Source organism: Streptomyces sp. NPDC093510, from assembly GCF_040683555.1.
In the GTDB taxonomy this organism is placed as follows: domain Bacteria; phylum Actinomycetota; class Actinomycetes; order Streptomycetales; family Streptomycetaceae; genus Streptomyces.
The window spans coordinates 1-54874 of sequence record NZ_JBFBEE010000039.1 but is presented as its reverse complement, the minus strand read 5'-3'; the positions used below and the strand labels follow the sequence as shown (position 1 = coordinate 54874).

58 protein-coding genes, 1 tRNA gene and 2 riboswitches (1 of these 61 cut by a window edge) are annotated in these 54874 nt (G+C 69.1%); of the genes, 22 read left to right on the top strand and 37 right to left on the bottom strand.

Translation table 11 applies throughout. The features are described from left to right. Together AB0N81_RS38930 and AB0N81_RS38925 are read left to right on the top strand one after the other, a co-directional pair. On the top strand, positions 1-272 hold the 3' portion of the coding sequence (locus tag AB0N81_RS38930; RefSeq protein ID WP_365367102.1) for a heme-degrading domain-containing protein. It extends 208 nt beyond the left edge of the window; 272 of the gene's 480 nt are visible here — the last part of the coding sequence; its start codon lies off the left edge, out of view; it ends in the stop codon at positions 270-272. 46 nt (positions 273-318) lie between these two features. Further along, positions 319-690, top strand: coding sequence for an NUDIX domain-containing protein (locus AB0N81_RS38925; RefSeq protein WP_365367100.1), 372 nt, complete (start codon positions 319-321; stop codon positions 688-690). Between the two features lie 41 nt (positions 691-731). Here the strand turns inward: AB0N81_RS38925 and AB0N81_RS38920 are convergent, their stop codons facing one another. The 7 genes from AB0N81_RS38920 to AB0N81_RS38890 form a co-directional block, all read right to left on the bottom strand. After that, positions 732-2474, bottom strand: coding sequence for a hypothetical protein (locus AB0N81_RS38920; RefSeq protein ID WP_365367098.1), 1743 nt, complete (start codon positions 2472-2474; stop codon positions 732-734). A 58-nt stretch (positions 2475-2532) separates the two neighbouring features. Next, complete coding sequence (locus tag AB0N81_RS38915; protein WP_365367096.1) at positions 2533-3303, bottom strand: hypothetical protein; 771 nt, start codon at positions 3301-3303, stop codon at positions 2533-2535. A gap of 165 nt (positions 3304-3468) precedes the next feature. Continuing rightward, positions 3469-4026, bottom strand: a complete 558-nt coding sequence (locus AB0N81_RS38910; RefSeq protein ID WP_365367094.1) for a hypothetical protein — start codon at positions 4024-4026, stop codon at positions 3469-3471. A gap of 70 nt (positions 4027-4096) precedes the next feature. Continuing rightward, the gene (locus AB0N81_RS38905; protein WP_365367092.1) at positions 4097-4954 is read right to left on the bottom strand and encodes a fumarylacetoacetate hydrolase family protein; all 858 of its coding nucleotides are present in this window, start codon (positions 4952-4954) and stop codon (positions 4097-4099) included. A 191-nt stretch (positions 4955-5145) separates the two neighbouring features. Continuing rightward, positions 5146-5907: a YidC/Oxa1 family membrane protein insertase gene (locus AB0N81_RS38900; RefSeq protein ID WP_365367090.1), complete on the bottom strand. Its 762-nt coding sequence runs from the start codon at positions 5905-5907 to the stop codon at positions 5146-5148. A 115-nt stretch (positions 5908-6022) separates the two neighbouring features. Beyond that, positions 6023-6334: a DUF6412 domain-containing protein gene (locus tag AB0N81_RS38895; protein ID WP_365367141.1), complete on the bottom strand. Its 312-nt coding sequence runs from the start codon at positions 6332-6334 to the stop codon at positions 6023-6025. Positions 6335-6406: 72 nt separating this feature from the next. Further along, positions 6407-6937 (bottom strand): helix-turn-helix domain-containing protein, encoded by a 531-nt coding sequence (locus tag AB0N81_RS38890; protein ID WP_365367088.1) that lies wholly within the window; start codon positions 6935-6937, stop codon positions 6407-6409. Positions 6938-7434: 497 nt separating this feature from the next. Here AB0N81_RS38890 and AB0N81_RS38885 point away from each other — a divergent pair, with 497 nt between their 5' ends. Continuing rightward, positions 7435-8727 carry an MFS transporter gene (locus AB0N81_RS38885; protein WP_365367086.1) on the top strand — a complete coding sequence of 431 codons (1293 nt, stop codon included), beginning with the start codon at positions 7435-7437 and terminating at the stop codon, positions 8725-8727. Here the strand turns inward: AB0N81_RS38885 and AB0N81_RS38880 are convergent. The 3 genes from AB0N81_RS38880 to AB0N81_RS38870 form a co-directional block, all read right to left on the bottom strand. Next, entirely contained in the window at positions 8690-10216 is a 1527-nt protein-coding gene (locus tag AB0N81_RS38880) for a sodium:solute symporter family protein (protein WP_365367084.1), read from the bottom strand. The genes AB0N81_RS38885 and AB0N81_RS38880 overlap by 38 nt on opposite strands. Then, positions 10213-10425 (bottom strand): DUF3311 domain-containing protein, encoded by a 213-nt coding sequence (locus tag AB0N81_RS38875; RefSeq protein ID WP_365367139.1) that lies wholly within the window; start codon positions 10423-10425, stop codon positions 10213-10215. The genes AB0N81_RS38880 and AB0N81_RS38875 overlap by 4 nt, the downstream gene beginning before the upstream one ends. 77 nt (positions 10426-10502) lie before the next feature. Next, the gene (locus AB0N81_RS38870; protein ID WP_365367137.1) at positions 10503-11273 is read right to left on the bottom strand and encodes a class E sortase; all 771 of its coding nucleotides are present in this window, start codon (positions 11271-11273) and stop codon (positions 10503-10505) included. A 303-nt stretch (positions 11274-11576) separates the two neighbouring features. On the opposite strand from AB0N81_RS38870, the gene AB0N81_RS38865 reads away from it, so the two are divergent. The 3 genes from AB0N81_RS38865 (at position 11577) to AB0N81_RS38855 (ending at position 16814) form a co-directional block, all read left to right on the top strand. Continuing rightward, the gene (locus AB0N81_RS38865) at positions 11577-12611 is read left to right on the top strand and encodes an SEC-C domain-containing protein (RefSeq protein ID WP_365367082.1); all 1035 of its coding nucleotides are present in this window, start codon (positions 11577-11579) and stop codon (positions 12609-12611) included. A gap of 177 nt (positions 12612-12788) precedes the next feature. Continuing rightward, on the top strand, positions 12789-15878 hold the full coding sequence (locus AB0N81_RS38860) for a DUF3427 domain-containing protein (RefSeq protein WP_365367135.1): 3090 nt from the start codon (positions 12789-12791) through the stop codon (positions 15876-15878). Positions 15879-16112: 234 nt separating this feature from the next. Beyond that, positions 16113-16814 (top strand): restriction endonuclease, encoded by a 702-nt coding sequence (locus tag AB0N81_RS38855; protein WP_365367080.1) that lies wholly within the window; start codon positions 16113-16115, stop codon positions 16812-16814. Positions 16815-16827: 13 nt separating this feature from the next. On the opposite strand, the gene AB0N81_RS38850 is transcribed toward AB0N81_RS38855, so the two are convergent. Next, the gene (locus AB0N81_RS38850) at positions 16828-17436 is read right to left on the bottom strand and encodes an ATP-binding protein (protein ID WP_365367078.1); all 609 of its coding nucleotides are present in this window, start codon (positions 17434-17436) and stop codon (positions 16828-16830) included. A gap of 243 nt (positions 17437-17679) precedes the next feature. Here AB0N81_RS38850 and AB0N81_RS38845 point away from each other — a divergent pair, with 243 nt between their 5' ends. The 4 genes from AB0N81_RS38845 (at position 17680) to AB0N81_RS38830 (ending at position 19733) form a co-directional block, all read left to right on the top strand. Further along, positions 17680-18525 (top strand): helix-turn-helix transcriptional regulator, encoded by an 846-nt coding sequence (locus tag AB0N81_RS38845; protein WP_365367076.1) that lies wholly within the window; start codon positions 17680-17682, stop codon positions 18523-18525. Continuing rightward, entirely contained in the window at positions 18525-18722 is a 198-nt protein-coding gene (locus AB0N81_RS38840; protein ID WP_365367074.1) for a DUF397 domain-containing protein, read from the top strand. The genes AB0N81_RS38845 and AB0N81_RS38840 overlap by 1 nt, the downstream gene beginning before the upstream one ends. Before the next feature lie 82 nt (positions 18723-18804). Then, positions 18805-19317 carry a nucleoside deaminase gene (locus AB0N81_RS38835; protein ID WP_365367072.1) on the top strand — a complete coding sequence of 171 codons (513 nt, stop codon included), beginning with the start codon at positions 18805-18807 and terminating at the stop codon, positions 19315-19317. Positions 19318-19427: 110 nt separating this feature from the next. Continuing rightward, a complete protein-coding gene (locus tag AB0N81_RS38830) occupies positions 19428-19733 on the top strand; it encodes a hypothetical protein (RefSeq protein WP_365367070.1) in 306 nt (101 codons plus the stop codon). A 32-nt stretch (positions 19734-19765) separates the two neighbouring features. On the opposite strand, the gene AB0N81_RS38825 is transcribed toward AB0N81_RS38830, so the two are convergent. The 4 genes from AB0N81_RS38825 to AB0N81_RS38810 form a co-directional block, all read right to left on the bottom strand. Next, positions 19766-20188 carry a hypothetical protein gene (locus AB0N81_RS38825; RefSeq protein ID WP_365367068.1) on the bottom strand — a complete coding sequence of 141 codons (423 nt, stop codon included), beginning with the start codon at positions 20186-20188 and terminating at the stop codon, positions 19766-19768. 49 nt (positions 20189-20237) lie between these two features. Next, positions 20238-21248, bottom strand: a complete 1011-nt coding sequence (locus tag AB0N81_RS38820) for a helix-turn-helix domain-containing protein (protein ID WP_365367066.1) — start codon at positions 21246-21248, stop codon at positions 20238-20240. A 23-nt stretch (positions 21249-21271) separates the two neighbouring features. Then, entirely contained in the window at positions 21272-22762 is a 1491-nt protein-coding gene (locus AB0N81_RS38815; RefSeq protein ID WP_365367133.1) for an MFS transporter, read from the bottom strand. Positions 22763-22944: 182 nt separating this feature from the next. Next, complete coding sequence (locus AB0N81_RS38810; RefSeq protein ID WP_365367064.1) at positions 22945-24156, bottom strand: DUF445 domain-containing protein; 1212 nt, start codon at positions 24154-24156, stop codon at positions 22945-22947. A gap of 437 nt (positions 24157-24593) precedes the next feature. Between AB0N81_RS38810 and AB0N81_RS38805 the strand changes: the two genes are divergently transcribed. After that, positions 24594-25916 (top strand): SGNH/GDSL hydrolase family protein, encoded by a 1323-nt coding sequence (locus AB0N81_RS38805; RefSeq protein WP_365367062.1) that lies wholly within the window; start codon positions 24594-24596, stop codon positions 25914-25916. Between the two features lie 429 nt (positions 25917-26345). On the opposite strand, the gene AB0N81_RS38800 is transcribed toward AB0N81_RS38805, so the two are convergent. Genes AB0N81_RS38800 through AB0N81_RS38785 form a run of 4 tightly spaced genes read right to left on the bottom strand, consistent with a single transcriptional unit; the run spans position 26346 to position 29702 of the window. Then, positions 26346-27074 carry a DUF1707 domain-containing protein gene (locus AB0N81_RS38800; RefSeq protein WP_365367060.1) on the bottom strand — a complete coding sequence of 243 codons (729 nt, stop codon included), beginning with the start codon at positions 27072-27074 and terminating at the stop codon, positions 26346-26348. An 11-nt stretch (positions 27075-27085) separates the two neighbouring features. Continuing rightward, positions 27086-28060 (bottom strand): ABC transporter ATP-binding protein, encoded by a 975-nt coding sequence (locus AB0N81_RS38795; RefSeq protein WP_365367058.1) that lies wholly within the window; start codon positions 28058-28060, stop codon positions 27086-27088. Positions 28061-28066: 6 nt separating this feature from the next. Continuing rightward, on the bottom strand, positions 28067-28888 hold the full coding sequence (locus AB0N81_RS38790) for an ABC transporter permease (protein WP_365367056.1): 822 nt from the start codon (positions 28886-28888) through the stop codon (positions 28067-28069). Continuing rightward, complete coding sequence (locus tag AB0N81_RS38785) at positions 28881-29702, bottom strand: ABC-2 family transporter protein (RefSeq protein WP_365367054.1); 822 nt, start codon at positions 29700-29702, stop codon at positions 28881-28883. Before AB0N81_RS38785 ends, AB0N81_RS38790 begins: the two co-directional genes overlap by 8 nt. A gap of 220 nt (positions 29703-29922) precedes the next feature. Here AB0N81_RS38785 and AB0N81_RS38780 point away from each other — a divergent pair, with 220 nt between their 5' ends. Next, the gene (locus tag AB0N81_RS38780) at positions 29923-32451 is read left to right on the top strand and encodes a transglycosylase domain-containing protein (protein WP_365367052.1); all 2529 of its coding nucleotides are present in this window, start codon (positions 29923-29925) and stop codon (positions 32449-32451) included. Between the two features lie 15 nt (positions 32452-32466). Here the strand turns inward: AB0N81_RS38780 and AB0N81_RS38775 are convergent, their stop codons facing one another. The 3 genes from AB0N81_RS38775 to AB0N81_RS38765 form a co-directional block, all read right to left on the bottom strand. Beyond that, positions 32467-32787 (bottom strand): multidrug efflux SMR transporter, encoded by a 321-nt coding sequence (locus AB0N81_RS38775; RefSeq protein ID WP_361166116.1) that lies wholly within the window; start codon positions 32785-32787, stop codon positions 32467-32469. 49 nt (positions 32788-32836) lie between these two features. Then, positions 32837-32898, bottom strand: a riboswitch (guanidine-III (ykkC-III) riboswitch). An 88-nt stretch (positions 32899-32986) separates the two neighbouring features. Next, on the bottom strand, positions 32987-33289 hold the full coding sequence (locus tag AB0N81_RS38770; protein WP_258021436.1) for a co-chaperone GroES: 303 nt from the start codon (positions 33287-33289) through the stop codon (positions 32987-32989). Positions 33290-33410: 121 nt separating this feature from the next. Further along, a complete protein-coding gene (locus AB0N81_RS38765) occupies positions 33411-33731 on the bottom strand; it encodes a DUF3618 domain-containing protein (protein ID WP_365367050.1) in 321 nt (106 codons plus the stop codon). 157 nt (positions 33732-33888) lie between these two features. Here AB0N81_RS38765 and bcp point away from each other — a divergent pair, with 157 nt between their 5' ends. The 5 genes from bcp to AB0N81_RS38740 all read left to right on the top strand — a co-directional run bounded on the left by bcp (position 33889) and on the right by AB0N81_RS38740 (position 37669). Continuing rightward, the gene (gene bcp, locus AB0N81_RS38760) at positions 33889-34356 is read left to right on the top strand and encodes a thioredoxin-dependent thiol peroxidase (protein WP_358580114.1); all 468 of its coding nucleotides are present in this window, start codon (positions 33889-33891) and stop codon (positions 34354-34356) included. Positions 34357-34474: 118 nt separating this feature from the next. Further along, entirely contained in the window at positions 34475-35977 is a 1503-nt protein-coding gene (gene proP / locus AB0N81_RS38755; protein ID WP_365367048.1) for a glycine betaine/L-proline transporter ProP, read from the top strand. Positions 35978-36122: 145 nt separating this feature from the next. Beyond that, the gene (locus AB0N81_RS38750; RefSeq protein ID WP_365367046.1) at positions 36123-36743 is read left to right on the top strand and encodes an HNH endonuclease; all 621 of its coding nucleotides are present in this window, start codon (positions 36123-36125) and stop codon (positions 36741-36743) included. After that, positions 36740-37582 (top strand): HNH endonuclease, encoded by an 843-nt coding sequence (locus tag AB0N81_RS38745; protein ID WP_365367044.1) that lies wholly within the window; start codon positions 36740-36742, stop codon positions 37580-37582. The genes AB0N81_RS38750 and AB0N81_RS38745 overlap by 4 nt, the downstream gene beginning before the upstream one ends. 11 nt (positions 37583-37593) lie before the next feature. After that, positions 37594-37669: transfer RNA gene (locus AB0N81_RS38740), tRNA-Leu, on the top strand. 51 nt (positions 37670-37720) lie between these two features. On the opposite strand, the gene rdgB is transcribed toward AB0N81_RS38740, so the two are convergent. The 4 genes from rdgB to AB0N81_RS38720 form a co-directional block, all read right to left on the bottom strand. Beyond that, the gene (gene rdgB, locus AB0N81_RS38735; protein WP_365367042.1) at positions 37721-38323 is read right to left on the bottom strand and encodes an RdgB/HAM1 family non-canonical purine NTP pyrophosphatase; all 603 of its coding nucleotides are present in this window, start codon (positions 38321-38323) and stop codon (positions 37721-37723) included. Positions 38324-38511: 188 nt separating this feature from the next. Continuing rightward, positions 38512-38907 (bottom strand): hypothetical protein, encoded by a 396-nt coding sequence (locus AB0N81_RS38730; RefSeq protein ID WP_365367040.1) that lies wholly within the window; start codon positions 38905-38907, stop codon positions 38512-38514. Positions 38908-39015: 108 nt separating this feature from the next. Next, positions 39016-39756, bottom strand: a complete 741-nt coding sequence (gene rph / locus AB0N81_RS38725; RefSeq protein ID WP_365367038.1) for a ribonuclease PH — start codon at positions 39754-39756, stop codon at positions 39016-39018. A gap of 80 nt (positions 39757-39836) precedes the next feature. Continuing rightward, the gene (locus AB0N81_RS38720) at positions 39837-40112 is read right to left on the bottom strand and encodes a PTS glucose/sucrose transporter subunit IIB (protein ID WP_365367131.1); all 276 of its coding nucleotides are present in this window, start codon (positions 40110-40112) and stop codon (positions 39837-39839) included. A gap of 224 nt (positions 40113-40336) precedes the next feature. On the opposite strand from AB0N81_RS38720, the gene AB0N81_RS38715 reads away from it, so the two are divergent. Next, positions 40337-41650: a PTS transporter subunit EIIC gene (locus tag AB0N81_RS38715; RefSeq protein ID WP_365367036.1), complete on the top strand. Its 1314-nt coding sequence runs from the start codon at positions 40337-40339 to the stop codon at positions 41648-41650. A gap of 254 nt (positions 41651-41904) precedes the next feature. Then, on the top strand, positions 41905-43182 hold the full coding sequence (locus AB0N81_RS38710; RefSeq protein WP_365367034.1) for a PTS transporter subunit EIIC: 1278 nt from the start codon (positions 41905-41907) through the stop codon (positions 43180-43182). 72 nt (positions 43183-43254) lie between these two features. On the opposite strand, the gene AB0N81_RS38705 is transcribed toward AB0N81_RS38710, so the two are convergent. After that, a complete protein-coding gene (locus tag AB0N81_RS38705; protein ID WP_365367032.1) occupies positions 43255-44007 on the bottom strand; it encodes an MBL fold metallo-hydrolase in 753 nt (250 codons plus the stop codon). Positions 44008-44202: 195 nt separating this feature from the next. Between AB0N81_RS38705 and AB0N81_RS38700 the strand changes: the two genes are divergently transcribed. Beyond that, on the top strand, positions 44203-44661 hold the full coding sequence (locus AB0N81_RS38700) for a type II toxin-antitoxin system PemK/MazF family toxin (RefSeq protein WP_365367030.1): 459 nt from the start codon (positions 44203-44205) through the stop codon (positions 44659-44661). Between the two features lie 98 nt (positions 44662-44759). Here the strand turns inward: AB0N81_RS38700 and AB0N81_RS38695 are convergent, their stop codons facing one another. The 10 genes from AB0N81_RS38695 to clpS form a co-directional block, all read right to left on the bottom strand. Beyond that, on the bottom strand, positions 44760-45713 hold the full coding sequence (locus AB0N81_RS38695; protein ID WP_365367028.1) for a cysteine synthase: 954 nt from the start codon (positions 45711-45713) through the stop codon (positions 44760-44762). A 12-nt stretch (positions 45714-45725) separates the two neighbouring features. After that, positions 45726-46004 carry a MoaD/ThiS family protein gene (locus AB0N81_RS38690; protein ID WP_365367026.1) on the bottom strand — a complete coding sequence of 93 codons (279 nt, stop codon included), beginning with the start codon at positions 46002-46004 and terminating at the stop codon, positions 45726-45728. 145 nt (positions 46005-46149) lie between these two features. Then, positions 46150-46260 carry a putative leader peptide gene (locus AB0N81_RS38685; RefSeq protein WP_362987213.1) on the bottom strand — a complete coding sequence of 37 codons (111 nt, stop codon included), beginning with the start codon at positions 46258-46260 and terminating at the stop codon, positions 46150-46152. Between the two features lie 66 nt (positions 46261-46326). Further along, positions 46327-47121, bottom strand: coding sequence for an ABC transporter ATP-binding protein (locus AB0N81_RS38680; RefSeq protein ID WP_365367024.1), 795 nt, complete (start codon positions 47119-47121; stop codon positions 46327-46329). After that, on the bottom strand, positions 47118-48146 hold the full coding sequence (locus AB0N81_RS38675; RefSeq protein ID WP_365367022.1) for an iron ABC transporter permease: 1029 nt from the start codon (positions 48144-48146) through the stop codon (positions 47118-47120). The genes AB0N81_RS38680 and AB0N81_RS38675 overlap by 4 nt, the downstream gene beginning before the upstream one ends. Then, entirely contained in the window at positions 48143-49117 is a 975-nt protein-coding gene (locus tag AB0N81_RS38670) for an ABC transporter substrate-binding protein (RefSeq protein WP_365367020.1), read from the bottom strand. The genes AB0N81_RS38675 and AB0N81_RS38670 overlap by 4 nt, the downstream gene beginning before the upstream one ends. 43 nt (positions 49118-49160) lie before the next feature. Continuing rightward, positions 49161-49319: riboswitch (cobalamin riboswitch) on the bottom strand. Then, positions 49292-49714 carry a M67 family metallopeptidase gene (locus tag AB0N81_RS38665; protein ID WP_365367018.1) on the bottom strand — a complete coding sequence of 141 codons (423 nt, stop codon included), beginning with the start codon at positions 49712-49714 and terminating at the stop codon, positions 49292-49294. (Overlaps the previous riboswitch by 28 nt.) A 118-nt stretch (positions 49715-49832) precedes the next feature. Further along, positions 49833-51341 carry an amino acid permease gene (locus AB0N81_RS38660; protein ID WP_365367016.1) on the bottom strand — a complete coding sequence of 503 codons (1509 nt, stop codon included), beginning with the start codon at positions 51339-51341 and terminating at the stop codon, positions 49833-49835. Positions 51342-51713: 372 nt separating this feature from the next. After that, positions 51714-52316 (bottom strand): DUF2017 domain-containing protein, encoded by a 603-nt coding sequence (locus tag AB0N81_RS38655; protein ID WP_365367014.1) that lies wholly within the window; start codon positions 52314-52316, stop codon positions 51714-51716. Positions 52317-52341: 25 nt separating this feature from the next. Beyond that, positions 52342-52656, bottom strand: coding sequence for an ATP-dependent Clp protease adapter ClpS (gene clpS, locus AB0N81_RS38650; protein WP_365367012.1), 315 nt, complete (start codon positions 52654-52656; stop codon positions 52342-52344). Positions 52657-52747: 91 nt separating this feature from the next. On the opposite strand from clpS, the gene AB0N81_RS38645 reads away from it, so the two are divergent. Continuing rightward, on the top strand, positions 52748-54076 hold the full coding sequence (locus AB0N81_RS38645) for a nicotinate phosphoribosyltransferase (RefSeq protein WP_365367010.1): 1329 nt from the start codon (positions 52748-52750) through the stop codon (positions 54074-54076). Positions 54077-54162: 86 nt separating this feature from the next. After that, positions 54163-54747: an isochorismatase family protein gene (locus AB0N81_RS38640; protein ID WP_365367008.1), complete on the top strand. Its 585-nt coding sequence runs from the start codon at positions 54163-54165 to the stop codon at positions 54745-54747. Positions 54748-54874 lie beyond the last annotated feature (127 nt).

The following is a 54874-nucleotide window of genomic DNA, read 5'->3' as shown; positions in this document are numbered from 1 at the left end:
CGGACAACGACGCCTGGATCGACCGCAAACGCCGCGTCGTGGAACGCTACGGCTGCTCCTCCTACCTGGTCGGCTCCCGCTTCCGCGCCAAGGGCACGACGTTCGAGGACTCCTCCCGCCTCGACCCCGACACGTACGCGGCCCACGGCGGCGCGTTCCCGATCGCGGTCGAGGGCGCGGGCGTAATCGGCACGGTAGTGGTGTCGGGCCTGCCGCAGGTGGAGGACCACGGGCTGGTGGTGGAGGCGCTGGAGCGGTTCTTGGGGGCTTAGGGGGCGGCGTGTCCTCATATGTACAAGTCGGCGTCCAGCCGTCGTCGTGCGGTACGACCGCGTCCTTCTAGGGCTGCGTACCTGCACCTTCGGAGCGGGAACCTGGGGGTTGCCCGGCGGGCATCTGGAGGTGGGCGAGTCACTCCAGGGCGCGGCCCGCCGGGAACTTCACGAGGAGACCGGACTGTGGGCCCTGAACCTCCGCGTTGCCTGTGTGACCGACCCCGACCCCGCCGCGAACCACCACATGCAGGTCGGCGTGGAGGTCGTGGATTACACCGGCACCGTCCAGGTGCGTGAGCCGGACCGTTGTGTGAGCTGGGAGTTCTGGCCGCTGGAGAGCCTGCCCCAGCTCCTGTTCGTCGGTTCGGCGGCTGTGCTGCGCACCTTTCGGAGCGGTTGCCCGCACCTTCCCTGACGCCCTGCGGCCCCGGCTCCGGCACCGTTGCGGACGGGAGCTCAGCCGATCGTCGGCCAGTGCTGCCACGCCACGAGCAGGGCTCGCTTCGCTTCCTCCTCCCGGGCCTGGAACTGTTTCCACGTGCTCGACAGCTCCCACAGCGCGCGGAACTCCGCCAGGCTGTCCACGTAGTACGCACTGTCCTTCAGGAACGCGACCTCCAGCCCTCGCAGGCCCTGCCGGGTCCGGCCCTCCGGGTTCGTGGTCATGTACGGCTCGAAGAACCCCACGCGCGACGTGAGCAGGGTGGACCCTGAAATGTCCATGGGCGTCAGCCGCAACTCGACGCGCTCCCCGTATATCTCCTTCAGTTCCAGGTAGGCGTTGATGACCGGCAGGAACGACTCCCGGTAGTAAGCGCTGTGCTCGATCATGCCCACGAGATCGCTGATATGGGCGCTGTCGGCCGTTTTCCCCGGCGGGCGCATGAGGACGGACAAGGTGTTCCACGGGCTGCTGATGATGACGCGGAATGAAGCGCCCCGTTCGAGCGCGCGAATGACCGCGGCGTGGAACACGTCCGACTCGCCGAGAAGGTACGAGCTGCCCCCGTGAGCGACCAGCCACAGTGCGCTCTGCTCGGCCTCGATCGCCTCGCGCTTGGCCTTGTTGCGTTTGTCGTTCTCCTGGGGCGTATAGACGCGGTCGATGGCATACGGCAGATCGTCGGTGCACACGGTGGCCACTCGCAGGTGTGCGAGCGTCTCCCTTATCGCGCGTGCCTGGGGGTGCTCGCGGCCGAGCACCTGCCCAGCCATCCCCTCGGCTGTCTCCAGCAGCTCGACGGCCCTCTGCCTGCGCGACGAGCCGCCGGGCTCCCCACCGGCCGCCTTGAACTCCGCGACAGCCAGCTCCGCTTGGGCCACTAAGGTCTCGCGGTGGCTCGCCCCGAGTAGCAGCGAAGCGTTCAGCCTGACGATCTCCAGCTCGCACAGTTCAAGCTTGCTGTGCTCCACGCCGAGCATCGCCACAGCCAGCTCGAACTTCGCCGTCGCCAGGGCACGCCACGCGGCGATGACGCCCGGGTGATCGCAGCCCTCGAACGCGCCGGAGCGTCCCGGCGACTTGCCCGAGTCCCGCGGCGCCCCGCTCTTGGATGTGAAGGAGTACTTGGCCGAACGCTCGAAATCGGATACGGCGCCGGCAAGTTGGTCAACGCTGCCGGACCGTGCGATTTCCAGCCGCACCCAGTCCGCCGTCAGGCGCGCCTCGGGGTCGTCACTCCGGCCGTAAGCGTCCAGCTCTAGGAGTGCCTTGCGAGCCCACACGTCGGCATCCGACGGGTCGCCCATGCGCAGACTCACGGCGCTCAAGTTGGCCAGGATGCGGCCCCGTTCGGGTACGCGGCTGCCCAGCTGGGCCCTACTGAGCGCTCGGCACAGGACGAGCCGGGAACGGTTCAGTTCTCCGTGTTCGGCGAGCAGCGCGCCCAACTCGTTCCAGTCGGACGCCGTGTAGATCTCACGATCCGCCTCCCCCATGTCCATGTGACGTAGTGTCATGTCAACGATGGAGAGGGACAGCCGCCTCATGCCGAGGGCGCCGAGCAGCTTTGCGAGATGAGTGAGTGCGACAGCGAGCTCCTGCCGGTCCGCGTCAGGGGTGTGTTCCGGATCCGGCAGCCGGAGCCACCCCGCCCGCCCTGCCAGGTGGTCGATGTCCCTCATCTGCGCCCCGCCGGGGGACAGCAGTACCCCTTCCGCCTCCGCGATCATCTCGTCAAGGCCCACGATGACGGTCACCTTGCCTCCTTGGCCGCAGCTCCGTGCCGCGAGATCGGCCGCCGGGTGTGCACGGTGCTCAGCGGCGCGTCCAGTGCACCCGCACCACGGACGTGTAGCCCGCCCTGTCGAGAGCCTCGTCCACCGCGGCCCGAACCCGGATATCTCTCTCCGTCGCGATGGCGGCCACTGTGTAGGGGCTGACGTAAGCCTGCGGCCCGGCGATGTCGACCCCTTCCGCCCGGTCGCCCGTCCAGTCTTCCGTCCGGAATTTGAAGCGGTCGAAACACCTGACGGCTTCTCGCGCCGTGCAGGCCGTGATCCGGCCCGCTGTCGCCCCGTCGGCCCCGGCCCGCCGCTCGACGATGAGACCGAGGACGGCCTGCGGTCGGCAGGAACCCTCTCGCTCGACCGGACTGCCGGCGAACTCCCCGTAGTCGTCGGGAAACCAGCGGCAGTCGAGCAACAGCACCCCGTCAGAGACCTCGACGACGTGGCCGTTCAGCGTCTCGTGCGTGCCGGAGGGCCGACGCGTCGCCCGCCATGGCTCGCCCCACTGCACCGAGTCGAAGCACACGCCGGGGAGCGGGATGCTCTCATCCTTGGAGAACTTGAGCCTGAGCAGCGCGAGGTCGGACAGCCGGTCGTAGTCCTGCACTTCACCCACGGCTCGCTGGCCACCGGGCAGCAGCAGCCGGACCGATGCCTCACCGGCGAGTTCGCGCGGTCCGAGGCAGTGCGCGGCGGTGAGCGCGAAGTACCGGGTGAGCCGCATCCCTGAACCCAGGCGCGTCTTCTTCCGGAAGACCTCGATGAAGTGATCCTCGGTGAAGTGATCGTCGTGCGTCACGGGCATACCCCCGTTCCGATCCGGCGCGCATGTTCCCGATGGCCTCGACTGTCCCCGAGTCGCTGCCCCCGAGGCGCGCCCGCCCAGCCCATGCTAGCCACACCCGCCCGGGACGAAGGCGCTCTTCACCCACCCAGTGGCGGACTCGGCACGAGAAAGCCCCGCTCAACCACTCCGCGTCCCCTGCGTCCCCCGCGTCCCCCGTGACCGCCGCCTCCCGAGCTGCTCGCCACGGACCTCCGCCCGCAGCAGTTCCAGCACCCGTAGGTCGGCCTCCCGCGACGTCGCCGCGGAGTTCTCGAACTCCACCCACAGCCGGTCGTTCGTGCTGCGGCGGGGGTTGTTCCCCTCCTGCGTACGCCAGCTGCCCCAGGCCCACTGCCAGGCGTCCGTCGCCTCGAAGGCATCCCGGCAGACATCGAGTGCGACGTCTGTCCCGAATATCTCCAGGCGGGCGATCAGCGCGGGCATGTCGTCCGCCGGAGCGGCAGCACCGTCCCGGCTGCCCCGGAGTTCACCGGTCCGTACGGCGGTCTCGCGGAGATCCCCGCTCCGGCGCACGAGGGCCATCGCCTCGACGTAGGCCGCCACCCGCTGCTCCCAGACCCGGTGTTCCCGGTCGCGTCTGGTCGTGGCCAGCTGAATGAGCCATGCGCTGGAGAACGTCGCGGCGGCGCCCAACGCCGTCCCGCTGAGAGCGGCTTCGGCCGGGGTGAGTCCCACGGCGCCATCATGGCGCGCCGGCGTGCCCCGGGCCAGGGGCCGCCGGCACCGCCTGCCTGCCGGGGCCGGGCTACGCGTCCTTGAGTTCCTGCCGCTGCCGCCCAAGACCCTCGATCTCCAGCTCCACCACGTCGCCCGCCCGCAGGTACGGCTTCGGCTCCGGTTGGCCCATCGCCACGCCCGCCGGCGTGCCCGTGTTGATGACGTCGCCCGGATACAGCGTCATGAACTGGCTCACGTACCGCACCACTTCCGCGACCGGGAAGATCTGGTCGGCGGTCGTGCCGTCCTGCTTCAGTTCGCCGCTGACCCAGAGCTTCAGGGAGAGGGCCTGAGGGTCCGCGATCTCGTCCGCGGTGACCAGCCAGGGACCCAGCGGGTTGAACGTCTCGCAGTTCTTGCCCTTGTCCCAGGTGCCGCCCCGCTCTATCTGGAACTCCCGCTCGGACACGTCGTGCGCCACCGCGTACCCCGCGACGTGCGCCAGCGCCTCCTCGTGCGACTCCAGATAACGCGCCGTACGTCCGATGACCACGGCCAGCTCGACCTCCCAGTCCGTCTTGACCGAGCGGCGCGGCACCAGGACGGTGTCGTCCGGGCCGACCACCGTGTCCGCCGCCTTGAAGAAGACGACGGGTTCGGCGGGCGGCTCGGCGCCCGTCTCGCGGGCGTGGTCGTGGTAGTTGAGGCCGATGCAGACGACCTTGCCGATCCGTGCCACCGGCGGCCCGACGCGGAGCCCTTCGGCCGCGAGAACGGGCAGGTCACCGGCTTCGGCAGCGGCCCTGATCCGGTCGAGCGCGGCCGTGTCGGCGAGTACCGCGCCGTCGATGTCGGCGACCACCCCCGACAGGTCCCGCAGCGTCCCCTCCGCGTCGATGAGCGCCGGACGCTCCGCGCCTGCCGTACCGACTCGCAGCAGCTTCATGGTCAGACTCCATTCCTCGGTAGCCCGGCCGATGGTGTGCGGCCATCGGAGGTTTGGTCGATCGTCCAAGCTTGCCGTCCGCTCCGCAATACCCCGTTCACGTACTGGACCCTTACCGAGCGGTAGCCACGGCCGTCACGCCACCGCCCTCACGCCACCGCCCTCACGCCACTGCCCTCACGCCGCCATCGTCACGCCGCCGCGGCCAGCGCCGCCGCACCGCCCGGCATGTCCCGGTACAGCACCGCCCGCTCGACCGCGCTCCACGTCGTACTGGTCACCACGTACAGCGCTGCGGCCAGCGGCACCACGGCCACCGTGAACAGAGTCATGAACGACATCAGCGGCATCACCTTCGCGATCGCCCCCATGCCCGGCACCTGCTGGTCCCCGGTCTGCGCCTGCGGAGTGGCCGCCATCTGCGCCTTGGTGCGGCGGTAGTTGAAGGTGGCGACCGCCGCGACGATCACGAACAGCGTCACGTAGACGAGGCCCTGCGCGCCGAAGACCCCGCCCTCGGCGAGCGCGTCCGTCCAGCGGCCGCCGAGCGGTGCGGCGAAGAGGGTGTGGCCGAGCAGCGCGTTCGCCTCGCCACCGATGCTGGAGCTGGAGAAGAGGTGGTAGAGGAGGAAGAACGCCGGCAGCTGGAAGAGGCTGGGCAGGCACCCGGAGAGCGGCGACACCTGCTCCTTGCGGTGCAGTTCGAGGACGGCCTGCTGCAGCTTCTCGGGGTTCTTCGCGTGCTTCTTGCGCAGCTCCGCGATCTGCGGCGAGAGCTTGGCGCGCGCCTTCTGTCCGCGGGCCGCGGCGCGCGAGAGCGGATGGACGAGGAGTCGTACGCAGGCGGTGAACAGGACGATCGCGGCGGCGGTCGCCGAGGCGTGGAAGAACGGGTCGAGCAGGTCGGCGATGTGCTCGACCAGCCCGGCGAACAGGGACATGAAAGCGGACATGGAGAAGCCCTCCGAGGGTCTCGTCGTGCCGGGAGAGGAAGCGACGGAAGACGTCGCGTCGGCGTGACGACCCGCGAGGGGCTGGGTGGGGCGGGGGTGTTGCGGTACGGAACCCCTACGCGGCCGTCAGGAGGGGACGGCCGGGTGCTCGGGGGCGCCTGCGGCCCCTGGCGTCGGGGTCGCGTTGAGGCAGGAAGGCGGTGCGCATCTCGCGGTCGCGGATGGCCGTGCGCACTCTGGTGCGGGGCACGGCGGGCGCGCAGCGCGCGGCGATCACGGAGCAGACCGCGAGCGCGGAGCCCGCGGCGGCGGTCGCGGCGAGCGCGACGGCGGAGGCGAGGCTGCCGGTGTCGACGAGGACGACCTCGACGAGGAGGAAGAGGAGGAGCAGGGCGGGCCGCGCGGCCGCTCGCCAACTGCGGATCATGCCGTGCATCGCCGGTCCCCCTCTCCTCACACCCACACTCACACTCACACCTGTACGTATGTCGTACTGCCGTTATACAGGATCCACTTCGATCGGCTGAAGGAGCCTGCGGGGCCGGGCGAGGGCCAGGCTGACCGGATCCACCGGGTCCGGATCGAGTCCGGGTCCCGGCAGCATCTCGACATCCGCCGGCGGGACGACGACCCCGCAGGCGGGACAGTCGCCGACGGTCCCCAGCTCCGTACCGCACGCGGCATGGCGGAAGATCCGCAGCGGTTCGCCTTCGGTGTAGTTGTCGCGGCCCCAGGCGCCGAGCACGCACAGGGTCGACCAGAGCTCCAGGCCCCGGTCCGTGATCACGTACTCGTGACGCGACGGGGCGTTCGCGCAGGACCTCTTCTCCAGGACGCCGGCGCCGACGAGCGTCTGGAGGCGCTGGGCCAGCACGGCGCGCGGGATGCCGAGGTGGACGAGGAAGTCGTTGTAACGCCGCACTCCGTAGATCGCGTCGCGTACGACGAGCAGGGTCCAGCGCTCCCCGACGATCTCGAGCGCGCGGGCGACCGAGCACTGCTGGGAGACGTAGTCCTTGCCGAGAGCCATGCGCCCAGCTTAAACGGCTCCCCGACGACAGGTTCAATGACTGAACTCCACCTGTTACGGTGATCCGCGACCCGACGAGTTCATTCACTGAACCTACGACTGAGCCTGCTGCTGAACCTGCTACTGCACCTGCTACTGAACCTGCTTTGGAGCTGAGCTCCAGGAGAGGCAGACGCATGCCCACGCCGCCGTCCCCACCCCACGCGGACTCACCCCGCGCGGAACCACCCCGCGCGGAGCCACCCCTCGCGGACTCGCCTCACGCGGACCCACCCCGCGCGGAGCCGCTCCCCGCCGATCCCCGCCACGCGGACTCGCCCCCCGCAGATCCACCCCACGCGGACTCGCCCCGCGACACCCACCACTCCCCGCACTCCTCGCACGCCCCGCAAGCCCCATACGCCCCACAGACCCCACACGCCCCACACACCCCACACCCCCCGAACCCCCCACACCGCCCCACCGCGACCCTCGCCGTCACCAGCGCCGCCACCGCCGTGGCCCTGATGACGTACACCGCGCCCGCGGTGATCCTGCCCGACACGGCGGCCTCCCTCGGCACCTCGCTCTCCGCCCAGGCGTGGCTGCTCAACGGCACCCCGCTCGGGCTCGCCGCCTTCCTGCTGGTCGCCGGCAGCCTCGCCGACGACCACGGCCGGCGGCGGATCTTCCTCTCCGGCACGGTCGCGCTCGGCGTCACCACGGCGCTCGGCGCCCTCGCCACGTCCACCTGGCTGTTCACGCTGGCCCGCGTCGCGCAGGGCGCGGCCAGCGCGGCCATCCTCGCGACGAGCCTCGGCCTGCTCGTGCAGGCCTTCCCACCGGGTCCCGGCCGGGTCAGGGCGACCGGCGTCTGGGGCGCGTGCGTCAGCGCCGGCATCGCCGTCGGCCCGCTCATCGCGGGTGGCATCGCGACGGTCGACTGGCGCTGGGCCTACGCCGCGCTGGGCCTGGCCGCCCTCGTCGTGGCCGTCTTCGTCCCGCGTACGTTGACGGAGTCCCGCGCCCCGCGAGGCGGCCGCCCCGACCTGGTGGGCGCGCTCACCCTGGGCCTGGCCATGATCGCGCTGGTCGCCGCGCTCACGCTGGGCCGCGACGGCTGGCTGCGTACACCGGTCGGCGTGCTGCTCGCCGCGGCCGTGGTACTCACCGCGGCGTTCGTCGCGGTGGAACGCCGCACCGCGGCGCCGCTGCTCGACCTCGGACTGTTGCGCCGCCCGCCGTTCCTCGCGGCCACCGCGGGCGCCCTGTTCACCGGCTTCTCCGTGATCGCGCTGCTCAGCTACCTGCCCGCGCTGCTCCAGCACACTCTCGGCATGTCCGCGATGAACGCCGCATGGCTGATCTTCCTCTGGTCCGGCGTCTCGTTCGCCGTGGCGTTGCAGGCCCGACGCCTGGTCGGCAGGGTCTCCGCCCGGCACCAGCTGGTCGTGGGCTTCGCACTGCACGCGGTCGCGGTCCTGACCATGCTGGGTGCGGCGGCCGCCGGCTCCTGGCTCCGGCTGCTGCCCGGCCTCGTCGTCTCCGGCGCGGGCAGCGGGCTGCTGAACGCCGCGCTCCCGCTGCTCGCGGTCGAATCCGTGCCGGCCGAGCGGGCGGCGATGGGTTCGGGCGCCAACAACACGGCGCGCTACATCGGTTCGGCGGCGGGCGTGGCGCTGATGATCGCCGTTTCCACGTCATCCGGGGACCTGGGGCGAGGCACGGACGTGGCGATGGTGGTGTCGGCGGGGCTCGCCGTGCTCGCGGCGGTCAGCGTGCTGCTGCTGAGGGAGCGGCGGCGGAACTGACCTCGTCGTCCAGGGGATCGCGGGCGAGGACCTCGTCGTCCGGCCGCCCGTCCGCGCGGTCGGCAGGACCGGCGTACGACACAGTCAGCGCCACGGCGAGGTTGACGCCGAGCGCGACGATCCCCGCGTTGACCCCGAAGACCGGATCGTGCTCGCTGAAGACGAGCGCGCACACGATCCCGACCCCCACGACGAGCCCGCTCAACGCCCCCGCCAGGGTCAGCTTCCGCCACACCAGGCCGAGGAGCAGCATCGGTACGAGCTGTGCCATCCCCTCGTACGAGATGAGGGAGAGCCGTACGAGGGTGTTGGGCGCCGCGTAGGTCAGGGCGAGGGCAAGTGCTCCGGCGACGACGACCACGCCCTGCGAGGCGAGCTTCTGCCGCTGCGGAGTGCGCCACCGGGGCAGCAGCGACAGCACGCTGCTGCCCCACATGGTCCCGATGACCAGCATGAACACGGCCATGGGCACGATGGAGGAGAGCGCGGCCGCGACCCCGATGACGCCGACGGCCCACGCGGGCAGCGAGTCGACCACCAGCTTGAAGAGCGCGAGATTGGACTCGGCGCCGACGAGTCCCGGCACGACGAAGAGCGCGGCCATGCCCAGCAGCATGGGCACGAAGAGCAGCACGTTGTAGGCGGGCAGCCAGATGGCGTTGCGCCGCAGCCCGTCCGCGCTGCGCGCACCCAGGTACCCCGCGACGGTGGTCGGAAAAATGACGACCGTCAGCGCGTTGAGGAGGGACGTCGTGGCGAACCACGCCTCTCCGTAGGCACTGCCTCCGCTGCCCGGCAGCGTCAGCCAGTCGCTCTTCTCGCTCACGATCCGGTCGAGGAACGCCCCGTACCCGTCGAAGTAATGAAGAGGTACGTAGATGGCGAGGAAGGCAAGCGTCCCGACGACCAGCACGTCCTTGAGCACGGACACCCAGGCGCTGCCGCGCAGCCCGCTCACGACCACGAACCCGGTGGTGACCGCGAAGCCGATGAAATAGGCCCAGTTGAGGCTGATGGCGCCGTAGGAAATGGTGGAGACGACGACGCCCATGCCGGTGATCTGGAGCTGGATGTAGGGCAGCAGGAACACGGTGACGAGCAGCGCGACGCCGGCTCCGAGCCAGGGCCGCCCGTACCGGTGGGCGACCATGTCGGAGATGCTGACGAGCCCGTGCCGCCGGGCGTAGGCCCACAGCATGGGCCCGACGACGTACCCCACGGCGTAACCGCAGGACATGTAGGCGACGACGTACAGCACGGGCGCCCCGTAGTTGTACCCCCAGCCCGCGGCCCCCAGATAGCTGAAGCTGGTGTACCCCTCCCCCGCCATCAGCACCCAGATGAACACGGCCCCGAGGCTGCGCCCGCCCACGGACCACTCGGTGATCCCGCCCTGCCGCCCGCGCCCGCGGACGGCGGCGAGACCGAGGGCGACGGTCCCGGCCATGAAGACGCCGAAGACGGCGGTGGCGACGGCTCCGTCACTCATGCCCGACCACCCCTCGCCCTCTTCTGGTCCCCGCGATAGGCCAGCCACACGCAGAGCGGGGTGAGGAGCGTCGCGCAGAGCAGCCAGAAGAAGAGGAAGGGCAGCCCGAGGACGACGGGCCGGACGCGATTGGCGAGGGGCAGGACCCCGAGATACAGCACGAAGGGCCCGAGGAGCCAGAGGAGGTGGGGGCGGGACGGGTGGGCCAGGCGGGGGCGGGACGGGTGGGGGCGGGACAGATGGGGGCGGGACAGATGGGGGCGGCGAGCGATCACGAGGGTCGACCCTATCCGGGCCGCATGGACCGGAGCTTGCCCCAGACGACGAGCCGGTATTTGGAGGTGTACTCGGGGGTGCAGGTGGTGAGCGTGATGTAGTACCCGGCGTCGCGATACCCGTATCCGGCGCGCACATCGCTTCGAGGCACGCGCTGGATGACACCACTGTCGCGGGCGGAGGTCTGCGGCAGGGTCTTGTCGACGACGTACGTGTAGAGAGCGTCCGCAGTCCGGACCTCGATCTCGTCCCCGCGCCGCAGCCGGTTGATGTACCGGAAGGGCTCGCCGTGGGTGTTGCGGTGCCCGGCGAGAGCGAAGTTCCCGGCCTGGCCGGGCTGGGCGGTGCGGGGATAGTGCCCGGCGTACCCCTGGTTGAGTACGGCCCCCTTGCTCACGCCCTCGCCGACGGGGACGCGGATGCCGATGCGGGGGATGCGGAGGACGGCGTAGGCCTGGTCCCAGCGGGGCGTACGCCGTGGCGCGGCGGAGCGGCCGGGACCTCCCGCGGACGGGTGGCCGTCGCGCGCGGACGCCTCACCGCCGGCAGGCAGCCCGGCAGCGCCCGGCCCACCCCCCTGGCCACCCCCCTCGCCACCGCCCTCGTCCCCTTCCTCCCCACGCCCCTCGGAATCGGACTCCGCCCACTGCTTCTCCAGGGCCTCGACCTTCTGCTCGGCGGCGGCGCGGGCCTGCCGGTTGGTCCACCAGAGCTGGTGGGCGACGAGGAGGAGCAGGACGAGTCCGAGGGTGACGGCGACTTCGGCGCCGTTCCACAGCAGCCGTACGCCGAGGGGACGACGCGGGCGGCACCCTTGCTGAACGACGACGGCGACACGACTCCGCCCCCTCCGTCCCTCCCACCCCCTCCACCCCCTCCGCCCCCTCCTTCGTCCCCGACTCCGCACAGCGCCTCTCCCTCCTCCCCACGACGGCCGCCCGGAGGATAGGCGCTGCCCCCGCAACATTCCATGGACGTTCCCCGCCATCCCCGCTTCGGCACCCACACCCGCACCCGCGCCCGCACCGACCCTCCTGCTACCGACCCTCCTGCTGGAGGCCCGCTCGGCAGTACGGTGTCCCGTATGCGCCCCGAGAAGCCTGCTGCCGCCGACCACGTCGACATCGACCACATCGCCGAAGCCGCGCGCCTGGAACGCACGGCCGACCTGTACCCGGAGGACGCCGAACAGCTACTCCTCCAGGCCGCGGCCCACCTCGAACTGGCCGGCGCCCGCGACCGCGCGACGACGCTCTACGACCGCCTGCTGTCACCCTCCGCGCCGCACCCCCCGTCGGCTCCCCTCCTGATCCGCGCGCTGAAGGCCTCCAACCTCTGGGAGTACGGCCACGAGGCAGAGGCGAGGGCAATCATCGACGGAGTCCGCACAGCATCGCCCCGGGAGCCGGCGCCGTGGGTGATCGTGGCGGAGTCACTCGAATCGCACGACGAGCTGGAACAGGCGCACGCGACGTTCACGGAGGCGGTGTTGCTGCTCCTCCCCGTCACCACGACGGAACCCCCCTACGCCACGCACCCTCTCCTCTTCGGCCGCCACCGCGTACGCCGCCTCCTGGGCGCGGAACACGACGAGTGGGACGCCCTGGCGGACCGGGTCTCGACGGCCCCCGTCTCCCTGGACGAACTCCACGACCCGAAGCGGATCTGGTCGCTCGGCTCGGAGAACCCCGCGGAGCTGCGGGCGGAGATCGCCCGTATCCAGGCGGAGTTGGGCTCGTACCGCGAGGCGCTGTCCCGCCCGTTCCCGGTGGCGATGCTGCACTGGCCGGCCGCGGAACTGACGGAACTCCTGACGGCGTACCCGACCCTGTCCTCCGAGTACCCGTCCCACGAGGCGCACCTGTCGACCATAGAGTCCTCCCTCCGCGAACTCTCCGCCTCCGGCACCCCGAACCTCGGCATCGTCACAGGCACGGTCCCCTCCTACGAGGCCTTCGCCGCGTCAGAAGCCTCCTCCCCGGAGGACCCGTCCCTCCTGCCCCAGTACGCAACGACGCTGGCGGCACGGGGACGGGCGGTCTCTTGGCCACCGGAGCGGGGGGCGGAGTGTTGGTGTGGGTCGGGACGGGGGTATGGGGAGTGCCACGGGGTGGGCTAGCAGCCCTCAACTCGACTGCCTCACAAGCAGTCAGCTAGCAATTGGCTCCTCGATTGTCATCGCCTCCTGTTAGAACAGGGCTGCAACTATCTCGGCAGTCGAGGAGCAGGCGTGGCGCATTCGGGAGATCTGGCTAAGCCCGTGGCAGGCGTGTACGAGGAACTCATCACGCATCGCATGCGTGGGGAGATGGAGAAGCTCGGCGCGTCAGGCTGGAAGACCATCGATGCGGAGGTGAGCGATGAGTCTGCCCCTCATGTCCTCGCCCGGCACATCGCCCACGCCGTCGGTCGCAGGTTGCGGCAACTCCCGCACGACCAACGCGTCACTGCCGCCAACCAGATCATCAAAGCGCTATCCGCCGCACCCTCCGAGCTGGCCGCCAACGAGGGCGACGAACCTCTAGAGCTCATCGCTGACGGCCCTCGTCAGCTGCTGTCTCTGGCTGAGCAGGAAGCACCTGGCGTGTACGCGGTGCGCCCGCTGACGCCACTTTCGGAAACAGCCTTGCTCACCAACTCCCCAGAAGATCCCAGCCTGGGAAGCGAACTGCGCGCCGAGCTTGCCACTGCCGACCGTATCGATCTCTTGTGCGCCTTCGTGAAGTGGTACGGAATTCGAGTACTTGAAGACTCTCTGCGTGCAGCGCGAGAGCGGGGGGTGCCCATCCGGGTCATTACGACTACCTACATGGGCGCTACTGATCGGCACGCCCTCGACCGCCTCGTGTGCGATTTTGACGCAGAGGTGAAAGTCAACTACGAGATTCGGTCGACGCGACTACACGCCAAGGCGTGGCTCTTCCGCCGGAACTCAGGTTTCGACACGGCTTACGTAGGTAGCTCCAATCTGTCCAGGGCCGCGCTTCTTGACGGACTCGAGTGGAACGTCCGACTGTCATCCATCGCCACTCCTGCGGTACTCAGCAAGTTCGAGGCAACCTTCGACGCGTATTGGAACGACAGCGCATTCGAGGTGTACACCCCAGACGCCGATAGCAAGCGCCTTGACGAGGCGCTTTCCCAAGCAGGCGGTACGGCAGCCACCAAAGAGCTAAAGATCAACCTTTCCGGACTGCAAGTTCGCCCGTTCCCTCATCAGCGAGACATGCTAGAGCGCCTCCGAGTGGAGCGTGAGATTCGCCATCGACACCACAACCTCTTGGTGGCGGCAACTGGTACCGGTAAGACCGTGATGGCGGCTTTGGACTACCGAAATCTGCGCAACAAGAGCGGAAAGAACCCGCGCCTTCTCTTCGTTGCTCACCGCAAGGAGATCCTTCATCAGTCTCTGCGAACCTATCGTGAGGTGCTAGACGATGCCTCCTTTGGTGAGCTCCTGCACAGTGGCGAGATTCCCTACGACTGGGAGCATGTCTTCGCGAGCGTCCAGTCCCTCAACGGAAAGCGGCTGGAGCAACTCGAACCGCATCACTTCGACATCATCGTCATCGACGAGTTTCACCACGCCACGGCGCGCACCTACCGAAGAGTCATCGAACACTTCAAGCCCCAGGAGCTGCTGGGGCTCACAGCGACGCCCGAGCGCATGGACGGCCTCAATGTGCAGGATGAGTTCTTCGATGGGCGCATCGCGGCGGAGCTGCGGCTGTGGGAAGCCCTGGAGAACGACCTTCTGTGCCCCTTCCACTACTTCGGCCTCCCTGACGGTACGGACCTCACCAACCTGGGTTGGCAGGGTGGCACATACAACCCGACCGAATTGGAAAACCTTTACACCGGCGACCATGCCCGGGCCCGTATCGTGGTCAAGCAAATCAGGGACAAGGTCTCCAACCCGGGTTCCATGCGGGCCCTAGGCTTCTGCGCCAGCAAGAAGCACGCTCATTTCATGGCTGACTTCTTTCGGCAAGCCGGATTTCAGGCTGCGGCACTCGACAGCGACTCACCTGTCGACGTCCGAGCAACGACGCTGTCTGACCTCCGTGCCGGCAAACTCCAAGTGGTCTTTTCCGTGGACCTGTTCAACGAGGGTCTGGACGTCCCGGATGTCGACACCTTGCTGCTGTTGCGCCCCACGAATAGCGCCACCGTCTTCCTCCAACAGCTGGGAAGAGGCCTGCGACGCACGGAGACTAAGCCAGTACTCACCGTTCTAGACTTCATCGGTCAGCACCGTGCGGAATTCCGGTTCGAGGAGCAGTTCCGAGCCCTGACGAATCTCACGCGCAACAGACTCATCGAGCATGTGGAGCGAGACTTCCCCCAGCTCCCCTCTGGGTGCCAGATCATCCTGGAAGGAAAGTCCAAGGACCTTGTCCTAGCCAACATTCGTGCGCAGATCCAAGCCAACGTCGTGACGATCGCCAAGGAAGTTAAGGCGTATCGAACTCTGCAACTCGGCGCCTACTTGAAAGAGAGTCGACGAGAGATCAAAGAGCTCTACAAGAGCAGCAACTCTTGGACCAATACGCTGCGTCGCGCGGGGTTCATCAGTGAACCGCCAGTGGCGGGCGAGGAGGAACTGCTTAAACGCGTCTATGCGTTCTTGCACGTCGACGACCCTGAGCGCGCCGAAGCCTACGTGCGGCTCCTCTCAGATGATGCTCCCGCCTACGAGGCGTTGGAGCCGACCGAGCAAACGTATGCCCGCATGTTGTTCTTCAACCTGTGGGACAAGGCCGGAGGGTTCGTGAGCTACCAGGAGGGTCTCGAATCGCTTCGGGACCAGAAGGCTCTGCGCAGCGAACTGCGGCAAGTCCTGGCCTACGTTCTCGACCACACCGACCACTTCCCGATCGGCTTGGAAGGTCCTCACTCCTCCCTCCCCCTCAAGGTTCACAGCTCGTACAACCGGTCCGAAATCCTTGCTGCGCTCGGAGTGGCACGCCTGGGTGGGCAGATGCCAGGTTCCTTCGCTCAGGGGGTCCAGTGGGTTGAGGAGAGTCAGACCGATGCGCTTCTGATCACGCTAGAGAAGAACGAGAAGGACTTTTCGCCCACGATCCGCTACAAGGACTATGCACTGAGCCCCACCCTTTTCCACTGGGAGTCACAGAACGCCACGTCTGAGAGCTCACCGACGGGCCTCCGCTATCAGCGCCATGCTCAACAGGGCAGCCATGTCCTGCTTTTCATGCGCCGTTACAAGGACACCGACATCGGAAAGCCCCAACCGTGGATGCTCCTCGGGCCGGCGACCTACGTCGAGCACAACGGCAGTAAACCGATGGCGATCACGTGGCGCCTCCATCATGATCTTCCGGCGGATGTGTGGACGTACTCCTCCATCGCCGGGACTAACTGACGTCTGAACTAGGAGCCGTAAGTGGACATAGCCGTTGGAGCCGAAATACGCCGGCGGGAGCTGCACGCAAAGTACGGGGGCAGCCGCCAGAGCGGCATAAGTCACTCTCGGAGCGCTCCCGTCGTGTTGTGCTTTACAGACCCGAAGAAGGGGTCCCTCTACGGATACCGCGATGGGTGGGATCCAGACGGCCTCTTCCACTACACCGGCGAGGGACAAGTCGGCGACCAGCGGATGACCAACGGCAACAAGGCCATCCTCAACCACGTGGCTGACCAACGTGAGCTGCACGTCTTTGAGACGGTACGGCCAGGGGTGGTTTCCTACCGCGGACCTTATGAGCTTCCTGATCAGGAAGCGTGGTACAGAGCCGAAGCCCTGGATCGCGAAGGCGACCCTCGCTCGGTGATCATCTTCAAGCTGAAGCCCCGAAGCGCTGCTCAAGCCTCTGGAGAAGCGCCCATCGTGCACACTCCCGCCCCGGCAACCACTGTCGTTGATGTGCTGCCGGAGGACTTCCTCACTACCCGTACGCTGCTCACACCCAACCAGGAGCCGACCTACGCGCACCGCAGGGAGAGTGAGCTTCTGTCCCTCTACCGGGCCCACTTGGAGGGCCAGGGGCACAACATCTCACGCAAGAAGATCACCCCTCGCGGCGAGCGCCGCAGCCTCTACACCGATCTCTTCGACGCCACAGAGAACCTCCTCGTCGAGGCCAAAGGGCAAACCACGCGCGAATCGATCCGTATGGCGATAGGGCAGCTCTTCGACTACCAGCGTTACATCGAACCGCGCCCCAAACTCGCTGTACTGGTACCTACTCGCCCGCGAAAGGACCTGCGCGACCTCTGCGCCGCGCTAGCCATACACACCATTTGGCCCGGCGAACAGCGAAACGAGTACCACGCCGACCCCCCGCTGCCGTCTTCATAAGGAAGCAGCCCAGCTAAGCCGCTTCTGCCTCGAAGTGAGCCTGCGCCCGGCCCAACGCCACGTCCGGGTCGCAGCCATGTGCCCGCAACCAATGGAGGAGGTCCGCGATGACATCGATCGCGGCCTCCTCCGCTACAGCGATACCGCCTGCATACGGGGACACATCGGCCCTCGGGAGACTCTTCTCCCCGTAGAGGCCGATCAGAGCCTCTGCACGATCAACCCGTAGGCCGCCCGCATGGTCAGTCGGCGATCTCAGCTGCGTAGAGAGTTCGCACCAGGTGACCTTGGAGTCACCCCGCAGGACCACGCCCCACCGGTCGGCGACCGCATCAAGAAGTGCCATCCCGCGCCCACTCTCCGCGTCCGCTTCAGGCGCCAGCAGAGTCGGGAGTGCCCGTGCGTCGGAATCGCCGACCTCAATCCGTACGCACGTGTTGCTCATCGCGAGGCTGAGCGTGGTCGGCGTCTGTTCACCTACATGCGTGATGACGTTCGCTACGAGCTCGCTCACACAGAGCTGCGCCGCCTCAATGACTTCAGGGAGCCCCCACTGGGTGAGTTGGAGCCGAACGAAGCGCCGCAATCCGGCGACTTCCCTAGGCTCGGCGAGGAATTGCAAGTGGCATCCCTTGCGGGATACCCGACACCAACAGTCAGGCATGGACGATCACCCCTACGATCCATGGGCACTACCTTGCGCACCCATTCCACTACCGAGAGTGGCACTGGAACTCTCAGAATGGAACTCTCACTGGATGGACGTGGGAGCACGTCGATGCGTCGCGCGCCCCCGCTTGCGCGCCCTTGCCCCGCGACCGGGGCCCCTGCACCCTCGTACCGAGCAACATGAAGGGCCAGACACGTGACAGTTGGGCCGACTACACGCAGACGACAACTCGGGGCCGACCTTCGGCGCCTGCGTGAGCGAGCAGGTCTCACGCTGGAGGAGGCGGGCGCCCGTGTCGGCATCTCCAAAGCCACCCTCAGCCGGTACGAGACCAAGGAGGGAGCGGTCAAGTGGCCTGCTGTGGACGCACTTTGTCGCGAGTACGGGGCTACCGATGAGGTGCGCAAGGCTCTCGTCGAACTCGCGAAAGGCGCCAGAATTCAGGGTTGGTGGCGCTCCCTGGCCGACCCCATCCCCGAGTCCATGAACCTCATGCTGACCCTTGAGGACGAGGTCGCCCGCGAAGACCATTACGCATGTATGTACATCCCGGGCCTGTTCCAGACTCGGGCATACGCCGAAGCCGTACACCGCGCTTCTGAGGTGGGCTGCACCGATCGCGAAGTGCAGCACATGGTGGACATCCGCATGAAGCGGCAGGAGCTCCTCCAGCGGGCTGACCCGCCCCACATCTGGGCCATCATCGATGAGGCTGCCGTCCGTCGAGTCGTGGGTGGGGCCGACGTGATGAGGGAGCAGCTTCAGCACCTCCTGGACCTGGCCGAGACACCGCAAGCAACCATCCAGATACTGCCGTTCTCAGCCGGCGCCCACGCTGCCGCCGTCGGCAGTTTCGTACTCCTACGAGGCCAGAGTGAGGACCTGGATGTCGTCTACGTAGACCTGCTGGGCGGCGGGCTCTTCATGGAGAAGCCGAAAGAGCTCGAGCGATACAAGTTGGCGTTCGATTACCTTCGTGCGCAGGCCCTCGATCTGGAATCATCCACCGAAGCCATCCGTCGAAGTCTCAGGGAGTTGTGATGGACCCCCGCTGCCCCACCCACTGGTTCAAGTCGTCCTACAGCGGCGGTTCCGGGACCGAGTGTGTCGAGGTGGCGGTGGGTGAACTTGAGGTGCTCGTTCGCGACTCAAAGCGCCTGACAGGCGGGCAAGTCGCTCTGGGTACAGAAGCTTGGCTTGGCTTCGTCGCCGCTCTGCGGGAGACAGCGGGCGCCTGACTCCGCCCAGGCAACAACGACCTTTCCACCTGGCACAGTTACGGTGCTCCTGTCCGGATTTGGCCGATGGAGAGGAAGACCCTTGCCTTACGCCCCCGAGCAGGATCACGACCGTAAGTTCCTTGAGATGGCCATCAGCAATTCTCGGTGTTCGCTCGAGGACGGGCGGAAGAAGCCCTTTGGGGCCGTCGTCGTCGCGGGTGGGGAAGTTGTGGGGGCGGGGAGCAACTCCGTCGTTGAGTCGTGTGATCCGACCGCTCATGCCGAGGTCATCGCCCTGCGGGACGCGGGGCGGCGGCTCGGGACGTATCTGATGGAGGGGGCCACGCTGTACTCCAGCTGTGAGCCCTGTCCCATGTGTCTCACCGCCTGCTACTGGGCCGGGATCAGTCGTCTCGTCTACGCCGCCGACCGGCACGACGCCGCCCTCAATGGGCACCCGGACCTGCAGTTCTATCGGGAGCTGGCGTTGCCCAACGGGGAGCGGCGGCTGTTGGACGAAGTGGCCGTCGAGGGGGAACCCCGCTCGGACGCCATCGGCGTTCTTGCCGCGTGGGCCGCCGCCCAGCCCGAGCCCTTGGAGCCGAAGCTCTGAGGGTGCCGATCGGCGCCTCGTAGCTCCGCGTTAGCCTCACCCCCATAGACAACATGGACCCCATGGGCAACATGGGCAACATGGACGTATCACCGAGAGGCGGACCTAACATGGCGAAGATTCCGGCAGCAGCGGTGGCCGCGGGCGGGCTCATTGGTGGGTACGCCACCGCCCGGTTCACCAAGAAGCGGCCCCTCGGCGGCGCCGTGCTCGCCGCCGCCGGAGTCGTTGCCGCTCGGCAGTGGCGGGAGGCCGCCGGAGCGAAGACCGCCGCCGCGCTCACCGCGGCCTACGTCGCCGGGTTCGCCGGGTCCCATCCGCTCGCCAAGAAGGTGGGCGCCTGGCCCGCCGTGTTCGGCGTCGCGGGTGGCGTCGGGATCGCGTCGTGGGTCCTCGCCGACCGGCGTAGCAGCTGAGGGGTGCGGAGCCAGGGCGTCGGGGCCGTACGTCAGGCGTCTCGGCGCGCCGCGCTTCGCGCGATAGCCGCCGCCACCAAGGCCCCCACACCCGTCACCAGCGTGAAGAACGCCCACGCCAGCGGCCAGACCTGTGCGTCCTGCGTGGGGTGCGCGTCGAAGGACACGAACATCAGCGTCGACGGCGGGGCCGCCACCACAAGCAGCGTCCACGCCAAGCGGTCCCTTATGCCGAAGTAGGCCGCCAGGGTCAGGAGCGCCAGGGCGAGGAGCGTCACGCCCGTCGTCGTGACCGGTGTGGTCTCCTGGAGGGCGCCCGGTGTCTCGGGGCGGTTGCGCAGGTCCCAGGGGAGGCACGCCACGTATGCCGTGGCCGCGAGCGCCGCGCCCAGGAGGCGGGTCGCGTACCTGGGGAGCGGTGCGGTCTGCCGTAGCGGTATCAGCGTGGCGTTCATGTGTACGACAGTGCCGCCCCGGCCGAAGGGCGCGACAGAGTACGCGTACTCATTCCCGGAGTGGGGCCGCGCCGCGGAACGTCGCCCGATACGTCGCCGGTGACACCCCCACTCCCGCCACAAAGTGCGCCCTCAGCGACGCCCCCGTCCCGAAGCCCACCTCCGTCGCCACCCGGTCCACCGTGTGGTCCGTCGACTCCAGGAGTTCGCGGGCGCGGTCCACCCGGCGCTGGGTCAGCCACTGCATGGGCGTCAGGCCCGTCTCCTCGCGGAAGCGGCGGCTGAACGTGCGGACGCTCATCGATGCCCGGTCGGCCAGCCGGCGGAGTGTCAGGGGGTCGGCGAGGTGCTCCTCCGCCCAGGAGCGCGCCGCTCCCGTCGACGTCAGGTGCGGGTCCGGGACCGGGCGTCGGATGTACTGCGCCTGGCCGCCCTCCCTGTGCGGCGGCACCACCGTGCGGCGCGCCACGTCCGCCGCCACCGCCGCGCCGTGATCCCTGCGGATCATGTGGAGGCACAGGTCCACCCCTGCCGCCTCCCCCGCCGACGTCAGGACCGCGCCCTCGTCCACGTACAGGACATCCGGATCGACCGTGACGGAGGGGAACGTGCGCGCGAACCGGTCCGTCGACAGCCAGTGCGTCGTCGCCCTGCGGCCGTCCAGCAGACCCGCCGCCGCCAGGACGAACGCTCCCGTGCAGATCGACGCCAGCCGGGCGGTCCCGGCGGATTCCAGTGCCCGCGCCAGCGAGGGCGGCAGGCCGTCCGGGGTCAGTGACTCGTCCTCCTCGTGCGAGGCGGGCACGATCACCGTGTCCGCCCCGGCCAGCGCCTCCGGGCCGTGCGGTGCGCCGATCGGGAAGTCCGCGTCGGTGCGGATCTGGCCGGGGCCGGTCGCCGCGCACGTCCGCACCTCGTACAGCCGCTCCCCCGCAGGGCCGCGCGCGCCGCCGAACAGCTGATGCACCAGGCCCAGTTCCATCGGCAGCACACCGTCCCGCACCAGCACCGCCACCCGGTGGGTTCCGGTGCCTTCCGCCGCTTCCCCTGCAGAAGTCATGGGCCGAGCCTATGGCCGCGTCCTCACTTCACCTCCGACAGCGGCGTCGCGATGTCCTCCAGCGAGCGCCGCTCCGCCTTCACCGCCAGCGCCGCCGCGACCAGGCCCGCCGCGCACATCAGGCCCGCGCCGATCTGGAAGGCCAGGACCGTGTCGCCGACGACGCCCGACTCGGTCAGCTTGGCGAAGATCAGGGGGCCGCTGATGCCGCCGGCCGCCGTTCCCACCGCGTAGAAGAAGGCGATGGCCATGGCGCGCGTCTCCATCGGGAAGATCTCCGAGACCGTGAGGTACGCGCTGCTCGCGCCCGCCGACGCGAAGAACAGGACCACGCACCAGCAGGCCGTGAGTGTCATGGCGCTGAGCGAGCCGCGGTCGAAGAGCCAGGCCGTGGCGAAGAGCAGGATGCCCGAGGAGATGTACGTCGACGAGATCATGATCCGGCGGCCTACCGTGTCGAAGAGCTTGCCGAGGAAGAGCGGGCCGAGGAAGTTGCCGGCCGCGATGACGGCGAAGTAGTAGCCCGTGCTGCCCGACGGGACGTCGAAGAACTTGGTGAGGATCGCGCCGAAACCGAAGGTGATCGCGTTGTAGAGGAACGCCTGGCCGATGAAGAGGGACAGGCCGAGCACCGAGCGCTTGGGGTACTCGCGGAAGACCGTCTTGGCGATGAGGCCGAAGCCGATGCTCTTGCGCTGGTGGATGGTGATCTCGCGGTCGGGAGGCGGCAGGGCCTTCCCCTTCTCCTCCTCGATCTCCCGTTCCACCGACGAGACGAGCCGCTCCGCCTCCTCCCCGTGGCCGTGGATGAACTGCCAGCGCGGGCTCTCCGGGACGTGCCTGCGTACGAGCAGGATGGCTAGGCCCAGGACGACGCCGAGGGCGAAGGTGAGCCGCCAGCCCAGGTCCTTCGGGAAGATGCTCGTGTTGAGCATGAGGACGGAGAGCAGGGAGCCGCCGATCGCGCCCAGCCAGTAGCTGCCGTTGATGATCAGGTCGACCCGGCCGCGGTACTTGGACGGGATGAGCTCGTCGATCGCCGAGTTGATGGCCGCGTACTCACCGCCGATGCCGAAGCCGGTCAGGAACCGGAAGAGGAAGAACCACCAGGCGTCGAAGGAGAGGGCCGTCAGGGCGGTGGCGCCGAGGTAGACGGCGAGGGTGACCATGAAAAGTTTTCTGCGGCCGTACTTGTCGGTCAGGCGGCCGAAGAACAGCGCGCCGGCGCACGCACCCGCCACGTAGAGGGCGGCCGCGAGGCCGGTGACCTGGGCGGAGCTGATCGCCAGACCGCTGCCCTCCTCGGAGAGGCGGCTCGCGATGTTGCCGACCGTGGTGACTTCGAGGCCGTCCAGGATCCAGACCGTGCCGAGGCCGATCACGATCATCCAGTGCCAGCGGGACCAGGGCAGCCGGTCCAGGCGGGCGGGGACGGCCGTGGTGGCGGTGTTCTCCGACCCCTGGCCGGCTCCGGTTCCGGGCGGCGGCTGCGGAGGCGTGGACGACGCGGTCATGGCGGGCGACTCCTTCCGCTGCAGCCACGCCGCCGGAGGACTGCGCCCCCGCACCACCCGGACGACGGCCACCTCGACGCCGAGGGGCTCCTCCAGAGTGCCCAGCGGACCCCCGTTCACGCGCGCTGAAATGCGCGTACGCCACGTGTGTACGCCACGTGTGTACGCCCCCCGGCAGCCGCCTACGCCCCCAGCAGCCGCGACACCGTATAGATCGCCAGCCCCGCGAGGGAGCCGACCACCGTGCCGTTGATCCGGATGAACTGCAGGTCACGGCCGATGTGCGCCTCGATCTTCTTCGAGGTGTGCTCGGCGTCCCAGCCCGCGACGGTGTCGCTGATGAGGGAGGTGATCTCATCGCGGTACGTCGTCACCACGTACACCGCCGCGCCCTCGACCCAGCCGTCGACCTTCTGCTGGAGCCGCCCGTCCTTCGCCATCCGCGCGCCGAGCGACAGCAGCGAGGCCCGCACGCGCAGCCGCAGCTCGCTGCGCTCGTCCTCCGCCGCGGCCACGATCATCGCCCGTACGGCCGACCAGGCGGAGGCGATGAGGTCCTGCACCTCACCGCGCCCGAGGACCTCCCGCTTCAGCCGCTCCACGCGCTCACGCGTGTCCGAGTCGGACTGCAGGTCCGTGGCGAAGTCGGCGAGGAAGCGGTCGACGGCGCCCCGCGCGGGGTGTCCTGGCATGTCCCGCATCTCGGTGACGAAGCGGAGCAGTTCCTTGTAGACCCGCTCGCCGACCCGCTTGTCGACGAACCGCGGGGTCCAGCCGGGCGCGCCGCCCTGCACCGCGTCCATCACCGAGTCGGCGTGCTCGACGAGCCAGTCGTGCGCGCGTACGCAGACGAGGTCGACGACCCGCTTGTGGCCGCCGTCCGCGACGACCTTCTCCAGCATCTTGCCCATGCCGGGGGCGATCTCCTGGGCGTCGGCACGCCGCGTGATGGCCTCGCCGACGACGGCCTGCACGTCCGAGTCGCGCAGGACGGTGAGGGCGCCGCGCAGGGCCGTGGCCAGCTCGGCGGTCACCCGGTCGGCGTGTTCGGGGACCGCCAGCCAGGTGCCGAGGCGGCTGCCGATGCCCACCGCGCGCAGGCGGCCTCGTACGACATCGGCGGAGAGGAAGTTCTCCCCCACGAAGTCGCCCAGGGAGGCGCCCAGCTGGTCCTTCTTGTTGGGGATGATCGCCGTGTGCGGGATGGGCAGGCCGAGCGGGTGACGGAAGAGCGCCGTGACCGCGAACCAGTCGGCGAGCGCGCCGACCATGCCCGCCTCGGCGGCCGCGGCAACATACCCGGCCCAGGCGCCGGCGCCGGAGTGCTGCGCCCACTTCGCCAGTACGTAGACGACGGCGACGAAGACGAGGAGTCCCGTCGCCGTGATCTTCATGCGGCGGACGCCGCGGCGCTTCTCCTCGTCGGCGGGGCTGTAGGCGAGGCCGCCCTTCAGGGGCGCCGGGGGTGGCGTGGCGGGTGGCGTAGGCCCATTTGAGCCATTTGTGGGGCTGTCGTCCCCGAAAGAGCTGCCTGTCTCAGTCGATTTCTCCGCATTTGCGCGTTCCACTCACTCCACCTGGCCCGTTCGCCTCGTCCTCGTCCGCACTGTTCCCATGCCACTGTTCCGATGCCCTGTGCCCAGTGTCCTGATTGTCCCCATGCCCTGTGTCCTACGTCCCTTCCTGACCTACTCCTGGAACGAACGACAAGTTCCCGGCGTCTGATAAGAGCGGAGGGGGGCAGTGTCGGCCGCTTCCCGGCCCATGCCGCATCATGGGGTGATCACACCGGAGCCTCGGGGCTCCCCCTGCCCGAGGAGAAAGAGCCCGCATGACCAAGCGACACGGTTATGCCCTTCTCGCCGCGGTCCTCGCGGTCATAGTGGTGATTTCAGGCGCCATATACGTCGGAGTCTCAGGCACCGACGACGGCTCGCGGGACACCATCAACGCGGGTTCACGCAACCCCCGCAACTCCGCCGCACCCGCCTCCTCCGGCATCTGGGTCGGCTCGTGGTCCGCCTCGCCCGCGGGCTCCGAACCCGGCACGGAACAGAAGGGGTTCGCCGGCCGCTCGATCCGCAACGTCGTGCACACCAGCGTCGGCGGCACCAGCGCCCGCATCACCCTCTCGAACCTGTACGGGACCACGCCGCTCAGCATCACGCACGCCTCGATCGCCGTCGCCTCCGCGTCGAACAATCCGGCCGCGGCGGCCGGCACGCTGCGCAGGCTCACCTTCGACGGCAACACGTCGGTGCTGATCCCGCCGGGGCAGCAGGTGATGAGCGACGCGGCCAGGCTGCGGGTCCCGCACGACGCGGACCTGCTGGTCACGACGTACTCGCCGACCCCGTCGGGGCCCGTCACCTACCACCCGCACGCGCGCCAGATCAGCTACGTCGCCGAGGGTGACCGGACCGAGGACCAGCTGGGCGACGCGTACACCGAGCAGAGCCCGTACTGGCGTTACCTCTCCGCGGTGGACGTCCTGAGCAACGAGACCGACGGCACCGTCGTCGTCTTCGGCGACTCCATCACCGACGGCATCTCGTCCACGATGGGGGCCAACCGGCGCTGGACCGACGTCCTCGCCGACCGGCTCCGCGCCGAGTCGGGCGCGCCCCGCTACGGCGTCGTCAACCAGGGCATCAGCGGCAACCGCATCCTGTCCGACGGCAACGGCAACCCCGCGGTCAACCCCAGCGGGCTCTCCCGGTTCGACCGGGACGTGCTCGACCGGACCGGGGTCAAGGCCGTGGTCATCGCGCTCGGCGTCAACGACATCCTGCGCAACCCGCACCAGAACGATCCGGACCGCATCGTCGAGGGGCTGCGCGAGCTGACCCGGCAGGCGCATACGCGCGGGCTGCGGGTTGTCGGGGCGACGCTGATGCCGTTCGGGGGGCACCGGGGGTACGAGCCCGCCCTGGAGGGCGTGCGGCAGGCCGTCAACGAGGAGATCCGCTCGGGGAAGGTCTTCGACGAGGTCGTCGACTTCGACCGGGCGTTGCGGGATCCGTATGACCCGCGCAAGCTTCGGGGGCTCTACGACTCCGGGGATCATCTGCATCCCTCCGATGCGGGGTATCGCCGGATGGCGGAGACGTTCAATCTCTCGCACCTCGAGGGGTCGGCTGCGGCCGAGCTCTGACCTTTTCCCCCGGGACCGGGGCCCTCGGCACGCCGCCTGCGGGCCCCCCTCGGCCGGAGTCGCGCAGTTCCCCGCGCCCCTGGGCTACCCCAGGTCCCCCGCACGTTGCCTGCGGGCCCCCCGGGGCTGGAGTCGCGCAGTTCCCCGCGCCCCTGGGCTACCGGGGGACCTCGGCACCTCGTCTGTACGCCCCCCGGGGCTGGAGTCGCGCAGTTCCCCGCGCCCCTGGAGCTACCCGGGGCCCCGGCACCTCACCTGTACGCCCCCCGGGGCCGGAGTCGCGCAGTTCCCCGCGCCCCTGGAGCTACCCGGGGCCCCGGCACGTTGCCTGTACGCCCCCCGCGGCTGGAGTCGCGCAGTTCCCCGCGCCCCTGGGCTACCCGGGGGACCCGGCGCCTCGCCTGTATGCCTCCGGGGCGTGCCCCTGCGTTATGTGTGGTCGTCTCTGTGGGATTGCTTGCGTTGGAGTTTTTCTCTGCGGCGTTCTTCCTTCAGGCGGAGCTTTTCGGCCTTGCGGAGTTTGCGGTCTACTCCTACGCCGCCCATCAGGGCAAAGCCCTTGACCACGACGCGGGGGGAGTCGGGCGTGCCCTCGCCGGTCGCCCGGTCGTCGAAGCCGCCCATGATGCCGAAGCCCTTGACCACGACGGTCATCTCGGGCGGCACGGTGACCTGGAGGCCGCCCATGATCGTGAAGCAGCGGATCTCGACGTCGCGGTCCGTGAACCGCGCCTCGCGCAGGTCGATCTCGCCGCCGCCCCACAGCGCGAACCCGGTGAACTGACGGCCGACCACCCAGCCGCCCTTGCGGCTGAACCCGCTCCAGATGGCGATGCCGACGCTCGACGACGGTTCGCCGGTCGTCATCCGCTCGTCCCAGTCGATGGCGGCGGGGTTGTCGCTCACCGGCCGCTTCACCATGGACACCTTGGCCCCGTGCGACGGGAGGTCGCGGGTGAGGGGCTCCAGCTCCCCGTACGTACGGGCCTTGTACGCCGCGTCGAGGCGCTCCCCGAATTCCGTCATGTCGAGGCGGCCCTCGGCCATCGCGTCCCGGAGCTGCTCGGCGACCCGCTCACGGTCGGCGTCCGATGCCCGCAGGTCGGGGAGGGCGGCGCCGGCGGGGAGGTCAGGAAGGCCGGGGAGTTCGTCACTCATAGGTCCGAAGCCTACGAGGTCGGCTTCTCCGCGTACATCTTGGCGATGACCGCCTCGATGTCCGGTTCCCTGACCGAGAGGTCGGCCAGTGGATAGCGTGCCGCGATCCGAGCGACAAGCGGAGCCGCCGACTCCGCCGCGGGGAAGGCGAGCCACTGCCTCGGCCCCTCGACCTTCACCACCCGCGCCGCCGACCCGGATTCCACGTCGATCGGGGGGAGTTCGCGTTCCAGGTCGACGACGAGCGTGCGTTCGCTCTCGCCCACCTCGTGCAGCCCCGTCAAGGGCCCGTCGTACATCAGGCGTCCGTGGTCGATCACCATCACGCGCTCGCAGAGCTGCTCGATGTCAGTCAGGTCGTGCGTGGTGAGGAGGACCGTCGTGCCGGCTTCCGCGTTCAAGTCCCGCAGGAATCCCCGTACTTTCGCCTTGCTGATGACGTCCAGGCCGATCGTCGGCTCGTCCAGGTACAGCACCTCCGGGTCGTGCAGCAGCGCGGCCGCGATGTCGCCGCGCATCCGCTGCCCGAGGGAGAGCTGACGTACCGGGACGTCCAACAGGGCGGACAGCTCCAGGAGTTCCACGCAGCGGTCGAGGTTCTCGGCGTAACGGGCGTCCGGGATGCGGTACATGCGGTGCATCAACCGGTAGGAGTCGATCAGGGGCAGGTCCCACCAGAGCGTCGTGCGCTGGCCGAAGACGACGCCGATGCGCCGGGCCAGCTTCGTCCGCTCCCGCGCGGGGTCGATGCCCGCGACCCGCAGCCGGCCGCCGCTCGGCGTGAGGATGCCCGTCAGCATCTTGATCGTCGTCGACTTGCCCGCGCCGTTCGGGCCGATGTAGCCGACCATCTCGCCGCGCGGCACGGTGAACGAGATGCCGTCGACCGCCCGCACCTCGTGCCGCTCGCGCCGCAGGAAGCCGGTCTTCCTGCGGACGTCGAAGACCTTCTCGACGCCGTCCAGCTCGATGAGGTCCCTCTCCATGACAGTTCAGCTCCCTGTGCTGCGGTACGAACGAAGGCCGGCGCGCCAGGCGAGGCCCCCGAGGGCGAGGCACCCCGCGGCCACCAGCGGTGGCATGAACGCCACCCACGTCGGCAGGTCCAGCGGATAGGGCCGCCCCAGCACGTACAGCGCGGGCAGCCAGTTCACGAAGGCGAGCGGCAGGATGAAGGTGACGCCGCGCACCAAGTCCTTGGCGAAGACGGTCGGCGGGTACTGGAGCAGCGTCGTACCGCCGTACGTGAAGGCGTTCTGCACCTCGGCCGCGTCCTGCGCCAGGAACTGGAAGGCGCCGCCCGCCACGAACACGGACCCGAAGATGCACCCGCCGCACAGCAGTGTCAGCGGCACCATCAGGACCTTCCACGGCGTCCAGTCGATGTCCAGGACCACGAGTGCGTACGCGAGGACCAGCGCGCCCTGCGTCAGCCGTCCGATCCTGTGCAGCCCGAACCGGTCGGCGGCGACCTGCGCGATCACCGGAGCGGGCCGCACCAGGAGCGTGTCGAGCGTCCCGTCGCGCACCCGCCTGCCGAGGCGGTCCATCGACCCGATGGCGAGGTCCGCGAAACCGAACGCGGTGCAGGAGAGCCCGTACAGGAACGCGATCTCCGACAGTGAGTAGCCGCCGAGCCGGTCCACCTGGGAGAACATCAGCAGGATGGCCACGAAGTCGAACGCGGTCACCGCGAAGTTGCCGAACGCGGTCATCGCGAACGACACGCGGTAGGCCATGAGGGAGCGGATCCACATGGCGGAGATCAGCCGGTAGGCGCGCAGCCCCTCGCGCACCTGTCGCAGGTCAGCCACCCTGGACCACCACCCGTCGGGTGGCCGCGCCCTGCAGCAGCCGCCCGGCCGTGAGCAGCGCCGCCGCCCAGCCGAGCTGGAAGGCGTACGTCCGCAGCAGCCCGGCGCCCGAGTACTCGCCGAGGAATACGTCCGCGGGCAGCTGGAGCAGCGCGGACCAGGGCAGTGCGCGGGCCAGCTCGCCGAGCGCGCCGGGGAAGACGTTCAGCGGGAGCAGCATCCCGGAGAAGAAGGTGCCCGCGAGCATCGCGATCTGGGTGGTGCCCGCGCCGTCCATCAGCCAGAACGCGGAGAGCGCCACCAGGAAACGGATGCCGAAGCTGACGAGCGTGCCGAGCAGGACGGCGACCAGGAACGCCAGCCAGCGCAGCGCGTCCGGGGGCAGCGTCAGGTCGAAGACGAACGCGCCGAAGACCATCGGTACGACGCCGCGGCCGAGCAGCTGGAACGCGCCCCGGCCCAGGTCGGTGGCGAGCCACCAGACCTGGAGGTCGGCGGGCCGGTAGAGGTCGACGGCGATGTCGCCGGTGCGGATGCGCTCGATCAGCTCGTTCTCGAAGCCGCCGCCCATGAGCGCCATCGCGGTCAACAGCCCCTGGCCCAGCCACACATAGGTGAGCGCCTGGGACTGGTCGTATCCGCCGAGTCCCGGGCGCTCGTCCCAGAGCGCCAGGTAGGTGTAGGCGAGAATCAGGCCGAAGACGGTGTTGGTGAACACCCCGGCCGCGGTCGCCACCCGGTACGTGGCGTACCTGCGGAAGCTGCCTCCGGCGACGGCCGCGTACAAACGGAACCGTCCTGCGCGCACGAGCATCCCTTTCACCGTGGGCTTCGTCCCGAACAGAGCCCGAATCGAGCCAAAGCGCTGGAGCTTAGTGTGATCCGGGTCGCTCGTGCCAGGCATTTTCGGTGTGCGGGCGCGTGCCTGGTCACCAACCCGTGTGACAAGGGTGTGCAATGGGGTTGCAATGGGGTTGCAACGGGGTTTACGAGGCGTACTGGACGTACGACGCTAACCGGGAGTTCCGCAAGACATGAGTGACGAGCCGCAGCAGCAGGGTCCTGCCGGTCGCCAGGGCTGGGCGCCCAGGGAGCCGCAGGACACGCCCGAGAACGCGGCGACCGCCGAGGACACGACGACCGCCGAGCAGGCGGGCTCCGCAGCCTCCGCAGCCTCCGCGGCCCCCGGCGACGGCAAGAAGGCGAAGAAGCCCAAGCGCCCCAAGCGCAAGGGCTGGCGGCGGATCTTCCCCACCTGGCGCATGGTCCTCGGCGGCCTCATCCTGATCGTCCTGCTGTGCGTCGGCGGCTTCATGGCGGGCTACATGCTGGTCGACATCCCGCCCGCGAACGCCGCGGCCACCAAGCAGAGCAACGTCTACCTGTACGCCGACGGCACCCAGATCGCCCGCGACGGCGAGGTCAACCGCGAGAAGGTGCCCCTCAAGCAGGTCCCCCTCACCGTCCAGCACGCCGTGCTCGCCGCCGAGGACCGGGACTTCTACGGCGAGTCCGCGGTCGACCCGAAGGCGATGATCCGCGCGGCCTGGAACACCGTCACCGGCAAGGGCAAGCAGTCCGGCTCCACGATCACCCAGCAGTACGTGAAGAACTACTACCTGGGCCAGGAGCAGACCGTCACCCGCAAGGTGAAGGAGTTCTTCATCTCGATCAAGCTGGACCGCGAGGTGAGCAAGAACGACATCCTCGAGGGCTACCTCAACACCAGCTACTTCGGCCGCAACGCGTACGGCGTCCAGGCCGCCGCCCAGGCGTACTACGGCGAGGACGTCGAGGACCTCTCCGTCGCCCAGGGCGCCTACCTCGCGACCCTCCTCAACTCCCCCAACGCGTACGACGTCGCCACGCACCCCGAGAACAAGCAGCGCGCCGCGGGCCGCTGGAACTACGTCCTGGACGGCATGGTCACGGAGGGCTGGCTCAGCAAGGCCGACCGGGCGAAGACGAAGTTCCCGGTGCCCGACGAGGCCAAGGGCGCGGCGGGCCTGTCCGGGCAGCGCGGCTATGTCGTCAAGGCCGTCGAGGACTACCTCACGGGCAACAAGATCATCGATGAGGACACCCTCGCCAAGGGCGGCTACCGCATCACCACGACCCTCCAGAAGGACCGCCAGGACGCCTTCAAGGAGGCCGTCGACGAGCAGGTCATGTCGAAGGTCGACAAGGACGCCCGCAAGGTCGACCGCAACGTCCGCGCGGGCGGCGCCTCCATCGACCCGGCCACCGGCAAGGTCGTCGCGATGTACGGGGGCATCGACTACACCAAGCAGTACGTCAACAACGCGACGAGGCGCGATTACCAGGTCGGGTCCACTTTCAAGCCGTTCGTCTTCACCTCCGCGGTGGAGAACGGCTCGGTCACCCAGGACGGCCGCCCCATCACCCCGAACACGGTGTACGACGGCACCAACAAGCGGCCGGTGCAGGGCTGGAGCGGCGGAACGTACGCCCCGGAGAACGAGGACGACGTCAACTACGGCGACATCACCGTCCGCACCGCCACCGACAAGTCGGTGAACTCGGTGTACGCGCAGATGGCCGTCGACGTCGGCGCCGACAAGGTGAAGGACACCGCCGTCGCCCTCGGCGTCCCCGAGAACACCCCCGACCTGACCGCGTCCCCGTCGATCGCGCTCGGCCCGTCCACCGCGAGCGTCCTCGACATGACCGAGGCCTACGCGACGCTGGCGAACCACGGCAAGCACGGCACGTACACGCTCGTCGAGAAGATCACCAAGGACGGCGACGAGGTCACCCTGCCGGAGCCGACGACCCAGCAGGCCGTGAGCCGCGAGGCCGCCGACACCACCACCTCGATCCTGCAGAGCGTCGTGGCGGGCGGCACCGGCACGGCCGCCCAGGGCGCGGGCCGCCCGGCCGCGGGCAAGACCGGCACCGCCGAACACGACACGGCGGCCTGGTTCGCCGGCTACACCCCCGACCTCGCGACGGTCGTCGCGGTGATGGGCCAGGACCCCGAGACCGGCGCCCACACCCCGCTGTACGGCGCGCTCGGCGAGAGCCGCATCAACGGCGGCGCCTACCCGGCACGCGTCTGGGCCCAGTTCACCAAGGACGCCCTGGAGGGCAAGCCCGTCAAGGACTTCGACCTGGAGCTGGAGCAGGGCGCCGACGTGCCCGAGGTGCCCGACCCGACGACCGGCGGCGTCGACGAGCCCGGCACCGGCGGCACGACGGACGGCGGCCCCACCACCGGCGGCCAGGACGACGGCGGCACCACCGGCGACCAGGACACCGGCGGCGGCGCCACCACGGGCGGCGGCCAGGACACCGGCGGCCAGACGGGCGGGCAGACCGGTGGCCAGGACGGGGGCCAGACGGGTGACCAGACCGGTGGCCAGGACCCCGGCGGAGCGGCCGACGGAGGCGCCGCCGACGGCGGACCGACCGACGGAGGCGCCCAGGGCGGCCCGACGGGCGGCGGCACCGACGACGGAGGCGGAGTGGCCGACGGCGGTACGGACGACGGCGGCGCGCTCGGAGGCTTCACCGACGGCCGCAACGGGCCGTGGCACACCTAAAGGTCGTTTCTTGTTTTAGTGGCCCGAGGTCGCCTTCAGGCCGACCACGGCCACCAGCAGCAGACAGACGAAGAAGATCCGCGCCGCGGTGACGGGCTCGCCGAGAATCACCATGCCAAGCACCGCCGCGCCGGCCGCGCCGATACCGACCCACACGCCGTACGCCGTACCGATGGGCAGCGTCTTGGCGGCCTGCGACAACAGCATCATGCTGGCGACGATGCCCACGCCCGTGAACAGGCTGGGCCACAGACGCGTGAAACCGTCCGTGTACTTCATCCCGATCGACCAGCCCACCTCGAGCAGACCGGCGACGATCAACAGAACCCAGGCCACGACGGCACCTCCGACACGTAGAAACGCATGGCGCGTTTACTTGAAAGGGGGTGCGTCGTCTTTGCGATAACCCGGTACGGCGCGTCTCGTCGGGGTCCTTCAAAGGTAGCAAAACCCATGCGCAAGGGGCTGGTGACGATGGTCACCAGCCCCTGGACGAAGGTCCGCGGCAATCTCTCTGCGAAGTCCGCGGGAACCTCTACAGGTACAGGCCCGTCGAGTCCTCGGACCCCTCGAACCGGTCGGCGGCCACGGCGTGCAGATCGCGCTCCCGCATCAGGACGTAGGCCACGCCCCGCACCTCGACCTCGGCGCGGTCCTCCGGGTCGTACAGGACCCGGTCGCCCGGCTCGACCGCCCGGACGTTCTGCCCGACCGCGACCACCTCGGCCCAGGCGAGCCGCCGGCCCACGGCCGCGGTCGCGGGGATCAGGATGCCGCCGCCGGAGCGCCGCTCGCCCTCGCTGGTGTCCTGCCGCACGAGCACGCGGTCGTGCAGCATGCGAATGGGCAGCTTGTCGTCGTGGGGGGTCTGGGAGGTCTTCTGGCTCACGCCCCCGAACCTACCTGGCCCGGCCGGGACCGTGGGCTCCCGGGTCGGCACTCGCTCTCGGGCCGTGACCTCAGTGGCCGCGTCGGCGCGAGCTCATCACGAGGAGCCCCACCAGGCCCACCGCCACCAGGGCGACCGGCACGATGCGCTCGATGCGCGGCGAGCCGTCCTCCGAGACGAGCTGGCCGCGTACGTCCGAGACGATGCGGTTCGCCCCCACGTACGCCCGGCCGAGGGAGTTGTCCACGCTGGAGACGACCTTCGCCTTGGCGTCGCCGACGATCGTCTTCGGGTGGACACGCACGCCGATCTCGTCGAGGGTCTCGGCCAGCTGGTCGCGCCGGCGCTTGATGTCCGCCTCGATCTGCGCAGGGGTCCTGGCATCCGACACCGCGCTGCCTCCGTGGTCGTATCGATTGTGTGGACGTGAACTCTGACCACAGTCTGTCAGCTTCACGCGCGTCGCACCCCACGGCACCCCTATTACGCTCGACTCCGTCACCACGCCCTTTGCGAAACATCCGAGCACCCGTACGAGGAGACCGACCATGAGCGAGCGACTGCAGCCCGGCGACACCGCCCCCGCCTTCACCCTGCCCGACGCCGACGGCAAGGACGTCTCGCTGGCCGACCACAAGGGCCGCAAGGTCATCGTCTACTTCTACCCGGCCGCCCTCACCCCCGGCTGCACCAAGCAGGCCTGCGACTTCACGGACAACCTCGACGCGCTCGCCGCCGCCGGTTACGACGTGATCGGCGTGTCGCCGGACAAGCCGGAGAAGCTCGCGAAGTTCCGTGAGCAGGAGAACCTCAAGGTCACGCTGGTCGGCGACCCCTCCAAGGAGACCCTGGAGGCGTACGGCGCCTTCGGCGAGAAGAAGCTGTACGGCAAGACGGTGACCGGCGTGATCCGCTCGACCGTGGTGGTCGACGAGCAGGGCAAGGTCGAGCACGCGTTCTACAACGTGAAGGCGACGGGCCACGTCGCGAAGATCATCAGGGACCTCGGCGTCTGAGCCGTTCCCGGTGCGATGTGACGAAGCCCCCCTCGCGGGGGGGCTTTCGTTTGCATCGGCCATCTTCGAGCAAGTGATCTCACGGGGGACTTGTACGAAGAACGAAAGGAACTACTCCATGGCGGCCCAAGAAGAGCTCGAGACCGAGGCCGACCCGGAGGCGATGAAGCGCCACCGCACGCTGTTCAGAGCGGTGAAACGGCGCAAGAACCCGCCCCTGCGCCGTACCGACATCACGGTCACGGACGAGGCCGCGGTGAAGCGGGCCGTCAAAGCGGCCTCGCTCGGCAACGCCATGGAATGGTTCGACTTCGGCATCTACAGCTACCTGGCCGTCACCATCGGCCACGTGTTCTTCCCATCCGGAAACGACACGGTCCAGCTGATCTCGTCCTTCGCCACCTTCGCCGTGTCCTTCCTGGTGCGCCCCATCGGCGGCATGGTGTTCGGCCCGATGGGCGACAAGGTCGGCCGCAAGAAGGTCCTCGCCCTCACGATGATCCTGATGGCGATCGGCACGCTCGCGATCGGCCTGATCCCGTCGTACGCGACGATCGGCTTCTGGGCGCCCGTCCTGCTGATCTTCTTCCGCCTCGTCCAGGGCTTCTCGACGGGCGGTGAGTACGGCGGCGCCTCGACGTTCATCGCCGAGTACGCGCCCGACAAGCGCCGCGGCTTCTTCGGCAGCTTCCTGGAGATCGGCACGCTGGCCGGGTACACGGGCGCGGCGGGCCTGGTCCTCATCCTCAACGCGTCCCTCGGCTCGGACACCATGGAGTCCTGGGGCTGGCGCATCCCGTTCCTCGTCGCGGGCCCGCTGGGTCTGGTCGGCCTCTACCTGCGGCTGAAGCTCGACGAGACGCCTGCCTTCCAGAAGATGGAGGACGCCTCCTACCACTCGGCGTCCGAGGGGGCGTCCACGGTCGAGACCACCGCCAAGGGCGACCTGGCGAAGATCTTCCGCGACTACTGGCCGACGCTGATCCTCTGCATCGCGCTGGTCGGCGCGTACAACGTCACCGACTACATGCTCCTCTCCTACATGCCGACGTACCTCTCCGACGAGCTCGGGTACGACGACTCGCACGGCCTCCTCATCCTCATCGGCACGATGATCGTCCTGATGCTGATCATGAACCAGGTGGGCAAGCTGTCGGACCGCTTCGGCCGCAAGCCGCTCCTGATGACGGGCATGCTGAGCTTCCTGGTCCTCTCCGTCCCCGCCTTCCTCCTGATCAAGCAGGGCAGCCTGCTGGCGGTCTCCGGCGGCATGCTGATTCTCGGCCTCTCCCTGGTCTGCCTCCTCGGCACGATGTCGGCGACCCTGCCCGCCCTCTTCCCCACCTCGGTCCGCTACGGCTCCCTCTCCGTCGGCTACAACCTCTCCGCCTCCCTCTTCGGCGGCACGGCCCCCCTGGTCATCACGTCCCTGATCAGCGTCACGGGCACGGACATGATCCCGGCGTACTACTCGATGGCGGCGGCGCTGGTGGGCGTCATCGCGGTGGCCTGCATGAAGGAAACGGCCCAGAAGCCGCTGTCGGGCTCGCCGCCGTCGGTGGAGACGAAGGAGGAGGCCGCGGAACTGGTCGAGTCCCAGGCGACGGCCCCGAGGTTCTGACCCCGACCCCTCTCCCGTCCTCAACGGAACGGCCCGCCCCACGTCAAGTGAGGCGGGCCGTTCCGCATATCGGGCGTGACGGTCCGATTGTCGGTTCGTTGGGCCGTACGGGCTGCGAACGCGTGGCCGGGAGGGGAGAGATGGCATGGCGATCCGCTACACCCGCGAGCTGCTGGAGGAAGCGGCCAGGGAGACGGCGACGTGGGATGAGGCGGTGCGGTGGTGCGGGGGTGAGCCGACGTCCGGAAGCCGGTGCTACCTCCGCCGCAAGATGGCGTCGGAGGGGATCGACACATCTCACTTCCCTCGGCCGGGGGTACGCCACACCGAGCGGCGGCTTCGTGCGGCCGTGGCGCAATCCACCAGCGTGAAGGAGGTGGTACGCCATCTCGGTATCAGCAACGTGGGCGGGAATCATGCGCACATCAGCCGCCGGATCGCCGCTCTCGGCATCGACACCTCGCACTTCGTCACTCCACGCGGCGGCCCCAAAGGGTCTCGGGGGCCCGTGCTCGCACTGAGATCTCCGGATGCCGGAAGAACCCCTGGCACGCGACTCCGCGGAGCGCTGTTGCAGACGGGCGTACCTGAAGTGTGCGCCGTGTGCGGAATCGGCACCGAGTGGAACAGGAAGCCACTCCGGCTCGAGGTCGACCACATCAACGGGGACTGGTGGGACAACCGCCCCGGAAATCTTCGGCTCATCTGCCCCAACTGCCACGCGGTGACGGACACTTACCGCGGCCGCAAGCGGAGGGCGGCATGAGCAGGGTCAAGTATCCGAGGGCGACACTGGCTCGCGTGGCCCCCACATGCACCAGCCTGGTGGACATGATGCACCGGCTGGGAACGCCGATGAGTGCGGGGCCGCGCCGATACCTGCGTGACCGCCTCCGGCATTACGGCATCGACACCACTCATTTCCGCGAGGAGCCGCTGCCGGCACGCCCCGCCCGTTCCTACGCGAAGGAAATTCTGGCGGATGCTGCCGCCCACTCCTTCAGCATCCGGGACATGTTCGTGCACATGGGTATCCCGCCGGAGGACGGCCCGTACTGGCACGTCAGGAAGAAGCTGGACCAATTCGGGATCGACACGAGTCACTTCACCTGGCGGCGAGGCAGAACCACAGATGCCCTCTTCCCCTACGAGGAGCTCGCGCGAGCCGTGGCCGAGTCGCGTGGACTCGCCGCGGTATTGCGGGCCCTCGACCTGCCACCGTTCGGCGGGGCAGGGCGCGCCAGGGCGCTGCGCAGCATCGAGGCATACGGGCTCTCGACCGCTCACTTCGTCGGGCAGGGCCACAACCTGGGGCGTCCCGGAACCAACCGCAGGAGTGCGGCCGAGATCCTGGTCCTGCTCGGTCCGGACGCGTGCCGCACTCGAACCGTCATGCTGCGCCGGGCCCTGGACGAGGTCTGCGCACCACGCGTGTGCGGGACATGCGGATTGGGTGAGGTCTGGCAGGGCAAGCGTCTCGTCCTCGAAATCGACCACATCAACGGCGACCGTCTGGACAACCGCCGCGAGAACCTGCGATACCTCTGCCCTTCCTGCCACAGCCAGACCAGGACCTTCTCGAACCGGCGGCGGACGACACAGTAGAGTGACCCGGCGGGTCCGTACCCCAGCTGGCCAAGAGGGCGCCGGTTTAGGTCCGGTGTGTCGTGGGTTCGAGTCCCACCGGGCCCACGCGGCGAAAGGGCGCGACACATCATGTCGCGCCCTTTGCCGTACCCGGCGTCAGCCCAACAACTCCCGCACCACCGGCACCAACGCCCGGAACGCCTCCCCCCGATGGCTGATCGCGTTCTTTTCTGCCGCCGACAGTTCCGCGCACGTGCGCGTCTCGCCGTCCGGCTGGAGGATCGGGTCGTAGCCGAAGCCGCCCGTGCCCGAGGGGGCGGCGCGGAGGACTCCGCGCAGTTGGCCCTCGACCACGCGTTCCGTGCCGTCGGGGAGGGCCAGGGCCGCCGCGCAGGCGAAGTGGGCGGTGCGGTGGGGCGCGGAGATGTCGGAGAGTTGGGCCAGGAGCAGGTTCAGGTTCGCGGTGTCGTCGCCGTGGCGGCCGGCCCAGCGGGCGGAGAAGATGCCGGGGGCGCCGCCGAGGACGTCGACGCAAAGGCCCGAGTCGTCGGCGACGGCGGGCAGACCCGTGGCGCGGGCGAGGGCGTGGGCCTTGAGGAGGGCGTTCTCGGCGAAGGTGACGCCGGTTTCCTTGACGTCGGGGATCTCGGGGTAGGCCTCCGCACCGACGAGCTCGTGCGTGAGGCCCGCGTCGGCGAGGATCGCCCTGAGTTCCGTGATCTTGCCGGCGTTGCGGGTGGCGAGGATGAGGCGGGTCATGCCTTCCAGTATCGCCGCCTCCCGCACCCCCTCGGGCCGGACGCTCGCTCCCGGACGCTCGTTCAGGTGCGCTAGCTCAGGTGCGCTCGTTCACGGGCGCTCGTTCAGGTGCGCTCGTTGACGGGTGCTCGCTCAGGTGCGCTCGCTCACGGGCGCTCACCCACGTGCACCCCCCTACGCGCACCCCCCTACGGCGTGCAGACCTTCGTCAGTTCGCCGGCCGCGTCGGTGACCCCGGAGACGTCCGGAGTGGCGTCGCCCTTGTCGATGGCGTCGCGGACGTTGTCCACGGCCTTGTCGAGGTCGTCGACGGCCTTGTTGACGTCGGTGTTGTCGGTCTTGTCGCCGATCTTGTCGAGGTTCTTGCCGATGTCGTCGAGTGCCCTGTCCGCCTCGGCCGGGTTGTCCCCGGCGTTCTCGACGGCCGTCTGCAGGTCGGTGACGCTGTCGGCGATCGTGTCGGCGGTCTGGACGCAGTCGAGGGCCTTCTCGACGGCGTCGCAGCCGACGAGGCCTGCGCCGGCCGGAATGACGATCAGGGCTGTGGCGACGGCGGTGGCGATACGTCGGTGGCGCGCGGCCATGGTTCGGTCCCTCCCCAGGGTGTGGACGGGCGCGCGGCTTTTCCCGCGCGCCCGTACTCGTAACAACGCCCGGCAGGGGGTTGTTGGTTGCTTGCGTGACCTACGTCGCTAGCGCGTCGCCTCCAGCGCCTCGCGCTGGAACGCGGCGAGGTCCTCGCAGCCGCCGACCGCGAGGTCGAGGAGTGCGTTGAGCTCCTTGCGGGCGAAGGGCTCGGCTTCGGCGGTGCCCTGGACCTCGACGAAGCGGCCGTCGCCGGTGACGACGACGTTCATGTCGGTGTCGGCCTTCACGTCTTCCTCGTAGCAGAGGTCGAGGAGCGGTTCGCCGCCGACGATGCCGACGGAGACGGCGCTGACGGTGCCGGTGAGGGGCTTGCGGCCGGCCTTGATCAGCTTCTTGCCCTGGGCCCAGGCGACGGCGTCGGCCAGCGCCACGTACGCCCCGGTGATGGCGGCCGTGCGGGTGCCGCCGTCGGCCTGGAGGACGTCGCAGTCGAGGACGATGGTGTTCTCGCCGAGCGCCTTGTAGTCGATGACGGCGCGCAGCGAGCGGCCGATGAGGCGGCTGATCTCGTGGGTGCGGCCGCCGATCTTGCCGCGCACGGACTCGCGGTCGCCGCGGGTGTTGGTGGAGCGGGGCAGCATGGAGTATTCGGCGGTGACCCAGCCCTCGCCGCTGCCCTTGCGCCAGCGGGGGACGCCTTCGGTGACGGAGGCGGTGCAGAAGACTTTGGTGTCGCCGAAGGAGATGAGGACGGATCCCTCGGCGTGCTTGCTCCAGCCGCGTTCGATGGTGATCGGGCGGAGCTGGTCGGGGGTGCGGCCGTCGATTCGGGGCGTTGAGGACATGCGGTGGAGCCTATCCGGACATGGGTGAGGGCCCCTTCCCCTTTATGGGGGGTGGGGCCCTCACGAGTGAGTCCGGTGACTCACATCATGTCTTCGATGTCCGCGGCGATCGGGTCGGCGTCGGTGCCGATGACGACCTGGATGGCGGTGCCCATCTTGACGACGCCGTGGGCGCCTGCGGCCTTGAGGGCCGCGTCGTCGACGAGGGCGGGGTCCTTGACCTCGGTGCGGAGGCGGGTGATGCAGCCCTCGACCTCTTCGATGTTGTCGATGCCGCCGAGCCCGGCGACGATCTTCTCAGCCTTGCTGGCCATGTGTTTCTCCCTGTGTTTCTTGCGGCTGGGGGTCCGGGGCAACCCCCGGGAGACGCAGCCATAGGACGCGGCCGCGACCGACCGCTGGTCCGCTTCGTCACGGTAACGCACGGTTGGACCATCTTCGCGAGCGGATACGGCAGTCGTGCCCAATGATGACGATCAAGGTGCCGTCCCTCATCGGGCGGCACTCCCACCCGTTCCGCAACTGGTCTACACCAGTTTTCAACGACCGCCAAACCTGGCTTGTTCCGGGAGGGACGCCGATGAGTTCCCCAGCCGCGGCGGTGCCGCAGAAGAAGTGGTGGAACGGCCTGTTCCAGGGCCTGCAGAAGATGGGCCGAAGCCTTCAGCTGCCCATCGCGGTCCTGCCCGCGGCCGGCATCCTCAACCGGCTCGGGCAGCCCGACGTGTTCGGGGACGACGGCCTCGGCTGGACGAACGTCGCCAAGGTCTTCGCGGCGGCGGGCGGTTCGCTGCTCGACTCCTCGCTCGGTCTGCCCCTGCTGTTCTGCATCGGTGTCGCGATCGGCATGGCGAAGAAGGCGGACGGCTCCACGGCGCTCGCGGCGGTCACCGGGTTCCTCGTCTACTACGCGGTGCTGCGCGCCTTCCCCGAAGACTGCCCGCAGGACACCACCTTCGGCGGCGCGGGCATGTGGAGCGGGGTGTGCGTGGCGGAGGACGGGACGGTGGCGCAGGCCGCGTACCAGAATCCGGGGGTGTTCGGCGGCATCGTGATGGGGCTGCTCGCGGCCTGGTTCTGGCAGCGCTACCACCGCGTGAAGCTGGTCGACTGGCTCGGCTTCTTCAACGGCCGCCGTCTGGTGCCGATCATCATGGCGTTCGTGGGTCTGGTCTTCGCGGGTCTCTGCGTCTGGATCTGGCCGCCCATCGGTGACGCGCTGACGAGCTTCTCCAAGTGGCTGGTGGATCTGGACTGGCTGGGCGCCGGCATCTTCGGTGTCGCCAACCGCGCGCTGCTCACGGTGGGCATGCACCAGTTCCTGAACACCTTCGTGTGGTTCCAGTTCGGTGACTTCACGAAGCCGGACGGCACGGTCGTGCACGGTGACATCAACCGGTTCCTGGCGGGCGACCCGACGGCGGGCCAGTTCACCTCGGGCTTCTTCCCGATCATGATGTTCGCGCTGCCCGCCGCGGCTCTCGCGATCACGCACTGCGCGCGCCCCGAGCGCCGCAAAGTGGTGGGCGGTCTGATGCTCTCGGTGGGCCTGACGTCGTTCGTCACGGGCATCACCGAACCGCTGGAGTACTCGTTCCTGTTCATCGCGCCGGTGCTGTACGCGATCCACGCGGTGCTGACCGGTGTGTCGATGGCGGTGACGTGGGCGCTGGGGGTGAAGGACGGCTTCAGCTTCTCGGCGGGACTGATCGACTACGTCATCAACTGGAGTCTGGCGACCAAGCCATGGCTGATCATTCCGATCGGTCTGTGCTTCGCCGTCGTGTACTACGCGCTGTTCCGCTTCGTCATCATCAAGTTCGATCTGCACACTCCGGGACGTGAACCGGAGGAGGAGGCGGAGGCCTTGGACAGGGAGCAGACCAAGGCGTAACTTCCCCCGGGCGGCGTGCTCGTCGCCGTCTTCAGCCGGCCCCCGGACCCCTGGCCCGGGGGCTTCGTCCGGTCATTTCCGGATATGGCCCAGGTAACAGGAATCGCAGGTTCCTTACGCCACCTTCACCGTGCTACAACAGGTCTACACCACTAATGGTGTAGACCACGCGGCCATCTCGCCGCGTCCCCCGGAGACGCCGCCGTCCCCCACTTCCATGTCCCCAGGCGGCGCCTTGCCCACTGGAGGAAGTTGTGTCCACGGCCAGTTCCGCTCCCGCGGCCGAGAAGAAGAAGGGCGCCGGCGTGATGGCTGTCATGCAGCGCATCGGCCGCAGCCTCATGCTGCCGGTCGCCGTGCTGCCCGCGGCAGCCCTCCTGGTCCGTTTCGGCCAGGACGACATGCTCGGCAAGGAGTCGTTCCCGACCTTCGTCAACAAGCTCGCGAGCTACATGGCTGCGGGCGGTGGCGCGCTGCTCGACAACATGGCGCTGCTGTTCTGCGTCGGCATCGCGATCGGCTTCGCGAAGAAGTCGGACGGCTCGACGGCCCTCGCGGCCGTGACCGGCTACCTGGTCTTCCAGAAGGTGCTCGCCACCTTCACGGACAAGAACCTGCCGAAGGTCGCCTCCGTCGTCGACGGCAAGATCGTCATGAACGAGGCGCCGGTCAACGCCGGTGTGCTCGGCGGTGTGGTCATGGGCATCATCGTCGCCCTGCTGTACCAGAAGTTCTACCGGACCAAGCTGCCCGACTGGGCCGGCTTCTTCGGCGGCCGCCGTCTCGTCCCGATCCTGTCCGCCTTCGCGGGTCTGGTCGCGGGCATCGTCTTCGGCCTGATCTGGCCGGTCCTCGGCACCGGCATCCACAACTTCAGTGAGTGGCTGGTCGGTTCGGGCGCCGTGGGCGCGGGTGTCTTCGGTGTCGCCAACCGCGCGCTGATCCCCGTGGGCATGCACCACCTCCTGAACTCCTTCCCGTGGTTCCAGGCGGGCACGTACAACGACGGTGGCGTCGACTACCACGGCGACATCGCGCGCTTCCTGCACCACGACCCGTCCGCGGGCCAGTTCATGACCGGCTTCTTCCCGATCATGATGTTCGCCCTTCCTGCGGCCTGCCTCGCGATCGTCCACTGCGCCCGTCCCGAGCGCCGCAAGGTCGTCGGCGGCATGATGTTCTCGCTCGCGGCCACCGCGTTCGTGACCGGTGTGACCGAGCCGATCGAGTTCACGTTCATGTTCATCGCGCCGGTCCTGTACGCGATCCACGCGGTGCTCACCGGTGTCTCCATGGCGCTGACCTGGGCGCTCGGCATGAAGGACGGCTTCGGCTTCTCGGCGGGCGCGGTCGACTTCCTCCTGAACCTCGGCATCGCGAAGAACCCGTGGGGCCTGGCCCTGGTGGGCCTCTGCTTCGCCGCGGTCTACTACGTGGTGTTCCGCTTCGCGATCACCAAGTTCAACCTTCCGACGCCGGGCCGCGAGTCCGACGAGGAGCTCGCAGAGCTCCAGAAGGCCGAGGCGAAGTAGCCTCCGCCCGACATCGACGTACGACAAGAGCCCCCGCCGTCACGGTGACGGCGGGGGCTCTTGTCGTTGTCGTCAGATCTCGTACGTCGCGCCGGGCGCCGCCAGCGCGGTCGGGCCCTCGTACACCGCGCGTGCGTCGGCGAGGTTGACCTGGGGGTCCGTCCACGGCGGGATGTGGGTGAGCAGCAACCTTCCTGCACCCGCGCGCCGGGCGGACTCGCCCGCCTCGCGGCCGTTCAGGTGCAGGTCGGGGATGTTCTCCTTGCCGTGGGTGAAGGCGGCCTCGCACAGGAACAGGTCGGTGCCCGTGGCGAGTTCGTCCAGGGGCTCGCAGGGCCCTGTGTCCCCGGAGTACGTGAGGGACTTCCCGGCGTGTTCGACCCGGATGGCGTACGCCTCGACGGGGTGGCACATCTTCTCTGTGCGCACCGAGAAGGGCCCGATGTCGAACGAGGCGGGCTTGACCGTGTGGAAGTCGAACACCTCGCTCATCGAGGAGGCGGTGGGCGTGTCGGCGTACGCGGTGGTCAGGCGCTGCTCGGTGCCTTCGGGGCCGTAGACCGGGATGGGGGCGCAGCGGCCGCCCTCGTGCCGGTAGTAACGGGCCACGAAGTACGCGCACATGTCGATGCAGTGATCGGCGTGCAGATGGCTGAGGAAGACCGCGTCGAGGTCGTACAGACCGATGTGGCGCTGCAGCTCGCCGAGGGCGCCATTGCCCATGTCGAGCAGCAACCGGAAGCCGTCAGCCTCGACGAGGTAGCTCGAGCAGGCCGAGTCCGCGGAGGGAAACGACCCCGAGCAGCCGACGACGGTGAGCTTCATGAAGCTGGAACCTCCGCGCTGGCAGGAGAGCTGGGGGGTGTGCGGTGGATCGAGCGTAAGGCGCAAAAGGCCTGGTCGCTCCTCCGTCGCGGGCCGTTGTGGGGGAACTCACCTGCGCTGTCACCGGTTCGGGGGGCTTGTGGGACCGGCGTGAAGCGGTGGGCGGTGCGTGATCCGCGCCGGTACCGTCGTCGTATGGACACGTCGTGGTGGCTCGCGCTGGCCGCCGTGGTGGTGCTCGCGTTCGTCGTCACGCTGGTGGACGGCTGGGGCCGTGGGCCGCGTAAGCGGAGCGGCCCGAAGGACCGGACGCGGCCGCCGCGGGGGCCCCGTCGGCGGCTGCCCGCGCCGGGGCCGGCGGAGATCTGGTGGGCGCGTGTGCCGTACGAGGACGGGCCGGGCGGCAAGGACCGGCCGTGTCTGGTCCTGGCCGTACGCGGGCGGAGCGCACGGGTCGCGAAGATCACCAGCAAGTACCACGCCGAGCGCACGGGCGTGATTCCGTTGCCGCCGGGTTCGGTGGGTGACGCGGAGGGGCGGCCCAGTTTCCTGGAGCCCGATGAGCTGCGGGACGTGCCGCTCGGGGAGTTCCGGCGCAGGGCCGGGGTCGTCGACCCCGCGCTCTGGGACCAGGTCAGGTATCTGGCGGGATAGCGCGAACGCCGGACGGGCTGGGATTCCAGCCCGTCCGGCGTTCGAGGACCAACTCGGCGGAGCCGGTGATGAACGGTTCCCCGGGGGCGGTCAGAGCCCTACGCCCACAACTGGCCCTGCAGCGTCTCGATGGCCGCCTCGGTCGTCGGGGCCGTGTAGACGCCCGTCGACAGGTACTTCCAGCCGCCGTCGGCCACGACGAAGACGATGTCGGCGGACTCGCCCGCCGCCACCGCCTTCTTGCCGACGCCGATCGCCGCGTGCAGGGCGGCGCCCGTGGAGACGCCCGCGAAGATGCCCTCCTGTTGGAGGAGCTCGCGGGTGCGGGTGACGGCGTCCGCGGAGCCGACGGAGAAGCGGGTGGTCAGGACGGAGGCGTCGTACAGCTCGGGGACGAAGCCCTCGTCGAGGTTGCGCAGGCCGTAGACGAGGTCGTCGTAGCGCGGCTCGGCGGCGACGATCTTGATGTCGGGCTTCTGCTCGCGCAGGTAGCGGCCGACGCCCATGAGGGTGCCTGTGGTGCCGAGGCCCGCCACGAAGTGGGTGATCGAAGGGAGGTCGGCGAGGACCTCGGGGCCTGTCGTGGCGTAGTGGGCGCCCGCGTTGTCGGGGTTGCCGTACTGGTAGAGCATGACCCAGTCCGGGTGCTCCGCGGCCAGCTCCTTGGCGACGCGGACGGCGGTGTTGGAGCCGCCCGCTGCCGGTGAGGAGATGATCTCGGCGCCCCACATGGCGAGCAGGTCGCGCCGCTCCTGCGAGGTGTTCTCCGGCATGACGCACACGATGCGGTAGCCCTTGAGCCTGGCCGCCATGGCGAGCGAGATGCCGGTGTTGCCGGAGGTCGGCTCCAGGATCGTGCAGCCGGGCGTCAGCCGGCCGTCCTTCTCGGCCTGTTCGACCATGTGGAGGGCGGGCCGGTCCTTGATGGAACCGGTCGGGTTGCGGTCCTCCAGCTTGGCCCAGATGCGGACGGAGTCCGATGGGGAGAGCCGGGGCAGGCGGACGAGCGGCGTATTGCCGACCGCGGCGAGCGGGGAGTCGTAGCGAGGCATCCGGGATCGGGCCTAGACCATGCCGCCGGCGACGGCCGGCAGGATCGTGACGTTGTCGCCGTCGGAGAGCTTCGTGGAGATGCCGTCGAGGAAGCGGACGTCCTCGTCGTTGAGGTACACGTTCACGAAACGGCGGAGCTTGCCGTCATCGACGATGCGGTCGGCGATGCCCGCGTGCCGCGAGTCGAGGTCGCTGAAGAGCTCGGCGAGGGTGTCCCCGCTGCCCTGCACGGCCTTCTCGCCGTCGGTGTAGGTGCGGAGGATGGTCGGGATGCGGACCTCGATGGCCATGGCTGTGGGCTCCTGTCGGGGGCGGGAAAGTGCGGGTGGTGGGCGCGCGGCGGCGCTGTGCTTGCGGGGTGGTGCGGGGCGTACGTGGCGTGTCTCCGCGTACGGGGGTGCGGCGCCGCGGCCCACGGCCGGGCGGCGGATCTGTTCAGCGGGAACAGATCGCGCTGGCGAGGCGGCACAGGTCGACGTGCAGCCGCGCGACAAGCAGCACCGGCGGTGCGCTCGGCGTCTCTTCGCTCACGTCATGGGGAACCATGCGGTCATCGTATCGATTCCCGGTCCGGATCCCGGAATGTGATCTCAGCTGATGGACGGAATCCGTTCAGGATGCGGGCGGCGGCAGATAGACGACGGTGGGGGCGCCGGTCAGCGGATGCGTGCTGACCTCGGCCGTCACGCCGTACACGGTGGCGAGGAGCTCGGCGGTGAGGACCTCCTTGGGTGCTCCGGAGGCGACGAGGCGGCCGCCGTCGAGGACGTGGAGGCGGTCGCAGTAGTACGCCGCGAGGTTCAGGTCGTGCAGGGCCAGGAGGTTCGTCGTGCCCAAGTCCCGCACGAAGGAGAGGATTTCGAGCTGGTAGCGGATGTCGAGGTGGTTGGTGGGCTCGTCGAGGACGACGAGGGTCGGCTGCTGCACCAGCGCGCGGGCCACCATGGCGCGCTGGCGCTCGCCGCCGGACAGCGAGGGGAACGCGCGGTCGGCCAGCTCCTCGACGCCGACGCGGGTGAGGGCCGCCGCGACGAGCTCCTCGTCGGCCGCCGTGTCCGCCTCCCAGAACCGCTTGTGCGGGGAGCGGCCCATGGCGACCACCTGCCGGACGGTCAGCTCGAACGCCGCCTGTCCGTCCTGCGGCACGGTGGCCAGGCGCCGGGCGCGGGCCTTCGGGGTCATCGTGTGCAGGTCGTCGCCGTCGAGGAGGGCGCGGCCGCCGGTGGGGCGCAGGGTGCCGTACACGCAGCGGAGCAGGGTCGTCTTGCCGCTGCCGTTGGGGCCGACGACGCCGACGGTCTCGCCGGGGGCGGCGGTCAGGTCGACGGCGTCCACGAGGAGCCTGCCGTCGACCTCGTAGGAGAGGGCTTCCGTGCGCAGTTCGCCGGAGGGCGTGGCCGGGTTCACGCGGGTACTCCTTCGTTCCGCCGCCGCAGCAGCCACAGGAAGAACGGGCCGCCGGTCAGCGCGGTGAGCACGCCGACGGGGATGTCCTGCGGCGCGGCGACGGTACGTGCGGCGAGGTCGGCGACGACCAGGAACACCGCGCCCATCAGGGCCACGACCGGGAGCAGCGCGCGGTGCGCGGCGCCGACGAGCATGCGGGCGGCGTGCGGCACCATCAGCCCGACGAAGCCGATGGCTCCGCTGTACGCGACGAGCACGCCGGTCAGGAGCGAGGCGAGGACGAAGACGCCGACGCGGAACCGGGCGGCGTCCAGGCCGAGGACGGTGGCGCCCTCCTCCCCCGCGAGGAGCAGGTCGAGGGGCCGGGCCATGGACATCAGGAGGGCCGTGCCTGCGACGAGGGTGGCGCAGGGCAGGGCGAGCATGTCCCAGCGGGCGCTGCCGAGGCCGCCCAGCGTCCAGTACAGGACTTCCTTGAGGTGGTCCGCGCTGTCGGCGGTGACGAGGATGAGGCTGGTCAGCGCGGTCAGGATGTACGAGACGGCGACGCCGGCGAGGATCAGGCGCCCGGTGGCGAAGCCGCCGCCGCTCCTGGCCAGGGCGTAGACGAGGATCAGGGAGAGCAGGGCGCCCGCGAAGGAGGCGGCGGGGATCGTGACGGTGGTCGACAGGCTCGCGCCGAGTCCGAAGACGCCGCCGAGGACGATCGCGCAGACGGCGCCGACGGAGGCGCCCGAGGAGACGCCGAGCAGGAACGGGTCGGCGAGCGGGTTGCGGACGAGGGCCTGGAGGACGGTGCCGATGACGGCGAGTCCGGCCCCCACGGTCGCCCCGAGCAGGACTCTGGGGAGGCGGACGTCCAGCACGATGGTCCGGAACGGGGAGGGTTCCGCGCGGCCTGTGAGGATCTCCAGGACGTCGGCGGTGGGGATGCGGACGGAGCCGAGGGCGAGTCCGGCCACGAGGGCCACCGCGAGAGCCGCGCAGAGCGTCGCGGTGACCGTGGTGTAGCGCAGTCGCTTCACAGCTGTGCCGCCAGCTTCCTCACCGCCTCGGGTGCTCGTACTCCCGTGACCATGTCCGAGAGCGGCAGGACCGCGAAGCGCTTGTTCTTGATGGCGGGGACGTCCTGGAGGACCGGGTCGTCCAGGAGCCGCTTCTTCTTCTGGGCGACGGTCGTGGCGCCGTAGTCGAGGATCACGATGGCCTCGGGCCTGTTCTTCACGACGGTCTCCCAGGACGCGTCGCTGAAGGACTTGTCGACGTGGGCGAAGATGTTGCGGCCGCCCGCCCGCTCGATGATGTCGTTGCCGATACCGCGGCCGCCCGCCGTGAACGCGGTCTTGTCGCCGCTGTCGTAGACGAAGACGGAGAGCGGCTTTCCGCCCTTGGCCTTGGCCTTCGTCTTCTCGGCGGTGGCGGCCAGTTCGCGCTGGGCGCCCTTCACCCACTTGTCGGCGCGGGCCCGCACCCCGAAGGTGGAGCCGACCTCGCGGATCTCGCGGTAGACGTCGTCCATGGAGACGGACTTCTTGGCGCAGCCCTCTACGTTGAGGCGGCTTTCGATGCCGGACTTGGCGAGCGCCGAGCGGCTGCGGCCCTCACCGGCGAGGAAGGCGCTCGCGTATCCGCCGTAGACGAAGTCGGGGTTGGCGGCGAGCAGCTTCTCGTAGGAGGGGTACTCCTTGGCGAGCACGGGGATCGAGCCGTACGCCTTCTCATACTTCGGGAGGACCTTGTCGTCGAGGTAGGCGGTGCCCGCGATGTGGTCCTTGAGGCCGAGTTCCAGCATCACTTCGGTGGTGTGCTGGTTCATGGTGACGGCGCGCTTCGGCGGTGCGTCGTACGTCGTCCTCACGCCGCAGTTGGTGACGGTGTACGGGAATCCGGCGGCCTTGGCCGCGGGCTTCGCGTCACGGCCGGAGTCCGAGGACGAGCACGCGGCGAGCGGGACGAGCAGGGCCGCGGCGGCCAGGGCGCGTATCGGGCGGGACATGGCTGAACTGCCTCCTCCAGGGGATTTCCGCGTCCCCTGCGTTGCGTGGAGAAGGGCGGCAGGTCAGTTCCTGACTCCCCCGCCCCGGCGCGTGCCGGGGGGCGGGGTCACAGTGGCGGGACCGTGCCGGGTTCGCACCGGCTTCCTGGCTCCCGCCGCCCTCGTGAGTAAAGCTCAGTATGCCTGTACGACCTTTACCTCTTCCTCGGTGACCTCTCCGTCCACGATCCGGAACGAGCGGAACTGGAAGGGGCCCGCGTCGTCGGTGTCCGCGGTGGAGACCAGGACGTAGTGGGCGCCGGGTTCGTTGGCGTACGTGATGTCGGTGCGCGAGGGGTAGGCCTCGGTCGCGGTGTGCGAGTGGTAGACGATCACGGGCTCCTCGTCGCGGTCGTCGAGCTCGCGGTAGAGCTTGAGCAGGTCACCCGAGTCGAACTCGTAGAACGTGGGCGAGCGCGCGGCGTTCAGCATCGGGATGAACCGCTCGGGGCGGCCGGTGCCCTCCGGGCCCGCGACCATGCCGCAGGCCTCGTCGGGGTGGTCCTGGCGCGCGTGCGCGACGATCTGGTCGTAAAGGGCCTGGGTGATGGTCAGCATGGCAGCCAGGATAAGCAGAGGGGCCCACCCGTACCGAAGTGTGGTACGAGCGGGCCCGAATGCTGGACAGCGGCCTTGGGGAGCCGGTCAGTCCTGGCGGTCAGCCTTGGAGAGGCGGTCAGTCCTTGGAGAGGCGGTCGCCGTCGGAGGCACCGGCGGAGGCGTCCTCGGAGAGGCCGAACTTCCGCTTGTTGAACGCCGCGGCCTGCGGGTTGCGGCTCTTGAGGACCAGGTAGGCGACCGTGAGGATCGCGGCCCAGACCGGAGCGGCGTACAGGGAGATCCGCGCGTCCTTGTCGACGCCCATCATCACGATGACCATGCCGATGAAGAGGAGGGCGAACCAGCTCGTGTACGGGGCGCCCGGGGCCCGGAAGGTGGACTGCGGCAGCTCGCCGCGGTCGGCCTTGCGGCGGTAGCGGATCTGGCAGGCCAGGATCATGATCCAGGCCCACATGCCGGAGATGGTCGCGAAGGAGACGACGTAGTTGAACGCCTCGCCCGGCCACTGGTAGTTGATCCAGACGCCGACCAGCATGAACGCGGCGGAGGCCGTGGTGCCGATCAGCGGCAGGCCGTTCTTCGTGAGCTTGGTGAAGAACTTCGGGCCCTGGCCGTTGAGCGCGAGGTCGCGCAGCATGCGGCCGGTGGAGTACATGCCGGAGTTGCAGGAGGAGAGTGCGGCGGTGAGGACCACGAAGTTCACGATCGCGGCGCCGACGCCGAGGCCCATCTTCTCGAAGGCCGCGACGAACGGCGAGACGCCGGGCTGGAAGTGCGTCCACGGGACGACCGACAGGATCATGATGAGCGCGCCGACGTAGAAGACGGCGATGCGCCACGGCACGGTGTTGATGGCCTTGGGCAGGACGGTCTTCGGGTCCTTGGACTCGCCCGCGGTGACGCCGACGAGCTCGACGGCGAGGAAGGCGAACATCACGATCTGCAGGGTCATCAGCGTGGAGCCGATGCCGTTGGGGAAGAAACCGCCCTGGTTCCACAGGTGGGCCACGGTCGCGGTGTCACCGGCGTCGGAGAAGCCGATGGTGAGGATGCCGATGCAGATCAGGATCATGCCGATGATGGCGGTGACCTTGACCATCGAGAACCAGAACTCCAGCTCACCGAAGAGCTTCACGGAGATGAGGTTCGCGCCGTACAGGATGACGGTGAAGATCAGCGCGTACGCCCATTGTGGGACGGAGCCATGTGTCCAGTACTGCATGTACTGGGCGGCCGCTGTCACTTCCGTGATGCCGGTGACGACCCAGAAGAGCCAGTACGTCCAGCCGGTCACGAATCCGAAGAACGGGCCCATGAACTCGCGTGCGTACTCCGAGAAGGAGCCGGACACGGGCCGGTACATGAGGAGCTCGCCGAGCGCCCGCATGATGAAGAAGATGACGAGGCCCGCGATGGCGTACGCCAGGATGAGGCTGGGGCCGGCCTTGTGGATGGCCTTGCCCGCGCCGAGGAACAGGCCGGTGCCGATGGCACCGCCGATCGCGATCATCTGGATCTGCCGGGCTCCGAGCCCGCGCTGGTAACCCTCGCCGGACGAGCCGTCCTGCGCGACACCGTTGCCGCCGTGCTCGTCGTGCTGCTCTTCGACCTGCACTGAGGTCATGGTGACGCCTTTCTCCATGCTGATCCGCGCCCGCACATCTGCGTTGTGGCTGCGGATCAGGTCCTGATCCCCCCGGATACGAATGGAGTGCTACCGGCGGTCTGCCGGCTCGAGCGCCCTCGGCGACATGGGTGGCGTAGCCGAGTGGTCGTGAAGATTTATCACGGCGGCAACAGTGAGGGAATGAGCCACCTGTGACGCACACCACAGGGAGAAGCGGACAAAGTGCACTTGACACCACAAAGGCGGGCAATGAAGTGACGGGATCGTTATCCGGATTTGAGACTCCGCTGAGCGAACAGGCCGCCGCGTGAACGGAACCTGTCTACTACAACAAATTTCGCTGCCCTGTGCACGGAATTCTGCCCGGAATCAGTCCAGCAACGTCCCGACCAGCGTTTCCTGTAGTCCGCCGAGCCAGAGATAGGCCATCACCATCGGCTTGCGGGGGTCGGAGTCGGGGAGCCGGTAGAGCAGGTCGGCGTCCTCCTCGTCGCTGACCTCGAGGCGCGTGCCGATCGCGAGACGGAGGTCGTTGAGGGCTCCCAGCCAGTGCCGGGACTCCTCGACCGACAGTTTCAGGACAGCTCCGCCCTCGCCCGACGCCGTCATCGAGTCGAGCGAACGGATGACGGCCAGGGCGTCGTCGCGCTTCTTGGCCCGCAGGTCGTTCTCCGTGAAACGGCGGAATTCCGACGAATACGCCCGCAGTTCGTCCGCGTCGCTCGCCCCGTCCTCGCTCCCCGGGCCGCCGTACGCGTCGGGCAGCAGACGCTGCATCACCGGGTCGGCCGGCGGTTCGCTCGGCCCCTCGGCGAAGAGCTCCGCGAGCGGGTCGTCGGAGACCTCGCCGCCCGGTCCCGGACCGATGAGCTCCAGGAGCTGCACGGCGAGGGAGCGGATGATCGAGATCTCGACCTCGTCGAGCGCGACGGCGGCGCCGCCCCCTGGAATCGCTTCGAATTGTCCTGGCATCAGATGCGTCGCTACTTCCGGTCCGCTACTTGCGGTCCTGCTGGAGGGTGGCCCACAGCCCGTACCCGTGCATGGCCTGTACGTCGCGCTCCATCTCCTCGCGGGTGCCACTGGAGACGACCGCGCGGCCCTTCTGGTGCACGTCCATCATCAGCTTCGTGGCCTTCTCCTTCGAGTACCCGAAGTACGTCTGGAACACGTACGTCACGTAGCTCATCAGGTTGACCGGGTCGTTGTGCACGAGCGTGATCCAGGGGACGTCCGGTTCGGGGACGACGAGCGCCTCTTCGTCCGATTCCGGGCGTGTGATTTCTGCGGGAGCCGTACTCACCTGCCCCATGCTGCCACCCCGGAGGGGCCCTCGCACAAATGGCCTCCCGCCCGGCCATCGAAATCGTCAGAGTGACGAGATTGGGGGTAGCATCCCTCATATGAACACAGCGGACCTTGGCCTGCCGGTGGATGTTCCGTCGACAGCGCTCTTCACGGACCAGTACGAGCTGACGATGCTGCAGGCGGCGCTGAGGGCCGGCACCGGCGACCGGCGTTCGGTCTTCGAGGTCTTCACCCGCAGACTGCCCGAGGGGCGGCGCTATGGAGTGGTGGCCGGCACCGGCCGGGTCCTGGACGCCGTGGAGAACTTCCGCTTCGACCCCGACGTCCTCGGCTTCCTGCGCGAGCGGGACATCGTCGACGAGGCGACCCTCGAATGGCTGGCCGGCTACCGCTTCAAGGGCGACATCTGGGGCTACCCCGAGGGTGAGGTCTACTTCCCCGGCTCGCCGATCCTGCGGGTCGAGGGGTCCTTCGCGGAGTGCGTGCTCCTGGAGACCGTGATCCTCTCCATCCTCAACCACGACTCGGCCATCGCGGCCGCCGCCTCCCGCATGTCCTCGGCCGCCGGCGAGCGCCCGCTGATCGAGATGGGCGCCCGCCGCACCCACGAGCTGGCCGCCGTGGCCGCCTCCCGCGCCGCGTACGTCGGCGGCTTCGCGACCACGTCCGACCTGGCCGCCGGGTTCCGCTACGGCATCCCGACCGTCGGCACCAGCGCCCACGCCTTCACCCTGCTGCACGACAGCGAACGCGACGCGTTCCGCGCCCAGGTCGACTCGCTCGGCCGGAACACCACCCTCCTCGTGGACACCTACGACGTCACCGAGGCGGTCCGCACCGCCGTCGAGGTCGCGGGGCCCGAGCTCGGCGCCGTCCGCATCGACTCCGGCGACCTGCTGCTCGTCGCCCACCGGGTGCGCCAGCAGCTGGACGAGCTCGGCGCGACGGACACGAAGATCGTCGTGACCTCCGACCTCGACGAGTACGCCATCGCCTCGCTCGCGGCGGCGCCCGTGGACGCGTACGGCGTGGGCACCCAGCTCGTCACCGGCTCCGGGCACCCGACCTGCTCCATGGTCTACAAGCTGGTGGCCCGCGCGCACTCGGCGGACCCGAAGGCCCCCCTGGAGCCCGTGGCGAAGAAGTCGCTGGGCGCCAAGTCGTCGGTGGGCGGCCGCAAGTGGGCCGCGCGCCGGGCCGACGCGTACGGGATCGCCGAGGCCGAGGTCGTCGGCACCGGCGCCGTGCCGACCTCGCTCGCGGACCGGCAGCTCCTGGTCGAGCTGGTCAAGGGCGGCGAGGTCGTGGCCCGCGAGCCGCTCGACGCGGTCCGCGACCGGCACGCCGCCGCGCGCGCCGGACTCCCCCTGTCGGCGACGCAGCTCTCGCGAGGCGAAGCGGTCATTCCGACCGAGTACGTGTGATCCCGCGCCGGGTGCTTCCCTCGCCCTCTCCCGCAACGCACCCGAAGTCTCTACGCTCGTAGTCCCCCAGCAGAAGGAAACCCGCCATGCGCCGCGCACTGATCGTCGTAGACGTGCAGAACGACTTCTGCGAAGGCGGCAGCCTCGCGGTCGCCGGCGGCGCGGACGTGGCCGCCGGCATCACCGAGCTGATCGGCCAGGCCCCGGCGGGCTACCGCCACGTGGTGGCCACCCGCGACCACCACATCGATCCGGGCGCCCACTTCTCCGACCGGCCGGACTTCGTCGACTCCTGGCCGCCGCACTGCGTGGCCGGCACGGAGGGCATCGGCTTCCACCCGAACTTCGCGCCCGCGGTCGCCTCGGGCGGCATCGACGCGGTCTTCGACAAGGGTGCCTACTCCGCGGCGTACAGCGGCTTCGAGGGCGCGGACGAGAACGGGGTCTCCTTGGCGGAGTGGCTGCGGGAGCGGGACATCACCGAGGTCGACGTGGTCGGCATCGCCACGGACCACTGCGTTCGCGCCACCGCGCTCGACGCGGTGCGGGAAGGGTTCGGGACCACCGTACTGCTGGATCTGACCGCGGGGGTCGGCGGGGCGACGACGGAGGCCGCGGTGGCCGAGCTGGGCTCGGCCGGGGTGAGGCTCATCGGCAAGCCCGTCGTGTGACCGGCGGCCCGGTGGGGGCAGGGCGCGCAGTTCCCCGCGCCCCTGACAGCACCTTCGGCCGGGCGGCGAGGAGGACGACCCAGGGGCGCGGGGAACTGCGGGACCCGCCCCACCGGACCCCCGGGCC

What these genes read in the sequence shown, in the direction of transcription:
- AB0N81_RS38905 (WP_365367092.1), bottom strand. Translation starts at nt 4,954, where the DNA reads ATGAAGCTGCTGCGAGTCGGTACGGCAGGCGCGGAGCGTCCGGCGCTC.
- AB0N81_RS38900 (WP_365367090.1), bottom strand. Translation starts at nt 5,907, where the DNA reads ATGTCCGCTTTCATGTCCCTGTTCGCCGGGCTGGTCGAGCACATCGCC.
- AB0N81_RS38895 (WP_365367141.1), bottom strand. Translation starts at nt 6,334, where the DNA reads ATGATCCGCAGTTGGCGAGCGGCCGCGCGGCCCGCCCTGCTCCTCCTC.
- AB0N81_RS38890 (WP_365367088.1), bottom strand. Translation starts at nt 6,937, where the DNA reads ATGGCTCTCGGCAAGGACTACGTCTCCCAGCAGTGCTCGGTCGCCCGC.
- AB0N81_RS38880 (WP_365367084.1), bottom strand. Translation starts at nt 10,216, where the DNA reads ATGAGTGACGGAGCCGTCGCCACCGCCGTCTTCGGCGTCTTCATGGCC.
- AB0N81_RS38865 (WP_365367082.1), top strand. Translation starts at nt 11,577, where the DNA reads ATGCGCCCCGAGAAGCCTGCTGCCGCCGACCACGTCGACATCGACCAC.
- AB0N81_RS38860 (WP_365367135.1), top strand. Translation starts at nt 12,789, where the DNA reads ATGCGTGGGGAGATGGAGAAGCTCGGCGCGTCAGGCTGGAAGACCATC.
- AB0N81_RS38855 (WP_365367080.1), top strand. Translation starts at nt 16,113, where the DNA reads ATGACCAACGGCAACAAGGCCATCCTCAACCACGTGGCTGACCAACGT.
- AB0N81_RS38840 (WP_365367074.1), top strand. Translation starts at nt 18,525, where the DNA reads ATGGACCCCCGCTGCCCCACCCACTGGTTCAAGTCGTCCTACAGCGGC.
- AB0N81_RS38830 (WP_365367070.1), top strand. Translation starts at nt 19,428, where the DNA reads ATGGCGAAGATTCCGGCAGCAGCGGTGGCCGCGGGCGGGCTCATTGGT.
- AB0N81_RS38825 (WP_365367068.1), bottom strand. Translation starts at nt 20,188, where the DNA reads ATGAACGCCACGCTGATACCGCTACGGCAGACCGCACCGCTCCCCAGG.
- AB0N81_RS38820 (WP_365367066.1), bottom strand. Translation starts at nt 21,248, where the DNA reads ATGACTTCTGCAGGGGAAGCGGCGGAAGGCACCGGAACCCACCGGGTG.
- AB0N81_RS38815 (WP_365367133.1), bottom strand. Translation starts at nt 22,762, where the DNA reads ATGACCGCGTCGTCCACGCCTCCGCAGCCGCCGCCCGGAACCGGAGCC.
- AB0N81_RS38810 (WP_365367064.1), bottom strand. Translation starts at nt 24,156, where the DNA reads ATGAAGATCACGGCGACGGGACTCCTCGTCTTCGTCGCCGTCGTCTAC.
- AB0N81_RS38805 (WP_365367062.1), top strand. Translation starts at nt 24,594, where the DNA reads ATGACCAAGCGACACGGTTATGCCCTTCTCGCCGCGGTCCTCGCGGTC.
- AB0N81_RS38800 (WP_365367060.1), bottom strand. Translation starts at nt 27,074, where the DNA reads ATGAGTGACGAACTCCCCGGCCTTCCTGACCTCCCCGCCGGCGCCGCC.
- AB0N81_RS38795 (WP_365367058.1), bottom strand. Translation starts at nt 28,060, where the DNA reads ATGGAGAGGGACCTCATCGAGCTGGACGGCGTCGAGAAGGTCTTCGAC.
- AB0N81_RS38785 (WP_365367054.1), bottom strand. Translation starts at nt 29,702, where the DNA reads ATGCTCGTGCGCGCAGGACGGTTCCGTTTGTACGCGGCCGTCGCCGGA.
- AB0N81_RS38780 (WP_365367052.1), top strand. Translation starts at nt 29,923, where the DNA reads ATGAGTGACGAGCCGCAGCAGCAGGGTCCTGCCGGTCGCCAGGGCTGG.
- AB0N81_RS38770 (WP_258021436.1), bottom strand. Translation starts at nt 33,289, where the DNA reads ATGCTGCACGACCGCGTGCTCGTGCGGCAGGACACCAGCGAGGGCGAG.
- bcp (WP_358580114.1), top strand. Translation starts at nt 33,889, where the DNA reads ATGAGCGAGCGACTGCAGCCCGGCGACACCGCCCCCGCCTTCACCCTG.
- proP (WP_365367048.1), top strand. Translation starts at nt 34,475, where the DNA reads ATGGCGGCCCAAGAAGAGCTCGAGACCGAGGCCGACCCGGAGGCGATG.
- AB0N81_RS38750 (WP_365367046.1), top strand. Translation starts at nt 36,123, where the DNA reads ATGGCGATCCGCTACACCCGCGAGCTGCTGGAGGAAGCGGCCAGGGAG.
- AB0N81_RS38745 (WP_365367044.1), top strand. Translation starts at nt 36,740, where the DNA reads ATGAGCAGGGTCAAGTATCCGAGGGCGACACTGGCTCGCGTGGCCCCC.
- rdgB (WP_365367042.1), bottom strand. Translation starts at nt 38,323, where the DNA reads ATGACCCGCCTCATCCTCGCCACCCGCAACGCCGGCAAGATCACGGAA.
- AB0N81_RS38730 (WP_365367040.1), bottom strand. Translation starts at nt 38,907, where the DNA reads ATGGCCGCGCGCCACCGACGTATCGCCACCGCCGTCGCCACAGCCCTG.
- rph (WP_365367038.1), bottom strand. Translation starts at nt 39,756, where the DNA reads ATGTCCTCAACGCCCCGAATCGACGGCCGCACCCCCGACCAGCTCCGC.
- AB0N81_RS38715 (WP_365367036.1), top strand. Translation starts at nt 40,337, where the DNA reads ATGAGTTCCCCAGCCGCGGCGGTGCCGCAGAAGAAGTGGTGGAACGGC.
- AB0N81_RS38705 (WP_365367032.1), bottom strand. Translation starts at nt 44,007, where the DNA reads ATGAAGCTCACCGTCGTCGGCTGCTCGGGGTCGTTTCCCTCCGCGGAC.
- AB0N81_RS38700 (WP_365367030.1), top strand. Translation starts at nt 44,203, where the DNA reads ATGGACACGTCGTGGTGGCTCGCGCTGGCCGCCGTGGTGGTGCTCGCG.
- AB0N81_RS38695 (WP_365367028.1), bottom strand. Translation starts at nt 45,713, where the DNA reads ATGCCTCGCTACGACTCCCCGCTCGCCGCGGTCGGCAATACGCCGCTC.
- AB0N81_RS38690 (WP_365367026.1), bottom strand. Translation starts at nt 46,004, where the DNA reads ATGGCCATCGAGGTCCGCATCCCGACCATCCTCCGCACCTACACCGAC.
- AB0N81_RS38685 (WP_362987213.1), bottom strand. Translation starts at nt 46,260, where the DNA reads ATGGTTCCCCATGACGTGAGCGAAGAGACGCCGAGCGCACCGCCGGTG.
- AB0N81_RS38670 (WP_365367020.1), bottom strand. Translation starts at nt 49,117, where the DNA reads ATGTCCCGCCCGATACGCGCCCTGGCCGCCGCGGCCCTGCTCGTCCCG.
- AB0N81_RS38665 (WP_365367018.1), bottom strand. Translation starts at nt 49,714, where the DNA reads ATGCTGACCATCACCCAGGCCCTTTACGACCAGATCGTCGCGCACGCG.
- AB0N81_RS38660 (WP_365367016.1), bottom strand. Translation starts at nt 51,341, where the DNA reads ATGACCTCAGTGCAGGTCGAAGAGCAGCACGACGAGCACGGCGGCAAC.
- AB0N81_RS38655 (WP_365367014.1), bottom strand. Translation starts at nt 52,316, where the DNA reads ATGCCAGGACAATTCGAAGCGATTCCAGGGGGCGGCGCCGCCGTCGCG.
- clpS (WP_365367012.1), bottom strand. Translation starts at nt 52,656, where the DNA reads ATGGGGCAGGTGAGTACGGCTCCCGCAGAAATCACACGCCCGGAATCG.
- AB0N81_RS38645 (WP_365367010.1), top strand. Translation starts at nt 52,748, where the DNA reads ATGAACACAGCGGACCTTGGCCTGCCGGTGGATGTTCCGTCGACAGCG.
- AB0N81_RS38640 (WP_365367008.1), top strand. Translation starts at nt 54,163, where the DNA reads ATGCGCCGCGCACTGATCGTCGTAGACGTGCAGAACGACTTCTGCGAA.